The sequence below is a fragment of the Pseudomonas sp. YuFO8 genome (genome assembly GCF_035065025.1).
Taxonomy (GTDB): Bacteria; Pseudomonadota; Gammaproteobacteria; order Pseudomonadales; family Pseudomonadaceae; genus Aquipseudomonas; species Aquipseudomonas putida_AE.
Window position 1 is genome coordinate 109,593 of sequence record NZ_JAXDEQ010000006.1, and the last position, 54,444, is coordinate 164,036.

Here is a 54,444-nt window from a genome sequence, read left to right on the forward strand (position 1 = left end):
TGTTCCCGGAACAAAAATACCGGCGTATCTTTCCCGGTGTTCCTTGCTCCATATCGCTTAACCATGCTCGTCGTAACGGGAGCCGTATGTCGATACCACGCTTGAAGTCTTACCTCTCCATTTTTGCCACCGTGCTGGTGCTCGGTCAGGCGGCCGCTGTCCAGGCGGTCGAATTGCCTGATTTCACGCAACTGGTCGAACAGGCATCGCCTGCGGTGGTGAACATCAGTACCACGCAAAAATTGCCTGACCGCAGAGTCAACCAGCAGATGCCTGACCTCGAAGGCTTGCCGCCAATGTTGCGCGAGTTTTTCGAGCGCGGCATGCCGCCACAGCAACCTCGATCCCCCCGTGGCGACCGCCAGCGCGAGGCGCAATCCCTGGGTTCGGGTTTCATCATTTCGCCTGACGGCTACATCCTGACCAACAATCATGTGATCGCCGATGCCGACGAAATCCTCGTGCGTCTGTCCGACCGCAGTGAAATGAAGGCCAAGCTGATCGGCACCGATCCGCGCTCCGACGTGGCGCTGCTGAAAATCGAAGGCAAGGATCTTCCGGTCCTGAAGCTGGGCAAATCCCAGGATCTGAAAGCCGGGCAATGGGTCGTGGCCATCGGCTCGCCGTTCGGTTTTGACCATACCGTGACCCAGGGCATCGTCAGTGCCGTCGGCCGCAGCCTGCCGAATGAAAACTACGTGCCGTTCATCCAGACCGACGTGCCGATCAACCCGGGTAACTCGGGTGGGCCGCTGTTCAACCTCAACGGTGAGGTAGTCGGTATCAACTCGCAGATCTACACCCGTTCCGGTGGTTTCATGGGCGTATCGTTCGCGATCCCTATCGACGTGGCCATGGACGTTTCCAATCAGCTCAAAAGCGGTGGCAAGGTCAGTCGCGGCTGGTTGGGTGTGGTAATCCAGGAAGTGAACAAGGACCTGGCCGAATCGTTCGGCCTGGAAAAACCAGCCGGTGCGCTGGTCGCGCAGATCCAGGATGACGGCCCGGCTGCCAAGGGCGGGCTGCAGGTAGGCGACGTGATCCTGACCATGAACGGTCAGCCGATCATCATGTCCGCCGATCTGCCACACCTGGTGGGCGCATTGAAGGCGGGCTCCAAGGCCAATCTGGAAGTGATCCGCGAAGGCAAGCGCAAGAATGTCGAGCTGACCGTTGGCGCTATCCCGGAAGAAGGCAAGGAGCTTGATGACCTGCCGCAGTCGAGCATCGAGCGCAGCAGCAACCGCCTTGGCGTCTCGGTAGTCGAACTGACGGACGAGCAGAAGAAAACCTACGACCTCAAGGGTGGCGTGCTGATCAAGGAAGTTCAGGACGGTCCTGCGTCGATGATCGGCCTGCAGCCGGGCGATATCATCACTCACCTGAACAATCAGGCGATCGGTTCGGCCAAGGAGTTCACGGACATTGCCAAGGCGTTGCCAAAGAACCGTTCGGTATCGATGCGTGTACTGCGCCAGAACCGCGCGAGCTTCATCACCTTCAAGCTGGCTGAATAACCCGCCTGTTGGTTGAATAAAAAAACCGCCTCGAATGAGGCGGTTTTTTTTGTCGCTGAAAACGTCAGCCCATCATGTCCTTGATCATGCGTTCCTGCTCCATCAGCTCGCGCTGGCGGGCATCGATTCGCGACGACAGCGGGAAATTGCTGCCGGCCTTGCGCTTGGCAAAATCCAGTTGCTGGATGGCCTGGCGATAGTCGCCCACCAGTGCGAAATACTCGGCGCGCGCCTGGTGCAGGCCGATGATGTTGCCCGACAGGCCGCGGGTTTCGGCCACCTGGTACCACACGTCCGGATCGTCCGGGCGCGATTTGAGCAGGCCTTCGAGGGCCTTTTCGGCATCGGCGGCGCGGTTCTGTTTCAGCAGCAGGTCGACGCGAACCTGATTCAGCGGGTAATTGCCGGGGTATTGCGTCAGCAGGCGGTCAACCCTGGACTGTGCATCCGGCAGGCGATTGTTGGTGATGTCCAGATCGACCTGGGCGAGGTTGTAGATGATCTCGTTCGGCGCCTTGGCCAGCAACTGCTTGAGGTTTTCCCGTGCTTCGTTCAGCTGTCCGCCCTTGATCTGGGCGATCGCCAGACCATAGCGCGCCACATCGCTTTTCGGGTTTTCATCCAGCAGGGCGCGGAAGCGCTTGGCGCCCAGGCCTGGGGTTTCTTCATAGATCAGCTGGACCCGGGCACGAATCAACTGATAACGCAGGGTGTCTTCGATGCCGCCCTGCGGGGCCTGCTCGGCGCGGTTGCGGGTGTCGGCGATACGCGATTCGGTCACCGGGTGAGTCAGCAGGAATTCCGGCGGCTTGGCGTCGAAGCGGTACTGACGCCCCAGGCGTTCGAACATGGTAGGCATGGAGCGGGGGTCGTAGCCTGCCTTTTCCAGATTGAGGATACCGATGCGATCGGCTTCCTGTTCGTTCTGGCGCGAGAATCGCCGTTGTTCCTGGATGGCTGCCGCCTGTGTCCCTGCAATCGCCGCAATACCGGCATCGCCGGCACCTGCCGCGGCAATCACGATACCGGCCAGCAGCGCGGCCATCATCGGTACCTGCATGCGCTGTTGGGCCTCGACGCCACGGGCGAAGTGGCGCTGCGACAAGTGAGCCAATTCGTGGGCCAGTACCGAGGCATACTCGCCTTCGGTCTGCGCATTGAGGAACAGGCCGCCGTTGACCCCGACAATCCCGCCGGGCGCCGCGAACGCGTTGAGCTGCGGGCTGTTGATCAGGATGAATTCCAGGCGCCGGTCATTGACCTGGCTGGTCTCCACCAGGCGGTAGACGCTGGACTCGACGTAGTCCTTGAGCTGCGGGTCATTGAGCTGAGCTACCTGGCTGCGCAACAGGGCAAGCCAGGCGCGACCCAACTGATACTCCTGTTGCGGCGAGACGATGGCAGAACTGGCGTCGCCGAGTGACGGCAGGTCGTCGGCGAAGCCCGGTGAGGCAAGCAGGCAAGCGAGCGTCAGCAGGGTAGGGCGCAAAAAAGTCATGCACAAAGCCTTAGTCGACAAAGAGCTTACTGTAGCCGGACACCAGCCCTGCGACCAGATATTCTAGGCAACTCAGCCACCTGACCCGGAGTGATGCAATGATCGACGCTGTAGCCCATGACGTTGAACTGGACGCCAGTGGCCTGAATTGTCCCCTGCCGTTGCTCAAGGCCAAGATGGAGCTCAATAAGATGTCCAGTGGTACGGTGCTCAAGGTCATCGCCACCGATGCAGGCTCGCAGCGTGATTTCCGCACCTTTGCCCGATTGGCCGGTCATACGCTGCTGCGTGAAGAAGATGAAGCGGGCATTTACCGTTACTGGTTGAAAAAAGCCTGAAACCAGCTGCGTTCGTTACTAAGGATTATTGATGTTCAAAGTGTTGCGCGACTGGATTCAGCGCTACTTCTCCGACGAAGAAGCCGTGGTACTGGCGGTCCTGTTGTTCCTGGCGTTCACCGCGGTGCTGACCCTGGGCGGCATGCTGGCGCCGGTGTTGGCCGGGATGGTGCTGGCCTACCTGATGCAGGGGCTGGTGGTGAGCCTGGAGCGCCTGCGGGTGCCGGGTGGCGTCGCAGTGGGGCTGGTCTTCGCGCTGTTCATGGGGCTGCTGCTGGTGTTCATCGTGGTCGTGGTGCCGTTGCTCTGGCACCAACTGATCACCCTGTTCAACGAATTGCCCGGCATGCTCGCCAAGTGGCAGACCCTGTTGCTGCTGTTGCCGGAGCGTTATCCGCACCTGGTGTCCGACGAGCAGGTGCTGCAGGCCATTGAAGTGGCCCGGGGCGAGATCGGCAAGTTTGGCCAATGGGCGCTGACGTTTTCGCTGTCGAGCCTGCCGCTGCTGGTCAATATCATGATCTACCTGGTACTGGTGCCGATCCTGGTGTTCTTCTTTCTCAAGGACCGGCAAATGATCGGCGAGTGGGTGCGCGGCTACCTGCCCCGTGAGCGGGCGCTGATCACCCGTGTCGCCCATGAAATGAACCGGCAGATCGCCAACTACATCCGTGGCAAGGTCATCGAGATTTTCATTTGCGGCGGGGTGACCTACATCGCCTTTGTCGTCCTGGAACTCAATTATGCGGCGCTGCTGGCCTTGCTGGTGGGCATCTCGGTGGTCGTGCCCTACGTCGGGGCGGTGGTGGTGACCGTGCCGGTGTTCCTGATTGCGCTGTTCCAGTGGGGCTGGAGCGATCAGTTCATCTATCTGATGGCGGTCTACGGGATCATCCAGACCCTGGACGGCAACGTGCTGGTACCACTGTTGTTCTCGGAAGCGGTGAACCTGCATCCGGTGGCGATCATCTGCGCGGTGTTGTTGTTTGGCGGGTTGTGGGGCTTCTGGGGAGTGTTCTTTGCGATTCCCCTGGCGACGCTGTTCAAGGCCGTGCTGGATGCCTGGCCGCGTAAAGAGCCGGTGGTGGCGCCGTTGCTTTGAATGCTGGCTCTGAGGGCCTCTTCGCTGGCAAGCCAGCTCCTACAATGGTCGCGCGTACCTTGTAGGAGCTGGCTTGCCAGCGAAGGCGTCAGAACAGACACCCAATTAATCAGACTTGGTTAAGGGTCTGGGCGGCCGCCAGAACCGCATCCACATGCCCCGGCACCTTCACGCCGCGCCATTGCTGACGCAACACACCGTCCTTGTCGATGAGGAACGTGCTGCGATCCACGCCCATGTATTCCTTGCCATAGAGCTTTTTCAGCTTGATCACATCAAACAGCTGGCAGAGCGCTTCTTCCTTGTCGCTGATCAGCTCGAAGGTGAAGGCCTGCTTGGCCTTGAAGTTTTCGTGAGACTTGAGGCTGTCGCGGGACACGCCGAACACTTCGGTATTGGCCGCCTTGAAAGCGTCCAGCTGGTCGCGAAAACCCTGGCCCTGGGTGGTGCAGCCCGGTGTGCTGTCCTTGGGGTAGAAGTAGATGACTACCTGCTTGCCCTTGAGGTCGGCGAGGCGCACGGTTTGCCCGCTGGTGGCGGGTGCTTCGAAGTCGGCAACCGGTTGGTCGAGTGCAACGGCCATGAATGCTTCCTTACATTGGGTTCTGTGGACGCCACGGTTCGATCAGGGCGTCGAGGTTCAGCGCGTCGGCGAAGTCCAGGAACTGGTCACGCAACCAGCTGATCTGCACACCGGCCGGCAAGGTCACGGTAAACGTGGCATTGAGCATGGTGCCGCCGGTCTGCGGGGCCTGGTAGGTGTCACAGGTCAGGTTTTCCAGTTCGACGTTGTGGTCCATGAAGAACTGGCACAGCTCGTTGATGATGTCCGAGCGGTAGGCCGAGCTGACATAGGCTACATAGGGCAGGGCCTGGGGACGGTTCTCCAGGGCGGCGCTGCGCACCACGTTGACGGTGAAGGCGTGGCGTTTTGCCAGGGTCGGCAGGCTGCCCTCCAGGCGAGCCAGGGCGTCCCAGCTGCCGGAGATTTCGAGGACCAGCGCACTGCACTCGCCATGACGCGTCAGGCGGGAGGTGACCACGGCGCAGCGATTTTCATGGCTGGCGCGGCACAGGACGTTAGTCAGCTCCATGGGGTTGGCGCCGAGGGCACTGATGACAAGGAATTGTTCGCGAACTGTGGGGGTGGACATGCAGCATTCCTAAAGCGATGAGCGGTCGGTACTTTTATCGGCTGGTTTTGCCGGGAGCGAGCCTGCGCATGCGAACTCCCAAAGCTTCGGGCACAAGGTCGCAACGTGGCTCCAGAGTAGCAGGAGCGGGGGTGGCAACCCTGGATCGGGGGCTTGGGATGTCGAAAGTGGAGGCGCAAACCCGAAATACGAGCTTAGCAGTATCGATCAAAGTCTGAAGGGTAGCGAAAAGCGGCGCCAAGGGGAATGGCGGCAGCGCAGTACTTCGCTTGTACAAGCATCTTGGCGCCAGTACCATTACGGCTCTCTTTTTCCGGCAGGAGCGGTTGCATGATTGCGGGCAGTATGGTGGCACTGGTCACACCCATGGATGCACAAGGTCGTCTCGACTGGGACAGCCTGAGCAAACTGGTGGACTTTCACCTGCAAAACGGCACCCACGCCATCGTGGCGGTCGGCACTACAGGTGAATCGGCCACCCTTGATGTGAGCGAACACATCGAAGTGATCCGTCGCGTAGTCAAGCAGGTCAACGGCCGCATTCCGGTCATCGCCGGTACCGGCGCCAACTCGACTCGCGAGGCGATCGAGCTGACCACCAATGCGAAGACCGCCGGCGCCGACGCTTGCCTGCTGGTCACACCGTACTACAACAAGCCGACCCAGGAAGGCCTGTACCAGCACTTCAAGGCGATCGCCGAAGCCGTCGATATCCCGCAGATCCTCTACAACGTGCCAGGCCGCACCGCCTGCGACATGCTGGCCGAGACCGTGATCCGCCTGTCGAGCGTCAAGAACATCATCGGGATCAAGGAAGCCACGGGCGACCTGCAGCGCGCCAAGGCCATCATCGACGGCGTCGACAGCAACTTCCTGGTCATTTCCGGTGACGATGCCACCGCGGTCGAGCTGATCCTGCTGGGCGGCAAGGGCAATATTTCGGTGACCGCCAACGTCGCCCCGCGTGACATGGCCGACCTGTGCATTGCCGCGCTGAACGGCGAAGCCGAGAAGGCGCGCGCCATTCACCAAAAACTGATGCCACTCAATAAAACCCTGTTTATCGAGTCCAATCCAATTCCCGTGAAATGGGCGCTGCATGAGATGGGCCTGATGCCGGACGGAATCCGTCTGCCGCTCACCTGGCTCAGCGCCGAATGTCACGAACCGCTGCGGCAGGCCATGCGCCAGTCCGGCGTCCTGGTTTAATTGAGGAAGTACAACGCATGAAGCGAATGGCCGGACTTTCCGCGCTTGCCTTGATCATCTCCAGCACCAGTGGCTGTGGATGGCTGTGGGGCCCGGATGGTTATTTCCGTGACCGTGGTAGCGACTACCTGGAAGCGCAACAGACCGCACCGATGCAACTGCCACCGGATATCACCACTGCCAAGCGTCTGGATCCGCTGTTGCCGATTCCGCGCAACGTCGCCGATGACACCGCCAAGGGCGAATACATCGTGCCTCGTCCGCAGCCATTGACCGCTGCCGCCGACGCCAGTGCCTACTCGCTGCAAAAGAGCGGCGATACGCGCTCGATCCTGGCGCAGAACCCGCCAGCGGAAGCCTGGCCCGTGGCCGTACAGTTCTTCCAGGACAACGGTTTCCGCCTGGATGAACAGCGCCCTCAGACTGGCGAATTCACCACCACCTGGCAGCGTTCCGACGAACTGTCCGCAGCCATGGCCAAGCGCCTGAACGCAGCCGGCGTCGCCTCTGACAGCGAAATCCGTGCCCGGGTACGTATCGAGCCGGGTGTGCAGCGCAATACCAGTGAGATCTACGTGGTCACCGCCGAGCGTCCTGCCGGCAGCACGGCCGACGTCGCTTTCACCAACCGTTCGGTCAACACTGGCCTGGACGCGGCACTGGTCGACGACATGCTGGCGAGCATGAGCCGCATCTCCGAGAAGGGCGGTTCGGTCTCCATGCTGGCTTCTCGCGATTTCGACGCGCCAAGCCGCATCAGCCTGAGCGAAGACGGCAGCGGCAATCCGGTGCTGAACGTCGGCACCGACCTGGATCGTGCCTGGTCGAGCGTCGGCCGTGCGCTGGAGCAGGGCGAATGGCGTGTTGAAGACATCAACCGCAGCCTGGGCCTGTACTACATCAACCTCGCTGAAAAAGCCGAGAAGAAAGACGACAAGCCCGGGTTCTTCAGCAGCCTGTTCGGCAGTGCGCCGAGCAAGGAAGAAGTCGAGTCCCGTGCCGAGCGTTATCAGGTTCGCCTGAGCAAGGTCGGCGAAAGCGTCCAGGTCACCGTCGAGAAAAACATCAACACCGTGGCGCCGGCTGACGTGGCGCGCAAAGTGTTGAGCGTGATTCAGGACAATCTGGGCTGATCACATGCGTTTTGCCGTTCTCGGCAGCGGTAGCCAAGGGAATGGCACGCTGATAGCCAGCGCTGATACGTACGTGCTGGTGGATTGTGGTTTCTCCCTGCGGGAAACCGAAAAACGCTTGCTGCGCCTGGGTGTGAACCCTGCGCAGCTGAGCGCGATACTCGTGACCCACGAACATGCCGACCACGTGCATGGCGTGGGTTTGCTGTCTCGGCGCTACAATCTGCCTGTCTACCTCAGTCGCGGCACCCTGCGCGGGATGCGCAAACCGGTCGAACCCGCGGGCTTCCTGGCCGGTGGCGAACAACTGCAGATCGGCAACCTGAGCATTGGTGTCATTGCCGTGGCCCACGATGCGCAGGAGCCGACGCAATACGTGTTCAGTGACGGTGAGCGGCGCTTCGGCCTGTTGACCGACCTGGGCTCGTATTGCGACAAGGTGCTGGAAGGCTATCGCGACCTCGATGCATTGATGATCGAGGCCAACCATTGCCGGGACATGCTGGCTCGCGGTCATTACCCCTACTTTCTCAAGCAGCGGGTGGGCGGTGAGCTGGGACATTTGAACAACCATCAGGCGGCATTCCTGGTGTCCGAGTTGGGCTGGAAAGACCTGCAACACCTGGTCCTGGCCCATCTGAGCAGCAAGAACAACCTGCCGCGGCTGGCCCGGCAATGTTTTGTCGACACCCTCGGGTGCGACCCGGACTGGCTGCAACTGGCCGATCAAGATTCAGGGCTCGACTGGCGACACATCGCCTAGCCCACCTACTTAGCAAGCGGAGCCCATCATGGAAAAACGTGAAGAACTCTACCGCGGCAAAGCCAAATCGGTTTACAAGACCGACGACGCCAACCGCTTGATCCTGCTGTTTCGCAACGACACTTCGGCGTTCGACGGCAAGCGCATCGAACAGCTCGACCGCAAAGGCATGGTGAACAACAAGTTCAACGCCTTCATCATGCAGAAACTCGAAGAAGCCGGCGTACCGACCCAATTCGACAAACTGCTGGGCGACAACGAATGCCTGGTGAAGAAGCTCGACATGATCCCGGTCGAGTGCGTCGTGCGTAACTACGCCGCCGGCAGCCTGGTCAAGCGCCTGGGCGTTGAAGAAGGCATGAAGCTCAACCCTTACACCTTCGAACTGTTCCTGAAGGACGACGCCAAGGGCGACCCGTTCATCAACGAATCCCACGTCGTGGCCTTCGGTTGGGGCACTGCCGAGCAACTGGCGCGCATGAAGGAACTGTCGCTCAAGGTCAACGAAGTCCTGAGCAAACTGTTCGACGACGCCGGCCTGCTGCTGGTCGACTTCAAACTGGAATTCGGCGTGTTCCACGACGGCTCCATTGTCCTGGGCGACGAATTCAGCCCGGACGGCTGCCGCCTGTGGGACAAGGCCACCAAGAAGAAAATGGACAAGGACCGCTTCCGCCAGGGCCTCGGTGACGTCATCGAAGCCTACGAAGAAGTCGCCAATCGTCTGGGTGTACCGCTTTAATCGACGCAAGCATCTGATAGCACAGAAAAAATTTTCGAAAGAGGGTTTGCTTTCGGCAAAAGTGTTGTTATGATGCGCGCCGTTGGAGAGATGCCAGAGTGGCCGAATGGGACGGATTCGAAATCCGTTGTACCTTCACCGGTACCTAGGGTTCGAATCCCTATCTCTCCGCCATTATTGAATAAGACTAAGCCCCTGTAATCGTTAGAGATTACAGGGGCTTTTTCGTTTCTGGCTATTGCGTTAGGGCATTTTCAGGGCATAAAACTGATTGCTAAACCCCTTTTGATCGCGCTTCGCTGAGATCAAATCGCTACTAGTAGTGCATTTCACCCTTCCCATGGAGTGTAATGGTCAACAAATCCCGGACACGACGTGAAGTTTTTTCACGGCCGGACCTGCGGCCAGGTCACCTTTGAATTGAAATCCAGTTGTATTGACGCATCAGCTAGCTGATGTCTTGGTGCGCATCTTGAGCCGCTCGAGGCTGTTCAGCATCTGGAGATCGACGTCTAAGCGATGGACGTAAATAGCTAGAGCGAGTGTTTTTAACGACCCCACAAAGCCAGTTTACTGGCTCTTGTGCATTCAGCTGATCAATCATCGCGTGCGCTACTGCTCTTGCGCCGTCAAGAATGCGGCCTTGTTTAAAACGGATTTCTCCCATTCAAGGCGAGCGATTCGAACTTCCAGCCCCTCGATTTTTTGCTTCAGGCGTCAATGTCTTGCTCTGGAGTATCGCTGGCGTGCGCCTGCTGAAGCTGATTAACCCAGAGACGCTGGATAACAAAACGAAGATTGCGCCGAGCTATTAACTATTTATCATCGGCGTCTTTAATTTTATCGGGCGCAGTGATCGGTGTGTGGGGGAGGCGAGTAAGGAGCTGCCGCGATTAAACCATTGGGTGCTGAGTAGAGATGAGGCTACCCGTAATCAGTTAGCAAGCTAGGTATTTTTGCTACAAACCAGAGGGGTCATCAGGTATTCTCCATGGACGAAAGTCTTAACGTCTCTTGCTAGAGCTTGAGACTGCCATTACTTCTCCTTGATCTCGACGGCATTTTGATGCGTCTCGATCGGCCGAGGGAGGAGACTCCGATCCTTTTCTTGGCAGCGCTGCGCTGTTCTCGACATTGGTAAATTTCAAGGCATCCGCCTAATGAGAGTAAAAAATGGACGTCTTCCCGTGTTTTCTATCTGCCGTGTTTGTGGTTCGCAATCAGTCTGCGGATATTGAAAAAATCTTGTCCGAGGCAGCAGCTGTCATTGCCTCCATTGTTAGCGATTACGAATTGATTGTGGTGGACAATGCCTCGGACGACGATAGCATTTCCGTGTTGAAGCGTCTGACCGGTGAAAACGGATTGGCAAATTTGCAGGTGTATGCCCTGACCAAAGAGGTGGATGCAGACACCGCTTCGTGGGTGGGGCTGGAACATGCACTAGGCGACTTCGTTGCCGTTATCGATCCGCTGGCAGATGACATCCGCTTTATCCCCGAAATGCTCGATCAAGCGGTCAGCGGTGCTGATGTGGTGTTTGCCAACAATGCGCAAAAGCCTGCGCAAAGCCTTGCTTATCGTGGGGCAAACGCCGTCTTTCATAGTCTCTACAGTCGCTTCAATGGTGTCCATCTGGCCAAGGAAGCGCCGCAGTACCGCATCCTGAGCAAACAAGTCATCAATTTCATCCTGCGACACCCCCAGCCGGCAATGACCTATCGACATCTGCCCGCGACGGGGGGGTTTGCACAGGCATACCTGAACTACAGCACCGCGCCACAAGCATCCCGACCCAAGCGATTGGGTGAGAGTATCGATCGGAGCATGCGTTTGCTGGTCTCGACAACCCGTGCGCCCATGCGCCTGGTGACATCGCTTTCTTTATTTGGCGCGATGGCCAACCTGTTGTACTGCGTCTACGTGCTCGCGGTGGGTGTGTTAAAAACCGATGTTGCGCCGGGTTGGATCAGTGTTTCGCTGCAACAGTCAGGCATGTTCTTTCTAATCTCGCTTGTCTTGCTGGTCTTGGGTGAATACATCCTGAACATGGCCAGTCTGTCGAATGAAGGCCCGCCTTATCATGTGGCCCAAGAGTTCACCAGCGCCCACATGACCCGACTTGAAAAGTTGAACATTGAAGAAGTCGTGTCAGATTCAGACGAGACGAACACCCCGAAACCACAAACGATTGAACGCGTTTCCTGATGCCGGTTTTTGATCCAAACCAACCCAGTCAGGATGCTGTAGTCATTGGTGGTGGGTTCTACGGTGCCGCTATTGCGGTGTATCTGGCCAAGCAACGCGGCCTTAAACGCATCCTGCTGATTGAGCGTGAGCCGGCGCTGCTGATGCGTGCCTCTTACAACAATCAGGCGCGTGTGCATAACGGCTATCACTATCCACGCAGCTTCACGACCGCTTATCGAAGCCGGGTAAACCTACCCAAATTTGTACGGGACTGGCCACACGCTGTGAAGCAAGACTTCACCAAGCTCTACGCCATAGCCCGGCGAAACTCCAAGGTCACCGCCAAGCAATTCGAGCGCTTTTGCCGGGACATTGGCGCGGCTATCCAGCCCGCAGAGCCCGCGATGCGGGCCTTGTTTGAACCGCGCTTGATCGAAGATGTGTTTCTGGTCGAGGAATTTGCGTTCGATACAACACTGCTGGCGAGTTGGGCGGAGCGTGAGCTGAAAGAAAGCGGCGTGCAGATCCGCTACAAAAGCCGGGTGACGACGATCTCGAAAGGGGCGCAGGCGCCATTGGAGGTCGTGGTGGAAACGGCGCAGGGGCATCAGGAATTGATCACTTGCCGCTATATATTCAACTGCACCTACAGCGGCCTAAACCAGTTCAGGGGCGATTTCCCCGGTGTACGTTCCGGTCTCAAGCAAGAAGTCACCGAAATGGCCCTCATGCAGATGCCCGCATCACTCCAGGGGCTGGGCATAACCGTGATGGACGGCCCGTTCTTTTCGATGATGCCCTTTCCCGCGCGCGGTCTCCACACGTTGTCCCACGTTCGCTATACGCCGCATCTGCACTGGAACGACGAGCTCGGGATTGATCCTTATAAAAAACTGCGCGATTACAAGCGAGACACTCGTGTCGATCGGATGGTTCGCGATGTTGCCCGGTATATCCCTTTGGTGCTTGACGCGAAATATATTGAATCATTATTCGAGGTCAAAACCGTACTGCTGAAAAACGAGGGTGATGACGGCAGACCTATTTTATTTGAACAGCATGCCGAGTTGCCTGGATGCTATTCGGTGATGGGTGGAAAAATAGACAATATTTATGATGTTTTGGAGAGGTTTGATGCGGGATTTGATAGCCAATCATTCTGATATTGAACGTGATAGTTCAAGATATTGGTTGATATTCATCCCAGGTTTGCTTGGAGTGCTCTTTAGTATTCGGGCATTTTTTCCGGGCTGGATGAGCACGGATTCACTTGCCCAATATGTTGATGCGGTTACTGATCGATACGTGGATTGGCATCCGGTGTTAATGGCGTGGTGGTGGGGTAAGTTAGACGCTATTTACTCAGGGCCAGCCTTATTTTTAATTCAGAACATTTTTCTTTATTGGGGGGGGTGGTGCCTTTTTGCGCTGGCGTTTCGTCGACATTTCGGACGGTTCTCTTACCTCATTCCTCTTGTTGGATTCTGGCCTGGGTTGCTTTTGCCGCTGGGACAAATTTGGAAAGATGTCGTTTTCGCGTGTAGTGTTTTTTTTGCCTGGGCAGTGATTGTCAATGCATTCAGTCAGGCTAGAAAGCTTGTGTTGTTTGAACGTCTATGTGTGTTTTTTTTGGGAGTATTGGCTTTTGGGGTGAAAACAAATGGATTGGTTGTTTTGCCTTTTTTATTCGGATTCTGGTTGCATGCCGAAGGCTGGGTGAAAAATTCATGGATTAAAAAAATCCTATTGTCATTTTTTATTACGCTGGCAGCAGTGGCAGTTTGTTATATGGTTATCTTTCAAGAGAGGATAATTAAAACGAGTCCTTTTCAGTATACCCAAACTTATGATTTGCTTGGTATTTCAGTGAGGTCGGGAGAAAATTTACTACCAACATACATAAAGGAGCGCATTAACTTTGTTGATCTAAAGGGGTTGTATACTACTGAAGGGAATAATCAGTTGTTTTATATGTCGTCAGCGGGAAGCATGCTTACGACAGATCAAGATAATCTGTCGGAGCTCAATAGTCTATGGTTGAGCGCGATCAAGGCACATCCAAAATTATATTTTGCTCATAGACTTGATGTGTTTTTGACATTGCTTCGTTGGAACAAAAAAGTAGCATCGCACGTTGCCTTGCCTACGATGATTGAAAATGGTTATGGGTTTAGTTTTGAGAGGAATAATATTTCGGATTGGCTCTATGGGCAAGTAGCTCGAAATTCATGGGTTTTCTATCCTTGGATTTACTTGTGTCTTTTGCTAGTGGCGATGGCTGTTGTTTTTTTAATCAAGCGTAATAGGCTTGTTGTGTTTTTTATAGGTGGTTCGGGGGTAACTTTCTTATTTTCGCATTTCCTTATTGTCCCTGCTTCAGACTATAGATATTTGTATTATTTCTATTTCTGTTCGTTGGTAGTTTTTTGTATTGCATTTTTGGAACTGATGCGTGTTGCGAATTCGTATAAAATGCAGGTTGGCCTTCAGAAATTCTCCTTGCAATGTTTGCTGGTTTGCACCGCTGCATTTTTCGGTGTAAGTGTGTTTTCTTTTGTTGATGCAAGAAAATTTGATAAGAAAATTGATCGGTTTTCAAAACCCGCGGGTGGTGAATACACGTCTAATCAAGTATTCGAGGTTTTATTTTCGAAACGAGGCGAAATTGCTTTTTTTAAAAAGGATTGTAGCCCGGCAGATTATAGTGAACCGTTCTTTGTTCACATTTATCCCGAGGATGGAAAGAATCTGAGCTACCAAGGATACGGTTTTAATAATTTTGATTTTAGTTTTGTTAATCACAAGATTTCAGAGCCTGGATTTTTTTCTAAATACGATGGCTCCTGCGTTGCTATTGTTGATCTTCCCGCTTATAAGATAAAAAAAATAAGTACAGGTCAAGTTGATCTGAATCTTTCTCCGTTGTGGCAGTTTGACGTTAAGTTTGGAGGGGGGTGATTTGCTGGCCTTTGCTGGATTATAAGTAAGGCGTTTGTCTAGACGCTGCGAAAAAAACCCCATCGTCATGGTTTTTGAAACGGGAGGTGTTATGACTGCCATTATTGGATTTTCAGGGTTTGTTGGAAGCACGTTGATCAAGCAAGAAAAATTCATGTCCCGTTATCGTTCAACCGATATTGGAGAAATTGACGGTAAAACGTTCGACACAGTAGTGTGTGCCGGCGCTCCTGCACAGAAGTGGATTGCCAACCGAGAACCAGAAGCGGATCGAAAAAAAATCGAAGCGCTGATCGCCCACCTTAAAACCATCCACTGCAAAACTTTCATTCTGATCAGTACCGTTGATGTATTCAAGAGTTCCATAGGTGTCGATGAAGACACGCTGGTTGATGAGTCAGGGCTGCATGCTTATGGATTGAATCGCCGGTTGATAGAGACGTTCGTCGAGAGCCATTTCCCTAATCATCTGATTGTTCGACTGCCTGGCCTCATCGGTCCAGGGCTGCGTAAGAACATCATCTTTGACTTTTTGAACGACAATAACCTTCAGGCGATTGATAGCCGAGGGGTCTTCCAGTTCTATCCGATGGTTAACCTGTGGTATGACATTCAAGTGGCACTCGATGCCGGATTGAAGTTGGTTCACCTCACGGCAGAGCCGATCAGTGTGGCTGACGTTTCGCAACAGGGCTTTGGTAAGCCCTTTACCAATGTCTTGGCAAATCCTGCGGCAGCCTATGACCTGCAGACCAAGCACGCCCAAGTGTTTGGCGCATCGGGTCGCTATCAGTACAGCGCCCGCGAGACGCTTCAGGCGGTAAGAACCTATGCGCAGTCCGAGGCACCTGCGATCAAAAACGATGGAGGGTCGAAGGCATGAGACTGGCGATTTCCAATATTGCGTGGGATATCTCAGAAGATGAGGCGATCGCCAAGTTGCTGCAGCACTTTGCGGTTGATGCTATCGATGTTGCTCCTGGCAAGTATTTCCCGGAACCCGCTAAAGCAACGGACGTGGAGATTGCTCGCGTCAAAGGCTGGTGGGTTGAGCGTGGTATTGAAATCACGGGGATGCAGGCACTGCTGTTTGGAACCAGTGGGTTGAACGTCTTTTGCTCTGCTGGAGGCCAGGCGGCCCTGCTAACGCATTTGGAGGGCATTTGCCGCATCGGCGCTGGCCTGGGCGCTTCTCGGATCGTTTTTGGCTCCCCGAAGAATCGCGATCGCAACGGGTTGAATGATCAGGAAACCCTGGAAGTGGCGGTTCCTTTTTTTCGGCGGTTAGGGGATATCGCTCAGGCCTCTGGTGTGACCATATGCCTTGAGCCCAACCCCACATGTTATGGCGCAAATTTCATGACCACCAGTGCGGAAACCCTCCAGGTAGTGGAGTCCGTCGCCCATTCTGCCATCCGGATGCAGCTGGATACCGGGGCGCTCACGATTAACGGTGAAGACCCTCTGGTGGTCCTGCGCGACTGTGCCCCATGGATCGGACACGTACATGCCAGCGAGCCTGACTTGCTGCCGTTGGGCGATGGCAGCACTGCCCATGCGCAAATGGCTGCCGGCCTGGCGCAGTACCTGCCTGCTCATGTAGTCACCATCGAAATGGTAGCAACCAAGGATGAGGCACATGTGGTGTCGATTGAACGAGCACTTAAGGTGGCGATGCAGCATTATCGCAGGGCTGGGGTTGAGGTGGGCGTATGAGTATGAAATGGCTGATTCTCGTTCTTGGCATTCTTTCCAATGCATCTGCCAGTGTATTGGTGAAGATGGCCATGATGCCCCCGCGTAAATTTCCCTCTCTTGGCGACCCCGAAGCGGCGTTGAGTAATTGGCCGTTCTGGCTGGGGCTGGGGCTTTACGGAGCAGCCTTTCTGCTCTATGCCGCAGCCTTGGCGCGTCTTCCGCTGAATGTGGCGCACCCGGTTCTGACCGCCGGAGCGGTGGCGACTGTCGCGGTGTTTTCGATGGTGTTTTTTCGTGAGTCCTTCCACTGGACAACAGGGGCAGGGATCGTACTAGTAATCGCCGGCGTAGGGCTGATCACCGCTCGCGTTGCATGATGGTAAATATGATGAACTCTTTTAATATCGCATCCACTGTACGCGAATCGTGGCAAGTACCTGCCTTCGATTCGCCGCTCTGGCTGGGCCGCCGACACCCTTGGTGCGTGGTGATACCGGTTATCAATGAGGGGGAGCGAATCAAAAGCCTGCTGGTACGAATGACGGCGCTCAACATCGCAGATATTGCCGATATCATCATCGTCGATGGCGGTACCACGGACGGCTCGCTGGAGTTGCCAGCATTGCAACAGTTCGGCGTGCGTGGGCTGCTGGTCAAGACGGCACCGGGTAAGCTGAGCGCCCAGCTTCGTTGCGCATACGCCTTTGTGCTCGATCAAGGCTACGAAGGCATCATTACAATCGATGGTAATGATAAAGATGATCCTGCAGCAATCCCGACTTTTATCGAGGCATTGAAGCAGGGCGTGGACTTTGTTCAAGCCTCGCGCTTCGTCGCAGGTGGCGTGGCCGAGAACACGCCCAAGTCGCGAGATTTCGCCATTCGGTTTATTCATGCGCCAATGTTGAGCTTGTTCTCTGGGTTTAGTTGGTCCGACACCACTCAGGGCTTTCGCGCCTATAGCCGTAAACTGCTACTGGATCCGGGAGTGGCCCCGTTTCGTGATGTGTTTATGACTTATGAATTGTTGGCTTATCTTTCGTATCGGGCGCCGAAACTGGGTTTTCGCTGTCTCGAGCTGCCAACTGTTCGACGTTATCCAAAGGGTGAAGTACCGACCAAAATCAGTAGCGTGAGAGGCAATTTTTTAGTGCTTGAAGTGTTATTTCGTGCCTGTTTCGGTACTTATAATCCGTAGATGGGCTTTAAAAATGATCAATTGAGTTTCGAATCCTTCGCTGCGCCATCACATAAATAGCCCCGTAGGCCAATCGGCGCGAAAAGTGGCGGCCAACTCGTTTAGTTGGTGGCGCAACAGTCGCTTTGAGCTGAATCGAGTGCTGGATATTGCGTGGTTCGACAGGCTGGGATTGGTGCGACTCTCCTAACCTCAATCTCTCGAACCGCCCGGTGCGGACCCGCATGCCGGGTGGTGTGGCAGGGGAGCGGCCTATGAAGGGCCGCCCCCTATGCCGATTGTGCAAAAAACTGTCAGGTTTTCAGCCGCGCGCAGGACGAATCAGTTACCCATGGTGGCGTGGGTGATGATTTCGTTCTCGACCTTCAGATTGATTCGTGCAGGGTTGTAGTCCTTGGTCATTCTGAACGCGATACCTATCGGCCGAACTTTCAGGCCGGTCTTCTTGGCGAGATCGGCGCGAAGCTCCTCGGTGTATGGCTGACCGATGTACTGTTTGGCAGTTTCCAGGTGTTGATTCAAATCGATAGTCATGTATAGCTTCCTTGCGATAATGAAATGAGCGAATGTGCTCCCGTTATCCGGATTGGATGACGCTGGAGCATTCTGTAAGAACGGTAGTTATTTATCATCCGTTGGAGTGTATCGCGATGTTTGACTCCATTGTCGTTTATTGTTTGGCGAAAGATCTTGTTTCAAAAGTTTCAAGTAAACTTAAGGGGCAAGTTTCATAATGGATGGATGGTGCGCAATGAGGAGGTTGTAGTGCACTAATCTGCAGAATATTCCTACGCAATATCTAATGATTTCCTACAATTACAAAGAGGTCACATATGCTCAGGAGCATTGCCGCTGCCATCCTGGTTGTTTCCGTTCCCGCGTGGGCTGCGCAGGCCCCTGCGTCCTTTACCGGTACCGATTATAGCGGGCGCTATGAATGTATTGGCAAGGACAGCCATATTGGGGGATTTAAAGGGGTGGTCGACATGACGCTCAATGCCGAACAGAGTACCGGGAAGTATGGCGCTTATAACTTTGTACTGACGCTGGAGGACAAGTCCAGGTATGACGGATTCGCTGCCGGCACGTCCGACTCGCTGGCCATTTATTTTGCGCATACCGATCCGTCATTGAAGGATTATGGAGTCGGTGTTGCACAGGTTGTTTCAACGCCGGAGGGGAAAGTGTCGTTCACCAAGTATTATTATGGTCCTGAATACAGTGGCGGCGGTCACGGTATGGAGCATTGCGTTAAAAGCTGAATTGATCGAGCAAGTCGGTGAAGCTGCTCGTCAAGAGCAGCTTCCTGTTGCCCGGGCAGTCTTACGGCTGCGAGTGGCCCAGTTTTCTCTTGATCAAGTCGTAGACGTCCTTGTGGGTTGAGTTGTGCAGGGATTTGTCCTGGCAGGCCGATGCCAGGAAGTTTTTCACTTCGTCCCTGGCGTGAGGATAAAGACCGGCGACGTAGTCGGCTTCATGCGCCTGGGTGCAGTTGAAGTGCTTGTCGTCTTTCGCTTTGTCTCTAGCCATTGAAACTCTCCTGTTGTGTTCGAAGGTTATAGGTACGGGCCGGTTTTGCCCGAAGCCCCCTGAGCTTAGGGGCGCGAGGCTGTACCGCCAGGGGTGCGACGAAATCAGGAAGGGGCTGTAGGACCCGTCGCGTGAGCCTGTTGGCATTAAACACAAATCACTTGAGGCATTCGTTCAGTCGCATAGACGCCGATTGTTACATCTTCCTAAACTGTCGATAGTTTTACAGCGCGGGGTCAATGGATGAATCGCAACGAACTACGCAAGGCCGACATCAACCTGATGGTGGTGTTTGAAACGCTGATGCTCGAACGCAATGTCACCAAGGTGGCGAAGAAGCTGTTTCTCGGTCAGCCGACCATCAGTTCGGCGCTCAATCGCTTGCGTACCATGTTCAACGACCCGTTGTTCATCCGCGTCGGGCATCGCATGGAGCCGACGGCGCGGGCTGAAGAGATCTTTCGGCATCTGTCGCCGGCGCTGGATTCGTTGTCGGTGGCGTTGAGCCTGACCCATGATTTCGACCCGAGCAGCAGCACCATGACCTTTCGCATCGGGATGTCGGACGATGTCGAGTTCGGCCTGTTGCCGCCGTTGCTGCGAGCGCTGCGCCAGGAAGCGCCGAAGGTGGTGTTCGTGGTGCAGAATGTCGATTACTGGCGCATTCCCGACTTGCTGGCGTCTGGCGACATCACGGTTGGCGTCACCCAGACCCGCGGCCTGCCAGCCAACGCCAAGCGCAAGTTGTTGCGGCACATCCGTCCCAGCGTTTTACGCGCCGACGCCAGCGATACACCGCTGACGCTCGATGAGTACTGCTCGCGCCCCCATGTGTTGGTGTCGCATATCGCCAACGTCAGTGGTTTCGCTGACGAGTGGCTGTCAGCAATCGGCCGCACGCGCCAGGTGGTGCTCTCGGTGCCGCAATACAGTTCGTTGCCAGCCTTGCTCGCCGGGACCGACCTGATTGCCAGCCTGCCGGATTACACGGCAGAGGCCATGGCGGCGTCCGGTCAGGTGTTCATGGAACCGTTTCCGTTCAGTACGCCGACCCTCGAGTTGTCCATGGTCTGGCTCAGCCATGTCGACAGCGACCCTGCCGAGCGCTGGTTGCGCTCACGACTCGAAGCGTTCATGGGCGAGCGAAATCTGTTGTCGCTGCCCCATTGACCAAGGCAGCGCTATGCTATGAACTTTTCCACCAACCTACAGGAGTTACGCCATGCCTCACCTGCACCTGGAATACACCGCCAACCTGCCTGATCTGAACGCTGACGTGGCGTTGATGCGTATGAACAATGTGCTGGTGGGCTCCGGTCAATTCGGTGCCGAATTCGACATCAAGAGTCGCGCGGTGAAGCTCCAGACGTTCAAGGTCGGCACGGCATTGGCCGAGCGGGCGTTTGTGCATGTGAAACTGGCCGTGCTGAGCGGTCGCTCCGCGGAGATCAAGAAGCAGCTGTCCGACAGCCTGCTGGCCGTGGTCAAGGATCTGTGCGAATGGCCGACGGGAGTGGAGGTGCAGTTGTGCGTGGAGATTCTCGACATCGATCGCGAATCCTATGCCAAGACTACCGTCGGCGTCTGAGTTTCAGGTCGTGTCCAGTTCGGCGCAGGCCTCGATCACTTGCTCACGTAACCAGATGTTCGCGCTGTCCTGATCGGCGCCCTGGCTCCACTGCATGTCGAGGGTGAAACCCGGCAGGCCATTGGGCGCTTCACGGCGCTCGAAGACGGTGTCATCGGCCAGCAATTGCTGAATGCGCCGGGGCAGGGTGAGGATGAAGTCGGTGCCGCTGATCATCTTCAGGGCTGCGCCGTAGCTATTGGCCCGTGCGACGATCTGGCGTTGGCGGGTTTGTTGCGCCAACCAGCCGTCGACCATGTTGCTGGTGGAGGTCCAGGGCGTCGGGAACACATGACGGCGCTCGATGAAGGTTTGCAGGCTCAGGCGTGGTTGCGACGGGGTGGCGCCTTTGTCGAAGACGCAGACGAAATCGTCTTCCAGCAGTGTGCGCACCTTGAAGTCGGCGTGGCTTCGATGAAAGTCCGGACCGAAACCTATCGCCAGATCCAGGCTGCCCTCACGCAGTGCCTGGGCCGGGATGTCGGTTTCAAGCTTATGGACATTGACCACCACCGCAAGCTCGGCGAGCGCGAAGCGCTTCAACAGGCGCGGCAAAACCAGCTGCTCGAAGTATTCCGGGGCGCAGAGGTTGAAAACCGTCGGTTGTAGGGTCGGATCGAACGCCGACGCACTGGCGTGGCACAGGTTGATGCTGTCGAGGATCTTCAGCACGTGGGGGTACATGCCGTCGGCCTTGTAGGTGGGGCGCATCCCGGTGCGGGTATTGATGAACAATTCGTCGTCAAACACTGCGCGCAGTTTTTTCAGGCAGTAGCTCACGGTGGACTGGCTGACGCACAGCGTCTCGGAAACGCCGGAGACGCTGTTTTGCTCAAACACGGCGACGAACACCATCAAGTCCTGCATGTCGAGCTTTCGTAGCACGTTGCTGTTCAGCATCCTTTCTGGCTCATGTGCAAACTTGAGCGAATGATCCTAGCGCAATGAAGGCAACAGGAGAATGTACTGCAAGCATTCGGAGTCAGTGCATGTGCCTGGCGTAATGCCGTGGATCGAAGCGCAAGGCCATCAGGATCATCAGTGCCATGACCCCGGTGAGTGACCACCAGGCCCATTCGAAACTGCCGAGCCGGTCACGGATCATCCCGGCCGCCAGCGGCGAGAGACCTGCGATCAGGTAGCCGATGCCTTGCACGAAGGCCGTAAGGCCACCCGCTTGCCGAGGCTCGTCCAGGTGATCCAGCGACACGATCAGGCTCATCGGGAACAGCCCGCCGATCCCCAGCCCCAACAGGCACGGCCACAGGAGGCCGAGGTTTCCCGGGCTGAGAATCAACCCGCAAAAACCGACCATGATCAGCGCCAGCAACACCACCAGCACCAGGCGTCGATCACGGCTGCGGTTGGCAATGGCCGGAACCAGCAGGCCGGACAACACCTCCATGGCGGTCAGGAAGCCCAGCAACAATCCGGCATCCTGTTCGCTCCAGCCCTTTTCCACGTAGTACGGCGCCAGCCAGGCCAGCACGCAGGTGTAGGACGCCGTGCCCAGGCCGAAAAACGCCGCGAGCAGCCAGGCGCGGGGATGGCGGAAGAAAGATCGGTGGCTGGTTGAACCCGGCGTCGGTGCCCCCGCGCGTTGACTGCACCAGAACAGCAGCGCGAGCACGGCCAGCACCGCCCAGATGGCCAGGCCCATGCGCCAACTGCCTGTGTGGAGCATCACCAGGGGGGAGAAAGAGGCGGCAATGGCGGCACCACCCATGATCGAGGTGACATAGAGCCCCATGCACAAGGCCACGTTGTCGCTGAATCGGGATTTGATCAACGTCGGCATCAGCGCCTGGATCAGTGCGATGCCGATGCCGGCCAGCACGGCACTGAGGATCAGTTCCAGCGCCGAATCGAGGAACAATCGCGATGCAGTGGCCAGGCCGATGACCAGCAGCGACAACACCACCGTGCGGCGCTCGCCGAGGCGTTGGCTGATCGCGAGCCCAAAGAACATCGCCAGCCCCATGGTCATGACCGGCAGCAGGGTCAGCAGCGAGGCGAGACTGAAACTGAGCGGGATGTCGCCGCGAATCGCCGACAGCAAAGGACCCACTGCTGCCATCGAGGGCCGCAGGTTCAGCGCGACCAAAACAATGCTGAACATCAACCACAGGGCAGGGCGGGAGGTAGCGCGAATATTTTCCATGATCGGACCTTGATGAATCAGGGGCCGATTAGGCGCGTGTGGTTTACAGGCGGCAAATCAGAAAATCCCGGGCCTTATCGGGAAATTAAATACTGCTGCGATGAGACCTCTTCAGATGTTCGGACCTTAGCTCTTGCTGAACCGGAACTGAACCATTCTCAAATAAGCGGAAAGTTTCATCGAGTGTAGGAGAGGCAACTAATCGTTGGCTTCTTTTTCACGAAAAATTGATGGTCGGCTACCTACAGTTAGTGTCGCCGCGATAAATGAAATTTTCACATTTGTTGACGGCACTTCTTTTCAGGAACAGCCGAAAATCATGTTGAAGATTAAAGCCGTGCACCCGGAATGGGTGACACTGAATGCCAGTGCCTTTTTATTGACTGCCTGCAATTTTGTCCTGTGGCAGCACCTTTTAGATATCACCGCGGCTGACGGTAAAGGCATCGTCCTGCGCGTGGCGTTCGGGGCGATGATCCTTGCGGCCTTCAACATTATCCTGACCTTGCTGGCTTTCCGGCCGGTGCTCAAACCCCTGCTTACCCTGCTGTTCATGATCAGTGCCGGCGTCGCTTATTTCATGGGCCAATACGGTGTCCTGATCGACATTGGCATGTTGCGCAACTTCGCTCAAACCAATGCCACGGAAGTGCGCGATTTATTGTCTTTGAAGTTGCTGGCTTATATTGTTTTTCTTGGTGTGCTGCCGTCCTGGTTGTTGTGGAAAACGCCGGTTAATTACCGCCGCTGGCATCGGGAGTTATTAAGCAAGGCACTGGTGACTGTTGCCTCGGCGGCGGTCATTGGTGGTGTTGCACTGGATAACTATCAGGGCCTGTCTTCATTGTTTCGCAATCACCACGAACTGCGCCTGATGGTGGTTCCGAGCAACTATATTGGTGCCTCCGCCGGTTACTTGCGCGAGCAGGTCGCCTCGGCACGCCAGCCCTTTGTCAAAGTCGGTGAAGATGCCCGGCGCGATTCTGCCTGGCAAACCCATGCTCGCAAGTCCCTGACGGTCCTGGTCGTGGGAGAGAGTGCCCGGGCAGAGAACTTCGGCATTCTGGGCTACAACCGCGACACCACACCGATGCTGGGTAAGGAAGCCGGGCTCATCGCCTTTACCGACGTGAAGTCATGCGGCACTGAAACAGCGGTGTCAGTGCCCTGCATGTTTTCCAACATGGGACGCAAGGATTACAACGCGAGCAAGGCCAGGAACGAAGAAGGCCTGCTGGATGTGCTCAAGCGTGCCGGTCTCGACGTGATCTGGCGTGACAACCAGTCTGGCTGCAAGGGGACTTGCGATCGGGTCACCCTCGACGACCTCAGCAACCTGAAAGACCCGGTGCTGTGCGCCAACAGTGAATGCCGCGATGAAATCCTCCTGCAAGGCCTGCAGCATTTTATCGACACCCTGGATAAGGACACGGTACTGGTACTACACCAGATGGGCAGTCACGGTCCTGAGTACTACAAACGTTATCCGAAGGAATTCGAACGCTTTACCCCGGTCTGCAAGAGCAATGCACTGAACAACTGCAGCCGCGAAAGCATCATCAACGGCTACGACAACACCCTGGTGTACACCGACCATGTGTTGTCGACCCTGATCGATCTGCTGCGCAGCAACCAGGACAAAGTCGATACCGCGATGCTGTATCTGTCGGACCACGGCGAATCCCTGGGCGAATACAACCTGTTCCTGCATGGCACGCCTTACATGCTTGCACCGGATCAACAGAAGCATGTGGCGATGCTGGCCTGGTTCTCCGACAGCTATCAGAAGTCGTTTTCGGTGGACACCCATTGCCTGCAACTGAGTCGGGAAAAACCCTTGAGCCAGGACAACCTGTTCCATTCGATGCTGGGGCTGCTGGAGGTCAACAGCCAAGTTTATAACCAGGACCTGGATATGTTTGCCGGGTGCCGCAGAGCCGCAATCGATGGCGTGCTGGCCAAGGGTTGAGGGTTTAGATGGCTGGGAAAGGCCGGTTAGGCCTTGTTTGCCGGACTATTCTTACGATCAGGAAGGCATTTTCGCTAAAGCTCTTGTTCAGTGAATGCGCGGAAATCGTCGAGGGCGATATATACTGCGCGCCATTCTTCAAGGGAGAGCCGTGTGGCCATCGATATTCACTGGATTCGCGACAACGAAAGCCTCGGTCGGTTTTGCACCGAGTGGCAGCAGCTGCCGTTCGTTGCCCTCGACACCGAATTCATGCGGGTCGACACCTTCTATCCGATCGCAGGCCTGCTGCAGGTCGGCGATGGCGAACGTGCCTACCTGATCGATCCGCTGACCATCGACAACTGGCAGCCATTGGCCGCCTTGCTGGAAAATCCGGCGGTGGTCAAGGTTGTCCATGCGTGCAGCGAAGACCTCGAAGTCCTGCTGCGCCTGACCGGTAGCCTGCCGGCGCCGCTGTTCGATACCCAACTGGCCGCCGCTTACCTGAACCTGGGTTTCTCCATGGGCTATTCGCGGCTGGTGCAGGAAGTGCTGGGCATCGACCTGCCCAAGGGCGAAACCCGTTCCGACTGGCTGCAACGTCCGCTTTCCGAAACCCAGATCAGCTATGCCGCCGAAGACGCCGTGCACCTGGCGGAAGTCTTCGTCAAGTTGCGCCCGCAACTGTCAGACGACAAATACGCCTGGGTCCTGGAAGACGGAGCGGAGCTGGTGGCCAACCTGCGCCGCGAGATCGACCCGTATGAGGTCTATCGCGACGCCAAGCTGGCCTGGAAGCTGTCCCGCGCGCAACTCGCCGTGTTGCGTGAGCTGTGCGCCTGGCGCGAGCAGGAGGCGCGTGCCCGCGACCTGCCGCGCAACCGCATCATCCGCGAGCATTCGCTGTGGCCGTTGGCGCGCACCCAGCCGGACAACCTCGGTGCACTGGCGAAAATCGAAGACATGCACCCGCGTACCGTGCGTCAGGACGGCGAGTTTCTGCTTGATCTGATCAAGCGCTCTGGCAGTGTGTCGCCGGAGCAATGGCCGCCCGCCGTGCCTGAGCCGTTGCCGGTGGACGCCGCCGCGCTGCTCAAGCGGCTCAAGGCCATCGGCCAGGCCGAGGGCGAACGCCTGAACATCGCGCCCGAGGTGATGCTGCGCAAGAAAACCCTGGAAGCCTTGCTCAAGAGCGGCTTCCCCAATGGTCCCTACCAATTGCCTGATTCATTGCGTGGCTGGCGCCGCGAATTGATGGGCCAGGCGCTGCTCGACAGCCTGGCCACCGCCGGAGAACAGCCTTGAAACGTATTTGCTCGATCTACCGCAGTTCGAAGAAAAACGAGATGTACCTCTATGTGCTCAAGAGCGATGCCCTGGAGCGTGTACCGGAACCCTTGATGGCCGCCTTCGGCAAAGCGATCCACGCGTTCGACCTGGTGTTGAGCCCCGAGCGCAAATTGTCGCGCGAGGACATCACCGTCGTGCTGGATAACCTCGAAAAGCAGGGCTACCACCTGCAAATGCCGCCGGCGGAAGAGGAATACATCGAACACTTGCCGGAAGAATTGCTGCGACGCAACGATCCCATGTGATCGATAGACGGGCTTCGGTTCGAAGCCTTGATCAACACTGGAATGATTTTGGCGATGGCCGCACGGACGGAGCAGGACTCTGTCGGCGGCCGTCTGCACTGTTTTTCGAAAGGTTTGAAGCATGCGCGTCCTGATTGCTGAACACGACCACCCGGTGTACGCCCGACTGTTGCAAGAGACGGCGCCTGATGTGGAAGTACTGACCAGCGGCGATTCCGCCGAACTGGCACGCCTGGCGGCCGATTGCCCGGTCTGGCTCGGCCAGCCCGACCTGCTGGCGACCCTGCTGCGTCAGGGCCATCAGCCGCAATGGCTGCAGTCGACCTGGGCGGGCATCACGCCGCTGCTGGCCGACGGCTTGCCTCGGCACTATCGCCTGACCCGCGCGGTGGGGATTTTCGGTCAGGTCATGGCCGAATACGTGCTCACCTACATGCTCGGCCACGAACGTGAAGTGCTGGCGCGGCTGGTCAGCCAGGTCGAGCGCAAATGGGACAGTCGTCATGGCCAGAGCCTGGCGGGGCGCAAGGTATTGATCGTCGGCACCGGTGATATCGGGCAGACGGTGGCGCAGTTCCTCGTGCCTTTTGGTGTGCAGTTGTATGGCATCGCCAGTGAGGCCCGTGAGCAGGCCCCCTTTATCGAAGTCGGTTCGCTGGCGGATCTGCCACGCTTGGTCGGTGAAGTGGATTATGTGGTCAACCTGCTGCCAAATACACCGAACACCCACGATATCTACGATGCGGCGCTGTTCAAGCAGTTCAAGCCGAGCGGCTTGTTCATCAACGTCGGGCGCGGTGTGGCGGTGGTGGATGCGGATCTGGTGGAAGCCTTGAAGGAAGGCCATCTGGTGGGCGCCGTGATCGACGTCTGTCGCCAGGAGCCGCTGCCGCAACGGCATCCGTTCTGGACGGCCTTCGGCCTGCTGCTGACGGGCCACAGCTCGGCGCCCACCTCACCGTCGCTGATGGTGGAGCTGTTTGTCGCGAACCTGCGGGCGTATCAGGCGGGTGAAGCGTTGCGCGGGGAAGTGGATTTCAATCGCGGATACTGAGTTGACGCTAAACCTGTAGGAGCCGAGCTTGCTCGCGAAGAGGCCATCACATTCAACATCATCGTTGACTGTGACACCGCTATCGCGAGCAAGCTCGGCTCCTACAGTAGATATGCGTTGTGGCTTAGAGGGTGAAGTCGCCTTCAGCCGCCAACTCGCTCAACGGACGCCGCGGGCTCGGCTCTTCACGCGCCTGCAGGTAATCCGCCAGCGTCGCTTTATCCCCCAATTTGCCCACTGCCACGGCCGCGTGCAGGGCGTAGCCTTCGGGAATGTTCAGCTCCTTGCGGGTCAGTTCCTGGTCGAAACCGGCCATGCCGTGGGTGTGCCAGCCGCTGATGCTGGCTTGCAGCGCCAGGTGGCCCCAGGCGGAACCGGTGTCGAAGGTGTGCCACAGCGCCGGGGTCTCTTCGCTGGCGCCAGGCGCGGTGAAGGTGGTTTTCGAGATCACGATCACCAGTGCCGAGGCGTGTTGCGCCCAGCTGCGGTTGAATTCATTCAGCAGGCCCAGGTAACGCTCCCAGTTCGGCGTATCGCGACGCGCATAGAGAAACCGCCAAGGCTGCGAGTTGTACGCCGACGGTGCCCAGCGCGCGGCTTCGAAGAAGCTCAGCAGGGTTTCTTCAGGAATGCTTTCGCCGGTGAAGGCGCGGGGCGACCAGCGATCGGTGAACTGAGGGTGAATGACATAATCGGCAACGCGTGGGTTGGCACTCATCAAGAGATTCCTGGCTACGTTTGAAAGTGGGAGCGACGCAAAACCCTACTTGGCGGCGCGATAACTGACAAGCGTGTTCTACCGGCAGTCGCCAATGCTTGGCCCGCGGGGCTACGGGCACTAGACTGGCGGCCTTTTCACCACCTGATGTCGATGCTCGAACCATGGCCGCCAAAGTAGAACCGTTCTGGATACGCAAAACCCTCGATCAACTTGATCAGCAGGAATGGGAATCGCTGTGCGACGGCTGTGGCCTGTGCTGCCTACAAAAGCTCGAGGACGAAGACGACAACAGCGTCTATTACACGCGCATCGCCTGCAAACTGCTGGACCTGAAAACCTGCCAGTGCAGCGATTACCCCAACCGTCGCGCCTCGGTGCCGGATTGCATCCAGCTCACACCAGGCAAGGCCGACGAGTTCAAATGGCTGCCACCGACCTGTGGCTATCGCCTGGTCAGCGAGGGCAAGGACCTGCCGCTGTGGCATCACCTGGTGTGCGGTGATCGCGACGCGGTGCACCACGAACGTATTTCCCAGTCCGGGCGCATGCTCGCCGAAGGCAGCGTGGCCGAAGAGGATTGGGAAGACCATCTGATTTTCCGCGCAGGTTAAGCGCAGCGCAGGTCAAGGTTTCACGAAGGAGTGTGTATGGCTGTGGGATGGCGGCGGGCGCTGGTCGTTGGGTTGTGCGCCCTGAGCGCGCCCGTTTGGGCGGCGAAGAAAGTCGATCTGGATTACCACGTGCGCCTGCTGCCGCAAAGCGACCAGGCTGAAGTACGCCTGACCCTGGCCCAGGGCGCGGCGGTCCGCAGCCTGGATTTCGAGCTCGGCGACGGCAGCCACTACAGCGATTTCAAGGCCGACGGCCAATGGCAGCTGACCGAGGGCAAGCCGGCCCGCGGCGTTTGGCGCCCGGCGGCCGAAAAGGCCAGCCTGACCTGGCGGGTAAAGATCAGTCACGGGCGCAAGAGCGGCAGCTTCGACACCCGCATGACTCCGACCTGGGCGCTGATGCGCGGTGACGATCTGGTGCCGCCGGCCAGGCTCGATCAGCAGGACGGCATCGAGCTGGTTTCACGCCTTGAATTCGAGTTGCCCACTGGCTGGCAAAGCGTCGAAACCGCCTGGCCGCGCATCGGCAAGAACAAGTTCCGCATCGATAACGTTTCCCGGCTGTTCGATCGGCCCACAGGCTGGATGCTCGCCGGGCACCTCGGCAGCCGTCGCACCCGCTTGGGCGAAACCGAAGTCACCGTCGCTTCACCGCGTGGCCAGGGCATGCGGCGCATGGATGTGCTGACGCTGCTGACGTTTGTCTGGCCCCAGGTACAGGCGGTGTTTCCTCGTCACCCGACCAAGTTGCTGATTGTCGGCGCCAACGATCCGATGTGGCGCGGCAGCCTGTCGGCGCACGAATCGATCTACCTGAATAGTCGCCTGCCGCTGGTCAGCGAAAGCGGGACCAGCCCGGTTGTGCGCGAGTTGGCCCAGGTGTTCGGGCGAATCAACGATCAGCAGCGCAGCGACTGGATCAGTGAAGGTTTTGCCGAATACTACGCCATCGAACTGGTGCGCCGGGCCGGTGGCATGAGTGATGAGCGGTATGAGGGCTTGCACGGGAAGCTGGTCAAGGACAGCCAGAAAGTCACCACCTTACGCGGCGAGCAGATCAATGCTGCGCAGGTGGCCAAGGCGGTGTTGATGCTACAGGAGCTGGATCGCGAGATTCGCCTGAAGACGCGCAACAAGCGTTCGCTGGATGATGTGCTGCGCGGGGCGATGCATCTGGGGAGCATTGATACCAAGGAGTTCGTACAGCTCAGTGAGAGCGTGCTTGGTGAGTCTTCCAAGGTCCTGGATACCGGGTTGCTTCAGTAATACCGCCATCGCCAGCAGGCTGGCTCCCACAGTGATCTTCGTTGTTCACACAATCTGTGCAACAAAGAAGATCCCCTGTGGGAGCCAGCCTGCTGGCGATGAGGCCATAAGCCTTAGCGCAAATTCCCGATCAAACCCCGGTTTTAGGCGACTTCAAGGAATCGTTGCCGGTGACGGTCGCGGTGTTGGTCGCTGCCTCGGCATTGGCTTTCAGCCGGTTCAACTCTTCGCCCGCGCGCTGAATCTTCGCCCGCACGTTGTTCATGTCCTGACGGCTTTTTTCCAGCAGGCTTTTCGCCGAGCTGTGCCCGGTGATGCCACGGGCCAGGGCCACGCCGCCGATGGCCACCTGAATCAGGCCGAACAGGCCGCCACGACGCAAGCCCTTGCCGACCATGACCACGCCGCCCGCCAATGAACCGATGCGTTCCCAGCCATGGACATTCTGCTCGGAAGGGGTCTGGAACGGGGTGGATTCGATGCGCTCTACGCGTTTGAGTTCGCTCATGATCTGACTCCAGGCTTGAGTAGTGGATAGATAAGCTGACTGCCGGAGCAGGCCACTTGTTCCATCGGATGTGCGGCGATTCAGCGGAATTTCGGCCCCGAGCGGGTGTTGAGGCCCTTGGCCATGCGGTCGTAGAGCACGACGTTGACCGTGGCAGCGAGGTTCATGCAGCCGGTGGTCGGGATGTAGACCACGTCTTCGCACCAGTCACGGATCTCTTTATCCAGCGAGCCGTCTTCCGGGCCGAAGATGTAGAGCGCGCGGTCCGGGTGGGTGTACTCCGGCAACGGGCGGGCGCCGTCGACCAGTTCCACGGCAACGGGAACACAGTTGAGGGGCAGGATTTTCTTCAGGTCGTCGATGCCGATCAGCGGGATGTCGTAGTGGACGCGCTTGGTATCGGTGACGAAGTCGGCGGCGCGTTCATAACGTTTGCCGGTGTAGAACACCGACGCCACGCCGTAACAGCCAGCGGCGCGCATCACCGAACCGACGTTCTCCGGTGATTTGGGGTTATACAAACCAATGCAGCTGTACCGTTTGTCTGCCACGAGCGAAGCGCCTTTCAGGAAAAAGCGCGATTATACGGGGATTGAGGAGCTGCGGTCAGATTGGAGATTGACGGTGCAGGCGCGGCCGCCATCGCCAGCAGGCTGGCTCCCACAGGGGATTTTCAGTGCACCAGAGATCCAGTGTGGGAGCCAGCCTGCTGGCGATGAGGCCGGGTCAGGCGGTGAAGATCATTCGTCCTTCTTCATTAACCCCGCCAACGCCGCAAACGGGTTGTGCGTCGCCTTGGCGATTTTTGGCGTGCTCAGCGAGCCCTCGCCGAAATACTGCTGGTCGGTATAACGCGAGTGTTCGTTATCGTGGCAGTACAGGCACAACAATTCCCAGTTCGAACCGTCCTGGGGGTTGTTGTCGTGGTTGTGGTCGCGGTGGTGCACGGTCAGTTCGCTCAGGCGCTTGCCGGAAAATTCACGGGCGCAGCGGCCGCACACGTGCGGGTACATCTTCAGGGCCTTGTCGCGATAGCCCATTTCCTTGTCGCGCTGGTTATCGGCCAGGATGCGGTCCAGCTTCGAAGTGTTGGTCGGGGTGGACGAACTCATGGGTTCACCTTTGTTGAATGACTAATGACGGTATACACGCAGTTTAGCTCAGCCCTTGAGCTTCTCGGCAATCCAGATGGTGTGGCGGGTGCCCTTGTTGCCGTGGGCGAAGACCTGCACTTCCTCGGCCTTGAAACCGGCTTTCTTCAGTTTGTCGGAAAACTGCCGGTCGGCGCTGGCCGACCAGACCGCCAGCACGCCTTTTGGTCGCAGGGCCTTGGCGCAGGCGCTCAGGCCGCCGGCGGAGTAGAGCCAGCTGTTGGCTCTCTGGGTCAGGCCTTCGGGGCCGTTGTCGACGTCGAGCATGATCGCGTCGAAACCTTGCGGCTCTGCCTGCAGGACCTTGGCCACGTCTTCCAGGCGGATCACCGTGCGCGGGTCTTGCAGCGGGTTGCCGGCTTTCTCGCCCAGCGGCCCGCGGTTCCACTCCACGACGCCGGGCACCAGTTCGGCGACCACCACTTCAGCGCTCTTGCCCAGGTGCTTGAGCGCCGAGGCGAGGGTGAAGCCCATGCCCAGGCCACCGATCAACACCCGCGAGTTCGGTCTTCCTGCGACCTTGCGGCAGGGGATCTCGGCCAGGGCATCCTCGGAGCCGTGCATGCGCGTATTCATCAATTGTCCGCCGTCACCACCCTGGATCTTGATGACGAAATCCTCGCCGTACTCGAACAGGCACAGGGCACCGCCGTTCTCGGGAATAGGGGCGGTATCGAGCAGAACAAAACGTTTCATGGGGCTCACTTGAGGAAAAATGGCAGCACAGGGGAAGGCAAACCGGCGCAGTTGGGAGTAGCCTGCAATCGACCACAAGGCCAACGGAGCCATTGATGAAGCGCACCATTCTAACGGCCATTGCCCTGACCGCGCTCTCGATAACTGCAGTGCAGGCCCAGCAGTTGCAGACCATGCCGATCAGTCCCGCGCCAATGCCCGGTTCGCCGGGCACCGCAACGCCCACGCCGTATCCGCAGATCAGCCCGGCACCCCTGCCGAAAGTAGGCCCGGGCAGTGGCGGGCCACCCTTGGTGCCGATCGAGATGCCGAGCCCGCCGACCAAGGACCAGCCGGTGCCGGGGATCGAGCAGAACCCGCCGAAGGTCAAGTCGCCCGGCGGTTAGACCTGCTGCGACAGCAGTTGCCCATCGGCCATGCGCAAGCGTTTGGAGAGCGAGACGGCGAGGGCGCGGATGATCTTGGCGGCGATTTTCGGTGCCTCGTTGAGCATCTTTTCCAGCGAATCCTTGCCCAGGTTGAGTAACTGGCAGTTGCTCGCCGCCACGCAACTGGCCGAACGGCGTTCGCCGTCGAGTACGGCCATTTCGCCGAACGAGCGACCGCTGCGCAGGGTCGCGATGGTCACCTGCTGGCCGTCGCTGGTGGTCTTCTGCACCGCCACCTGGCCGGTATGGATGATGCACATGAAGCTGCCGGCATCGCCCTCGTGGAAGATTTCTTCGCCCTGGACAATGGTGCTGAGGCTGAAATAGCCCGAAGCCGCGGCGAATTCCGCCGGCAGCAGTTGGTTGAACAGGCCGCAGTCCATCAGCCAGTTGCGGATTTCGTTGTTCAATAAGGTGGGTTCTGACATATCGGGCGGTCTTTTTTGTTGTACGGAACCCTGTGGGAGCGGGCTTGCTCGCGAAGAGGCCAAAATATTCAACACATAGGTTGACTGAAAAATCGCCTTCGCGAGCAAGCCCGCTCCCACAGGTGGGTCAGTGTTGAATCGGCTTGCGGTGTCCGGCATTAAGACCGGAGCACCGCGCCAAGTTCCTCAGGCAACACCCAATACCTTGAACAAAAATGCATATTCGAGCGCTACGTCACGCAATCCCTGATAGCGACCGCTCATCCCGCCATGCCCCGCGCCCAGTTCGGTCTTGAGCAGCAGCGGGTTGTCGTCGGTCTTGGTGGCGCGTAATTTCGCCACCCATTTGGCCGCTTCCCAATACTGCACACGGCTGTCGTTGTAGCCGGCGATCACCAGGGTCGGCGGATAAGCCTGGGCGCGGACGTTTTCGTACGGCGCGTAGGCCTTGATCCGATCGTGCACGTCCGGCTCTTCAGGGTTGCCCCACTCGTCGTATTCGGTGACGGTCAATGGCAGCTCCGGGTCGAGCATGGTGTTGAGCACATCGACGAACGGTACCTCGGCTATCGCGGCGCCAAATAGCTCCGGTCGCTGGTTAAGCACCGCCCCGATCAACAGGCCGCCGGCACTGCCGCCGCTGATCGCCAGTTGTGGCGCGGTGGTCAGGCCATTGGCGATCAGGTGTTCGGCGCAGGCGATGAAGTCGCTGAAGGTGTTCTGCTTGTGCTCCTGCTTGCCGGCGCGATACCAGGCTTCGCCCAGTTCACCACCGCCGCGCACGTGAGCGATGGCGAACGCCATGCCGCGATCGAGCAGGCTCAGGCGCGCGTGGGAGAACCACGGGTCGAGGCTTTCGCCATAGGCGCCATAGCCGTACAGGTAAAGCGGAACCGGCTTGCCGAGTGCTTCGCGCTTGATCACCAGGCTGATCGGCACTTGCGTGCCATCGGGCGCCGTGGCCCACAGGCGCTGGCTGACGTAGGCGTCGGCGTCGAACGGGCCCAGTACCGGGGTTTGCTTGAGCACCTGCTGCGCACCGCTGACCAGTTCCAGTTGGCGGATCTGCGCCGGACGGTTCAACGCTTCGTAGCGCAGGCGAATCCGCTCGCTGACGAATTCCAGGCTGTTCTGCACGTGCAGGCTGTAGGCGGCATCCGGCAGTTGCACCCGATAGCTCGGCAGGTCCTGGGGGTGAACTTCGATCACCGGCAAGCCGCCGACCCGCAGGCTCAGGGTCATGGCCCCGGCGTTCAGGCTCATGCCATCGATCATCACCGTGTCGCTGTGAGGGATCAGGTTCTGCCAGTCGGCTTCGGTCGGCGCCATGCCGCTGTCGACGGCGGTGTACAGGGCAAAATTGATGCCGTCGCGATTGGTGCGGATGAACCAGGTCCATTGGCCGTCGAGCGCGCCGTGGTCAAGGTCATACTCATGGTTTTCCTGGCGCGGCGCGACGCAGGTAAAGGGCCGTTGCGGGTGATTGGCATCCAGCACCCAGACTTCGCTGGTGGTCTTGCTGCCCACCGACAGCAGCAATTGCTGTTCGGAGCTCGATCGGTAGCAGTGCATGAAGAAGCGGCCGTCGGTTTCATGGAACACTTCTTCGGCCGCCGTGCCGTCCAGGCGATAGCGCAACAGTTTGTGCGGGCGATGGGTGTCGTCCAGCTCACCGAAAAACAGGGTCAGGCTGTCGTTGGCCCAGGTCATGCTGCCGTCGCAGTCCTGGAACTCCAGCTCACTGACGCGACCGTCGGACAATTCCTTCACGAACAGCGTATAGATCTCGTCGCCCGTGGAATCGATGCTGTAGGCCAGGCGCTGGTGATCGGGGCTGATGCTGAACGCGCCGAGGGAAAAGAAGCCGCCCTGGGCCAGTTCATTCGGGTCCAGCAGCAGTTGCTCCCGGCTTTCATCAAGGACCAGGCTGTCGTCGGCCGGACGCGGGCAGCGGTAGTGACGGGCGTATTCGTCACCGGCCGTGGTGCGCGTGTAATACAGGTAGGGTCCCCACGGCGAGGGCAGGGACAGGTCGGTTTCGAGAATCCGGCCCTTGATCTCCTCGAACAGGGTTTCGCGCAACCCGGCCTGATCGGCGGTTTGCGCCTCCTGATAACTGTTTTCAGCCTTGAGGTAGTCGAGCACCGCTGCGCTGTCGCGCTCCTGCAGCCAGGCGTACGGGTCGGATCCTTCGGCCTTGCGGGCAATCGGGGCGTCGGAAACGTTGGCGGATAGGGGCATGAAGGTCTCTCGAACAAGATACTGAATAGGGGGGGCGCAACCTGTAGGAGCTGCCGCAGGCTGCGATCTTTTGATCTTGTTTTTTCAAGATCAAAAGATCGCAGCCTGCGGCAGCTCCTACATGAAAGAGCCTGATGGACGAAAAGCCGTTATCATAAGCGCCTCTTTGCCTGCCTTGCCATGGACACCATGACCGAGAACGACTATCTGATCGCTTGGGGCCTCTACGCCTTTGCCGCTTTGGGCTGCCTGCTGGTGTGGATGCGGATCACCCGCTGGATGTGGCGCTGGCTGCGCGAGCCCCTGCGTTTACTGGTGGCGGTACTGCTGTTCAGCCCGACCATCATCGACCCGGTGAAGGAAAAAGTGGCCCCGGCCCTTGCCATCACGGCCCTTGACCTGTTGTTCAAGGTCGGCAACAACGCATGGCGGGCGATTTCCGACCTGTTCATGTACGGCATGATCGCTTTTGGCATCTACCTAGTGTTCGCCGGGGCGCGTTTTATCCTCGAACGTGGCGCCAGGGCCCGCAAGGAACAGGCCGCCGCCACCCAGGCCGCTCTTCGTGCCGACGAACCGGACGAGGATCACCCCTTCGGCGGTGCCGGCGATGATCGTTACGGTCGTCCGCCTGTGCCGGGCAATCCCCAGCGGATGCGCGTCGAACCCCGTCTGTAACCGTGCCCCTGCCATGAAGCGAGAGTCCATGCATGTGTGAGTTATTGGGCATGAGCGCCAATGTCCCGACCGATATCGTGTTCAGCTTCACCGGGCTGATGCAGCGTGGTGGGCGTACCGGGCCGCACCGTGACGGTTGGGGCATCGCTTTTTACGAAGGCCGGGGTTTGCGCCTGTTCCAGGACCCGGCGGCGAGCTGCGAGTCGGAAGTGGCGAACCTGGTGCAACGCTACCCGATCAAGAGCGAAGTGGTGATCGGGCATATCCGCCAGGCCAACGTCGGCAAGGTCTGCCTGTCCAACACCCATCCGTTTGTGCGCGAGTTGTGGGGGCGTAACTGGTGCTTCGCCCATAATGGCCAGTTGGCGGATTTTCAACCCACGACCAGCTTCTATCGCCCGGTTGGTGATACCGACAGCGAAGCGGCGTTCTGTGACTTGCTCAACCGCGTGCGGGCAGCGTTTCCGGAGCCGGTGGAGGTCGAGGAATTGCTACCGGACCTGGTCGCCGCCTGCGCCGAATACCGCAGCAAGGGTGTTTTCAACTGCCTGCTCAGCGATGGCGACTGGCTGTTCTGCTATTGCTCGACCAAGCTGGCGCAGATCACCCGTCGTGCCCCGTTCGGCCCGGCGCGCCTGAAGGACGTCGATGTGATCGTCGACTTCCAGGCCGAAACCACGCCCAACGATGTGGTCACGGTGATTGCTACCGAGCCTTTGACCGAAAATGAAACCTGGACCCGCTACGAGCCAGGCCAATGGAGCCTGTGGCGACGCGGCGAATGCGTCAGCCAGGGCAGGACCGAATAAGGATCATCCCCCATGTTGCTCAGTTATCTACGGCTGGTGTTGTTCGCGGCGGGCCTGTTGATCGGTGTCCAGGTGCCGGGGTTCATCAATGATTACGCCAAGCGGGTCGAAGCCCACCTGATCGAAGCGCAGGCCGGGTTGAGCGGGTTCCAGAACACAGCCAATCAATTCTTCAAGGGCGACATGCAGGCCCTGGTCGCCCACTATCGTGCCAGTGAAGACCCGATCTTTCGCAGCGACGCCGACAGCCTGGGCAACCTGCTGAGCCGCCAGGTGGCATTGGACAAGCAATTCCAGGCGATGCAAGGGCCGTGGTACATCCGCTTCCTGCAAGTGGTGCTGGCCGCTGATCCGGATATTCGCAAGGAAACCTGGAATGGCTACAGCTACCAGATCCTGCTGACCCCGGAGGCGATGATCTGGGGCATGAGCGGGGCGTTGCTGCTGTCGTTCGGGATCGAGTGCCTGTTCCGCCTGATCGATTGGGTGGTGTTGGGCGGCAAGCGTCTGCGCCAGAGCCGGCCGATCGAAGAGCGGGATTTGCGCGGGTTGTAGGAGCTGGCTTGCCAGCGAATCAAGTGATGCGGTGTGTCAGGCATTGCGCCTTCGCTGGCAAGCCAGCTCCTACAGGTCAACGTTGCAAAACGATGTAATTCTCCCCCACCCGGCGCGCATAGCCCTCCAGCACCTGCTGACACAACGCCATAATCTCCTCGACCCATTCCACGCCCACCCGCCACGACACCACCACTTGCAGGTCCGGTGGTCGCTGGTCGATGTCCAGCAAGGTCAATTCACCCCGCGCCAGTTCCTCGGCCACCAGCACCGGTGGCAATGCGCCGATGCCAAAGCCGTCGCGCAGCAGGCGGGTGATCGCCGAGACCGAGTTCACGCAGTTCAGCCGAGGCGCGATGACGCCGTTGGCCTGCATCAGCGCGAGCACTTCCTGATGGGGATGGGAGTTTTTCGAGTAGGTAATGATCCGCTCATTGGCCAGGTCGGCGATGCCTGAGTAGTCGCGGTTGTAGAGTGAATTGCTGGCGACGATCCAGCCCATGGGGTGGCTGGCCAGTTCCAGGCTGCGCACGCTTTCCTGGCGCAGCAGGTCGGTTTGCAGGATCACATCGAGAAAGCCTTTTTGCAGTTGATCGCAGAGGTTCAGCGAGGTATCGGCCACCAGTTCGATTTCCACCAGCGGGTAATGATCGGTCATCTGCGCCACCAACGGGCTCAGCCAGGTGTGGATCACCGTGTCCATCACGCCTATGCGCACGCGACCGGCCTTGCAGGAGCGGGTCTCGATCGACTGTTTGAGCGCTTGCATGGTGTCCATCATCTGCTCGGCGTATTCGAGCACTTTCAAGCCTTCCGGCGTCAGGCTCACGCCCCGTGAGTCGCGCAGGAACAGCTTCACCCCAAGCTCGCCTTCGAGCACGGCGATGCGGCTGGAAATCGACGCCTGGGTGGTGAAAAGCTTGTCGGCGGTGAGGCGGAAACTCTTGAGCCGGGCGACCCAGACGAAGGTCTCGAGAAACTTCAGGTTCATGTGATCAAGTTTTTCTTATGGCTAGGGCAGGTTTTTATTAGTTGGACGCAGAGCGCTGGCGCGTCCAAAAATCGACACATCCGGTTCCCACGATAGGCGTCGTCGGAGCTCAGAACAATACCAATAAAATCAGCGCGGAGATTTGCCATGAGTGCGCCCGACACCACCGCCATTCCGAAAGCCACGGCTCGCCCGGGACCTTTCGACTGGTATCGCAACATCAATCAGCAGGAACGCCGCACCTTCTGGAGCTGCAAGATCGGCTATGGCCTCGATGGCATGGACACCCAGATGCTCAGCTTCGTGGTGCCGACCCTGATTGCCATGTGGGGCATCACCACCGGCCAGGCCGGGCTAATTCACACCAGCACGCTGATCGCTTCGGCCATCGGCGGCTGGGTGGCGGGGATTCTCTCCGACCGCATCGGTCGTGTGCGCACCTTGCAACTGACGGTACTGTGGTTTGCCTTCTTCACCTTCCTCTGCGGTTTCGCCCAAAACTACGAACAACTGCTGATTGCACGGACCCTGATGGGCTTTGGTTTCGGCGGCGAGTGGACCGCCGGTGCGGTGCTGATCGGCGAAGTCATTCGTGCCCAGGACCGCGGCAAGGCCGTTGGCATGGTGCAATCGGGCTGGGCGCTGGGTTGGGGCCTGACCGCGATCCTGTACGCGCTGCTGTTCTCGATCATGCCGCCGGAAGACGCCTGGCGCGCGCTGTTCATCCTCGGCATCGTGCCGGCGATTTTCGTGATCTTCGTCCGCCGCCTGGTCAAGGACCCGGAAATCTACCGCGAAGCCAAAGCCAAACAGGAACCCAGCAACCCGTCGAAGTTCTACGAGATCTTCGCGCCCGGCATGCTCTTCACCACGATTCGCGCTTCGTTGCTGACCACCGGTGCCCTGGGCGGCTACTACGCCATCACCTCCTGGCTGCCGACCTTCCTGAAGAACGAACGCGGCTTGAGCGTACTCGGTACCGGCGGTTATCTGGCGATGGTGATCGTCGGTTCCTACGTCGGTTATGTCATCAGCGCCTATCTGACCGACATCCTCGGCCGCAAGAAGAACTTCATCCTGTTCGCCGTCGGCTCCTTCACCATTGTGCTGCTGTACACGCAAATGCCGGTGAGCAATGGTGTGATGTTGTGGCTGGGCTTTCCGCTGGGCTTCTTTGCCTCGGGTATCTTCAGTGGCATGGGCGCCTTCCTGACCGAGTTGTTCCCGACGCGCATTCGGGGTTCGGGCCAGGGCTTCTGCTACAACATCGGCCGCGCGCTGGCGGCGTTGTTCCCGCTGCTGATCGGCCTGCTCAGCCAGACGGTGCCGCTGAGCGTCGGCATCGGTGCCTTTGCGGCGGTGTCCTACGGCGTGGTGATCCTCGCGGCCCTGAGCTTGCCGGAAACCCGTGGCAAGCAACTCGACGCCCAGTAACTGGTAATCTGCGGGCGTGTCATACGGATATGTCCCACAGCTAAAAAGAATAAAGCCTACAGGAGTGTTCAGCGTGAGCCGCCTGCTATTGAACTGCGACATTGGCGAAAGCTTTGGCAACTGGACCATGGGTCTGGACGCCGAAGTCATGCCCTTCATCGATTGCGCCAACATCGCCTGCGGTTTCCATGCCGGCGACCCGAGCATCATGCGCAAGACCGTCAGCCTGGCCCTCAGCCACGGCGTGCAGATCGGGGCCCACCCGGCCTATCAGGATCTGGTCGGTTTCGGCCGCCGCTCCATGGCCTATGCCACCCAGGAACTGCAGGACATCCTGCATTACCAGATCGGCGCCCTCGACGGCATCTGCCGGGCTCAGGGCGGTCGGGTCAGCTACGTCAAGCCCCACGGCGCCATGTACAACGACATGATGGCCAACCCGGCTCAGCTGCGCGCCGTCCTGCAAGCAGTGGCTTCCTATGACCGCAGCCTGCCGTTGATGCTGATGGCCACCCGCGACAACAGCGCCGCGCAGCAGTTGGGCGAGGAATACGGCGTGACCCTGTGGTTCGAAGCCTTCGCCGACCGCGCCTACGACAGCGCCGGCATGCTGGTGTCGCGGCAACTGCCGGGGGCGGTGCATCACGAACCGGAGAAAATCATCGAGCAGGCGTTGATCATTGCCCGTGGCGATCACCTCACCGCCAGTGACGGCAGCGCCCTGCACCTGCAGGCCAATACCCTCTGCGTGCACGGCGACAACGCCAGCTCGGTGGCCGCCGTGCGGCGCATCCGTGAAGCCTTGAACCAGCAGGGCGCGTCATGAAACTGCGGGTAGAAGTGGTCGCGCTCGATTGCCTGATGGTGCGTCTGTTCGATGAGATCGCCGAAGCCAACATGCCGTGGATGCTCGCCGCCAGCGAAAGCCTGCGGGCAGCGTTCGGTGACCGGCTGATCGATCTGGTGCCGTCCTACACAACCTTGATGGTGCATTACGACCTGACTGCGCTGAATCCGGTGCAGGCCCGGGAATTGATCGCCGAGGCGTTGATCGACTTGTCGCCCAACGCGCGTACTCGCGGCAAATGCCATGTGCTGCCGGTGTGGTACGACTTGAGTGTCGGTCCGGAATTGAGCCTGTTGTCGCAACGCAGTGGGCTGGCGATGGAAGAGGTGATCCGCCGTCACAGCGGGCGTGAATACCAGGTGTTCGCCCTGGGCTTCGCCCCGGGGTTCGCCTTCATGGGCCTGGTGGAAGAAGTACTCGCCGCACCGCGCCTGAATACACCGCGCAAGAAAGTCGCTGCGGGCAGTGTCGGCATCGCCGAACGGCAGACGGCCGCCTATCCAGTGGTATCGCCGGGCGGCTGGAACCTGATCGGTCGCACGCCGGCCAAATTGTTTGACCGCAACCGAGACGGCTACAGCCTGATGCAACCGGGCGACACCGTGCGCTTCGAAGCGGTCGGCCGTGCCGAGTTCATCAATTTGGGCGGTGACGACACGCCACTGGAGGCCCAGGCATGAGCCGTCTGACGATTGAAGCGAGTACGCCGCTGTGCCTGTTGCAGGACGCTGGTCGTTTTGGCGTGCGGCACCTGGGCGTGACCCAGGGTGGCGCGGCTGATTGGCGTTCAATGTCCTGGGCCAATTGGTTGCTGGGTAACGGGCTGGATGCGCCGGTGATCGAAATCACCCTCGGCGGGTTCACCGTAGTGGCCGAGGACGAATGCGTGCTGGCGCTGGCCGGGGCCGATCTTGGCGCGCACGTGGACGGTGAACCCTTGGCACCGTGGCGCAGCTTCAGGCTGCAAAAGGGCCAGCGTCTGCAATTCACCCAGCCATTGCTTGGCGCCCGAGCCTATCTGGCCGCGCCGGGTGGCTTCGATGCGCCGAAGGTGTTGGGTAGCAGCGCTACGGTGGTTCGTGAGGAACTGGGCGGACTGGATGGCATGGGGCGTGCGCTGGGCAAAGGCGCGTGCTTGAGCTATTCGGGTAACTCAGTGATGTTGCTGCGAGAGTTGACCGCAGACCAGCGGCCGGACCTGAACCTCAAGGCCCCGTTGGACCTGGTGCTCGGTGCGCAGATCGGTGAATTCAGCGGGCAGAGCCTGTTCGATGCGTTCAACAGCACTTGGAGCCTGGACAGCCGTGCCGATCGCATGGGCATTCGTTTGTTGGGCACAGCTTTGCAGTACCAGGGAAAACCGATGATCTCCGAAGGTATTCCGCTGGGGGCGGTGCAGGTGCCGCCGGACGGGCAGCCGATTGTGCTGCTCAATGATCGGCAGACCATTGGCGGTTATCCGCGGCTGGGGGCGTTGACGCCGTTGGCGTTGGCGCGGCTGGCGCAGTGTCTGCCGGGGGCGCAGGTGCGGTTGAAACCGGTGGTGCAGGATGTCGCCCATCGCGAGCAGGTCGAGTATTTGCACCGTTTTACTGTTTGAAGATCAAAAGATCGCAGCCTGCGGCAGCTCCTACACCGATCTCTGTAGGAGCTGCCGCAGGCTGCGATCTTTTAGACCGTCACCCGATCATTTGGACAGAAACCGCATCCCTTCCTCCAACCCCCGCAGGGTCAACGGATACATCTGGTCCTCAATCAAATCCCGCACAATATTGGTCGACGAGGTATAACCCCAGGTGTCCTTCGGATACGGATTGATCCAGATGAGCTTCTTGTACTTCTCCTTGAACCGCTGCATCCACACATAACCGGCTTCTTCGTTCCAGTGCTCGACGCTGCCACCCGGCTGGGTGATTTCGTAGGGCGCCATGGCGGCGTCACCGATGAAGATCACTTTGTAGTCGGCGCCGTACTTGTGCAGCAAGTCCATGGTCGAGGTGCGTTCGGAAGTGCGACGCATGTTGTTCTTCCACACCGACTCATAGATGAAGTTGTGGAAGTAGAAGTACTCCAGATGCTTGAATTCGGTCTTGCAGGCCGAGAACAGCTCTTCGCAGATCTTCACGTGGGCGTCCATCGAGCCGCCGATGTCGAACAGCAGCAACAGCTTCACCGTATTGCGCCGCTCCGGTCGCATCTGGATGTTCAGCAAGCCGGCATCCTTGGCGGTGTGGTCGATGGTGCCATCGATGTCCAGCTCTTCCGCCGCGCCCTGGCGGGCAAATTTGCGCAAGCGGCGCAGGGCGACCTTGATGTTGCGCGTGCCCAACTCGACTGAATCGTCGAGGTTCTTGTACTCGCGCTGGTCCCAGACTTTCACGGCCTTGCCCTGGCGCTTGCCGGCATCGCCGACCCGAATGCCTTCCGGGTTGAAACCGCCGGAACCGAACGGGCTGGTACCACCGGTGCCGATCCACTTGTTGCCGCCGGCATGGCGTTCCTTCTGTTCTTCCAGGCGTTTCTTGAATTCTTCGATCAACTTGTCGAGGCCGCCAAGGGACTGGATCGCTGCCCGTTCTTCATCGGTCAGCGAGCGCTCGAACTCCTTGCGCAACCAGTCTTCCGGAATCAGGGCCTGGAGGTGATCGTCGAGCTTTTCCAGGCCATTGAAGTAGGCCCCGAAGGCCCGGTCGAACTTGTCGAAATGCTTTTCGTCCTTCACCAGGATCGCCCGGGACAGGTAATAGAACTCGTCCATGTCGGCGAAGGTCACGCGCTGTTTCAGCGCGTTGATCAGGTCCAGCAGCTCGCGCACCGAGACCGGCACCTTGGCTGCGCGCATTTCATTGAACAGGTTGAGCAGCATGGCATCAGCCTCTTATCGACTGCCGCGACGGCTCATGAACGCCAGACGCTCCAGCAGTTGCACGTCCTGTTCGTTCTTCACCAAAGCGCCGGCCAGCGGCGGGATGGCCTTGGTCGGATCGCGTTCGCGCAGCACCGCTTCGCCGATGTTGTCGGCCATCAGCAACTTCAGCCAGTCCACCAGTTCTGAAGTCGATGGTTTTTTCTTCAGGCCCGGCACCTTGCGCACGTCGAAGAACACATCCAGCGCTTCGCTGACCAGGTCTTTCTTGATGTCCGGGTAATGCACGTCGACGATCCGCTGCATCGTCGTGCGATCCGGGAACGCGATGTAGTGGAAGAAGCAGCGGCGCAGGAAGGCGTCCGGCAGCTCTTTCTCGTTGTTGGAGGTAATGATGATGATCGGGCGCTTCTTGGCCTTGATGGTCTCGTCGATCTCGTAGACGTAGAACTCCATCTTGTCGAGTTCTTGCAGCAGGTCGTTGGGGAACTCGATGTCGGCCTTGTCGATTTCGTCGATCAGCAGGATGACCCGCTCTTCGGATTCGAAGGCTTCCCAGAGCTTGCCCTTTTTCAGGTAGTTGCGAACGTCGTGGACCTTTTCCGTGCCGAGCTGCGAATCGCGCAGGCGGCTGACCGCGTCGTACTCATAGAGGCCCTGGTGAGCCTTGGTGGTGGACTTGATGTGCCAGGTGATCAGCTTGGCGCCAAAGGAGTCGGCCAGTTGTTCGGCGAGCATGGTCTTGCCGGTGCCAGGTTCGCCCTTGACCAGCAGCGGCCGCTCCAGGGTGATGGCGGCGTTGACCGCCAGCTTCAGGTCATCGGTGGCGACGTAGGCCTGGGTGCCTTCGAACTTCATCTGCTAATCCTCGAACGGTAACGCCGGCCTGAGCGAGGCAGGGCGCAGGGGTGCAATGAAAGGTGCAATAAAAGGTGCAATAAAATGGTCAGCCCCGACTATAACGCGGTGTCCGGTCGGCTGTGAACGCAGACGGCTTATTCAGTCTCTGAATGGAGCGTCACATCTTGACTCAGTCTCGGCGGCTGGCCAGTATTGAGATATCGCCATTTTGGCGATAGCTTGCCGGGCATGTCTACTAAATACCGATTTCGAGATACGTATCGCATTCCGCTGCGAGAGAAGGATCACCCGCCGCCCCACGTTCACCTGACCGGTGGCGGGCTGGATGTCATGCTGAGCCTGGAAACCGTCGAAGTGATGGCAGGCAAGGCACCGCCGTTGATTATCAAGGAAGCGCTCGGGTGGATCAGAGCCCATCAGGCGCAATTGCTGGAGGATTGGAAACGATGTTACCCATGAAGCGACCACGACTATCAGCAGTGGAAGTACTGCCGGATTATCGCCTGGCGCTGACGTTCATCGACGGTCAACAACTGACCCTGGACCTGAGTCGCGACCTGCAGGTTTTTGCCGGCCTGCAGCCTTTGCGTGGCAGTGCGTTCGAGGGGGCCATGCTGGGTGACGATGGCTGGTGCGTGGAGTGGCCTGAGCTGGACATCCAGATCGGTGCCGACACCCTGTACCTGGATGCGCTGGCGCAAAACGCGTCGGACGAAAATACCCGGATTTTCATCGACTGGCGCGCTCGAACCGGATTGCCGCTGAATCAGGCCGCCGAGGCGTTGGGCGTCAGCGCCCGCAGCATCAGTCGCTACAGCAGTGGCCGAGAGGCGGTACCGCGGTCACTGGCCCTGGCCTGCCTGGGATGGGATTTCCTGCAACAGCAAGCCAATCCGCTACGGGCAGCCGAAGACACCGGGCGTTACACTGTCACGCGTAAAAATTAATCGGCCTCCGGCTTGGGTCGTTCATAGCGCGCATTGAATGCCTGGATGAAACCATTGCGTAAAATCTGCAAAAACGCCTGGAACGCGCTGATATCTTTTTGATGGACGTTGCCGCTGAGCTCGACCCGGGTGGCAAACTGGTTCTTGCCCTGGTTTTTCAGCACGGTTTCCGAGCCGCCGACGATAGCCTCCCAGATGGAACGAAAGATCCCCTTGTCCTTGTTTTCCACATCCTGTTGCCAGTTGAACACGTCGACATCCCGCAGCAGCGGTTTGATATAGCCAGTCAGTTTGGCTTTATTCGCCTTGGCTTCGATGACCACGTCGCCATGGCCGGCATTGAAATCGAACTTGCCGTAGGCCGAAGCGAAGTCATTCATGCGTTTGAGCTCAATGTTCCGGGCCCGCATGCGAAATTCGAAATCTTCGAAGTTGCTCAGGGGGTCGAAGGTGGCCGTGGTTTCCAGGGGCGCGTGACCCAGCAGTAGCGCCTTGCCTTCGAAGCGGGCGTCGCGTTTGCCTTTGGCATCGACCACGTTAGTCAGGTTGTAGATGCTCAGGTCGACCTTGGTGGCATTCATGTTCACCGGTGGCTTGGAATTGAAGTTGCGAAAGCTGATCTTGCCATCGTCGATCCGCACTTCATCCAGGGTGATCGGCAGCAATTTCCCCAGTTGGGCACGCCAGTCGGTGCCTTCGCCGGTTTGCGAGTTCTGTTTGTTGGCCCCGCCGTCGACAAAGTTGACCTCGGGCCTGAGGAACGTCACTTGGGCGACCACTGCGTGGTCGTACCACAGCGAATGCCAACTGACCGAGAGATCGATCAGCGGCGCATTGACGAAGGGCACAGGCACCTTGCCCTCGACCTTGACGATTTTCAGGCCGTTGATCTTGTAGGCACCGCGCCACAGGGCCAGGTCCACGTCGGTGATCTGGCCACGGTAATCGCCCATGTTCGCCAACCGGTCATTCAGGTAGTCGCGCACCAGGTAGGGCAGGGCGAAGTGCAGGGCAATCAGCAACACAAGGAGGCCGGCGAAGCTCCACAACGGCCAGCGGTATCGACGTTTCATGGTGGTAATTCTCTGACGTTCTAAAGCCATTGACTGCGGTTACATCCGGACGTTCGACCTGACTGGACGCCCAGGGGCAAGAGGCTTACCTTGATGCCCTATTTCAATGCTGTCGTTAAGGACCCAGCCATGAGCCGTATCTACGCTGACAATGCCCATTCCATCGGCAACACGCCGTTGGTGCAGATCAACCGTATCGCGCCGCGTGGCGTTACCATCCTGGCCAAGATAGAGGGGCGCAACCCCGGTTACTCGGTCAAGTGCCGGATTGGCGCCAACATGATCTGGGACGCCGAAAGCACAGGCAGGCTCAAGCCGGGCATGACCATCGTCGAACCGACGTCCGGCAATACCGGCATCGGCCTGGCCTTCGTTGCCGCCGCCCGTGGCTACAAATTGATGCTGACCATGCCGGCATCCATGAGCATCGAGCGCCGCAAGGTACTCAAGGCGCTGGGGGCGGAACTGGTGCTGACCGAGCCGGCCAAGGGCATGAAAGGCGCGATCGAGAAGGCCGGGGAAATAGTCGCCAGTGATCCGGCCCGCTTTTTCATGCCGGCGCAGTTCGACAACCCGGCCAACCCCGCCATCCACGAAAAAACCACCGGGCCCGAGATCTGGAACGATACCGACGGCGCGGTGGATGTCCTGGTGGCCGGTGTCGGAACCGGCGGAACCATTACCGGCGTTTCACGGTATATCAAGAATACCCAGGGCAAACCGATCGTCTCGGTGGCGGTGGAGCCAGCGGTATCACCGGTGATTTCCCAGGCATTGGCCGGTGAAGAAATCAAGCCGAGCCCGCACAAGATCCAGGGCATCGGTGCCGGTTTCGTGCCGAAAAACCTCGACCTGTCGATCGTCGACCGGGTGGAGCTGGTCACCGACGAGGAGTCCAAGGCCATGGCGCTGCGCTTGATGCAGGAAGAAGGCATCCTGTGCGGCATCTCCTGCGGCGCCGCGATGGCCGTGGCGGTACGCCTGGCCGAGACCCCGGAGATGCAGGGCAAGACCATTGTGGTGATCCTTCCGGATTCCGGTGAACGTTATTTGTCGAGCATGCTGTTCAGCGATCTGTTTACCGAGCAGGAGAACCAGCAGTAGGGGGAAGGGAACGCTTGAGGATGGAGAAGGGAGTTCCCTTCTTCATCAGGTGTCCTGACGCGGATCAGCAAGCGTTCAGGCACCTTGTGTTAAGACATGCTTTGTTGCGCATTCCTTAACACTGTATGTCGGGTTACACGGGTTTTTCCCGCGATTGGTAATGTTTATCATGCCAACGGCCGCGTCGAGGAATGGCGTTGCGTAGATTTTCGATCAAGGAGTTGTAAATGAGCGTTTCGGTTGCCGCGAAAGCGTCGTTGTTGCTGCTGTTTCTGGGCAGTACCCTCTATGTACATTTGCGTGGCAAGGCGCGCTTGCCGGTCTTGCGTCAGTTCGTCAACCATTCGGCCCTGTTTGCCCCCTATAACGCCTTGATGTATCTGTTCTCCGGCGTGCCTTCAAAACCCTACCTGGACCGCAGCAGGTTTCCCGAGCTGGATGTGCTCAAGGACAATTGGCAAGTTATCCGCGAAGAAGCGCTGCACCTGTTCGATGAGGGGTACATCCGCGCCGCGGAAAAAAACAACGATGCCGGCTTCGGTTCGTTTTTCAAGAAGGGCTGGAAGCGCTTCTACCTCAAGTGGTACGACCAACCCTTGCCCTCGGCCGAGTTGCTGTGCCCGCAGACCGTAGCGCTGGTCAGCGCGATTCCCAACGTCAAGGGGGCCATGTTTGCCCTGCTGCCGGGGGGCAGTCATCTCAATCCGCACCGCGATCCATTTGCCGGCTCTTTGCGCTACCACCTGGGGCTGTCGACGCCCAACAGCGACGCTTGTCGCATCTTTGTCGACGGTCAGGCCTACGCCTGGCGTGATGGTGAAGACGTGATGTTTGACGAAACCTATGTGCACTGGGTCAAGAACCAAACCGACAAGACCCGGGTCATTCTGTTTTGCGACATCGAGCGGCCGCTCAGTAACCGCTTGATCACCGGCATCAACCGCTGGATCAGCCGCCTGCTGGGGCGCGCCACCGCGCCGCAGAACCTTGCGGATGAACGGGTGGGCGGGATCAACCAGGCCTATGCCTGGAGCAAGCAGTTCAGCGACAGGTTCAGCGGGCTGGTCAAGCAGTGGAAACGCCGTCACCCCAAGGCGTATCGGGCAATGCGGCCGATCTTGGCGATTGGCGTGCTGGGGTTACTGGGCCATTGGCTGATAGGTTGAGCACTCGATGGCCAAAGGCCGGGAAAAAAGATCGCCACCAGGCGATCTTTTTTTTTATTTTTGGGAGCTAAGCTATATTACGAATGTCGCCTGTTAATGCCGTTCAGGGCGTCGGGGGAGTCTATACAGAGCCGGTCGTAGAGCTGGCATGCGCTGGTTGAATGTTCAAACCCTTATCCAAAATCCTTGCGACAGCAGAGTTTCCTTGGCAGTAACGCCATTGGGGGGCCGATCCTCGCAACCTTACTGAAAAAGGTCTGAATCAATGACCATCCTGGTAACTGGCGGTGCAGGCTTCATTGGGGCAAATTTCGTATTGGATTGGCTGGCTCACTCCGATGAAACCGTAGTCAACCTGGACAAGCTGACCTATGCCGGCAACCTGGATAACCTCAGCAGCCTGTCGGGCAATACCCGGCATATATTCGTGCAGGGCGATATCGGTGACAGTGCCCTGGTCGAGCGCTTGCTCGAAGAGCACCAGCCCCGTGCCATTCTCAACTTTGCCGCCGAGTCCCATGTCGACCGCTCCATCCACGGGCCGCAGGCCTTCATCGACACCAACATCGTCGGCACTTTCCGCTTGCTCGAAGCCGTGCGCGCCTACGCCAAGGGGCTGGCGCCCGATGCGCTGCAGGCCTTTCGCTTCCTGCATGTGTCCACCGACGAAGTCTACGGCTCACTGGCCAAGGACGAAGCGGCGTTCAACGAAAACCACCCCTATGAACCCAACAGCCCTTACTCGGCCAGCAAAGCCGCCAGCGACCACCTGGTGCGCGCCTACCATCACACCTATGGCCTGCCGGTACTGACCACCAACTGCTCGAACAACTACGGTCCGTATCACTTCCCGGAAAAGCTCATTCCGCTGATGATCGTCAACGCGCTGTCCGGCCAGGCATTGCCGGTCTATGGCGATGGCCAGCAGATTCGCGACTGGTTGTACGTCAAGGACCACTGCAGTGCCATCCGCCGCGTGTTGGAGGCCGGCAACGTGGGTGAGGTCTACAACGTCGGTGGCTGGAACGAAAAAACCAATCTCGAGATCGTGCACACCGTCTGCGCGTTGCTCGATGAGCTGCGTCCGCGTGCCGACGGCCAGCCCTACCATGCACAGATCAGCTACGTGACCGATCGGCCCGGGCACGATCGACGTTATGCCATCGATGCCCGCAAGCTTGAGCGTGAACTGGGCTGGAAACCGGCGGAAACCTTCGAGACCGGCATTCGCAAAACCGTGCAGTGGTACCTGGACAACCAGGATTGGGTACGCAATATCCAGTCCGGCGCCTACCGCGAATGGGTCGAGAAAAACTATGCCGGGCGCAATGCATGAAACTGCTATTGCTCGGCAGGAACGGCCAGGTGGGTTGGGAGCTGCAACGCAGTCTCGCGCCCCTTGGCGAGGTGTTGGCGCTGGACTCCGCAAGCCAGGAGTACTGCGGCGATCTGACGGATTTGCCAGGGCTGGCCGCCACCGTGCAGCGCTTCGCACCTGACGTTATCGTGAACGCAGCGGCCTACACCGCGGTCGACAAGGCTGAAAGCGAATCGCAACTGGCCCATCGGGTCAATGCCGATGCACCGGCGGTGCTGGCTCGCGAGGCGTTACGGCTCAAGGCTTTGCTGGTGCATTACTCCACCGATTATGTGTTCGCAGGGCTTGGCCATACGCCCTGGCAGGAACAGGATCCGGTCGCGCCATTGAGTGTCTATGGGGCCAGTAAGCTGGCCGGCGAACAGGCGATCGCCGCCAGCGGCTGTGCGCATCTGATCCTGCGTACCAGCTGGGTGTATTCCGCTCGGGGCAACAACTTTGCCACGACCATGCTGCGCCTGGCCCGGGAACGTGAACGCCTGGCCGTGATCGACGATCAGTTCGGCGCGCCAACCGGTGCCGAATTGCTCGCGGATGTGACCGCCCATGCCATCCGTAGCCTGCTGGCCGACCCGCAGTTGAGCGGGATCTACCATCTGGCAGCCGCTGGCGAAACCACCTGGTGTCGCTATGCTCGTTTTGTACTCGAGCACGCCGAGCGGGCAGGCATGAAGCTCAAGGTTGGCCCGGCAATGGTCGACGCGATCGGCACCGAGGCGTACCCGACGCCGGCACGACGCCCATGCAATTCCCGACTCGATACGCATAAACTGCAAAAGGCCTTTGCGCTGAGCTTGCCTGACTGGAAAGTCGGCGTAACACGGATGCTCGCAGAAATACTGGAGAAATGAATATGCTCAATCGTAAAGGCATCATCCTTGCCGGCGGCTCTGGTACTCGACTGCATCCGGCGACATTGTCCATTTCCAAGCAGCTGCTGCCGGTCTACGACAAACCGATGATCTACTACCCGCTGAGCACCCTGATGCTGGCGGGTATCCGCGATATCCTGATCATCTCCACGCCACAGGACACCCCACGCTTCGAACAGCTGCTGGGGGATGGCACCCGTTGGGGCCTGAACATTGCCTATGCGGTGCAGCCTTCGCCCGATGGCCTGGCACAGGCCTTCATCATCGGCGAAGACTTTATCGGCAACGACCCCAGCGCCCTGGTCCTGGGTGACAACATCTATCACGGCCACGACTTCATCAATATTCTGCAAAGTGCCATGGCGCGTCAGGCGGGGGCGAGTGTCTTTGCCTATCACGTCAATGACCCGGAGCGTTACGGCGTGGTCGAGTTCGACAGCCAGGGCACGGCGATCAGCCTCGAAGAAAAGCCACTCAAGCCCAAGTCGAATTTTGCGGTCACCGGGCTGTATTTCTATGACAACGACGTTGTCGAGATGGCCAAGAGCATCAAGCCATCGGCGCGGGGTGAGCTGGAGATTACCGATATCAACAGTCTCTACCTGGAACAGGGCAACCTGTCGGTAGAAATCATGGGCCGCGGTTACGCCTGGCTGGATACCGGAACCCACGACTCATTGCTCGATGCCAGCCAGTTCATTGCCACGCTCGAGCGTCGCCAGGGCCTCAAAGTCGCTTGTCCTGAAGAGATTGCCTTCCGGCAGAAATGGATCGATGCCGATCAGCTGCAGAAACTGGCGGCGCCATTGGCAAAAAATGGTTATGGCCAATACCTCAACCGTCTTTTGCAAGAGAGTTGATGCCTGCCACACCTCTGGTTATAGTCAGCTCAAGCAGGTCTGCATGACCTGCTTTTCAACTTTTCGAAAAAGATCAGCCCAATGCCTGCAACCCTCATCAACGCGGTAGTCGATTCAGCGGTCAACGCTGGCGTCGTGCCGTGCGGGAACCAGCAGCCTGTGCAGATCAGTCATTACCCCCCACCTGTCCGTAGCACGCCGGTGTACGCAGTCGTATCACCGCCGGGTGTTGGCATTTCGGGCTGATCAGCATTGTTCTGCTGACCCTCTCCGAAACGCGCCCGCTTGAAAAAACTACTGGATTTCAGCTTCGGCTGAATTGGCTTCTTGCCTGACTACAGGTGGTATTCATGTTTGTCCTTTCGAAAAAGTCCGCGCTCGCGGCGGCTTCCACGAGCCTGTTCGTTCTGCTGTGGAGCAGCGGGGCGATCTTCTCCAAGTGGGGGCTGGCCCACGCATCACCCTTTGCCTTTCTGTTGATTCGCTTCGTCATCGCGTTGTGCGGCCTGGTGTTGCTGATGCCGCTGCTGAAGCTGAAGTTGCCCAAGGGCGGCAGGCCGATGTTGTATGCGATGGCGACTGGTGTGGTGTTGCTGGGGGCGTATCAGATTTTTTATCTGCTGGCGCTCGACCTAAAGGTCACGCCCGGTGTAATGGCGACCATCATGGGCGTGCAACCGATTCTCACGGTGGTGCTCATGGAGCGCCAGCGCTCGGCCAGCCGCATGTTCGGCCTGTCGATGGGCCTGGCCGGGTTGATCATGGTGGTCTATCAGGGCATCGGCCTGGCCGGCATGTCGCTGGCCGGGATGCTCTTCGGCCTGCTGGCGCTGGCAAGTATGACCTTCGGTTCGATCATGCAAAAACGCATCACCGATAATCCCCTCGGCACGCTCCCGGTGCAGTACCTGGCCGGGTTGTTGCTCTGCGGGATATTCGTGCCGTTCCAGCCGTTTCATTTCGAACATGGCAGCGGTTTCATCGTGCCGGTGTTGTGGATGGGGCTGGTGGTGTCGGTGCTGGCGACCCTGTTGCTGTACCGCTTGATCGCCCGGGGCGACCTGGTGAATGTCACCAGCCTGTTCTATCTGGTGCCGGCCGTGACGGCCGTGATGGATTACCTGATTTTCGGCAATCGTCTGGCGCTGTTGAGTATCCTCGGCATGGTGCTGATTATCGTTGGCCTGGTGTTCGTGTTCCGTAAAACCGCGTAAACGCATTTCCCTGTAGGAGCTGCCGAGTGCAACGAGGCTGCGATCTTTTGACCTTTTAAAAGCAAGATCAAAAGATCGCAGCCTCCGGCAGCTCCTACAGGGGCCTTTTCATTTGCTCAGCGCATGCTCGGCCCGCACCGAGTTCATGAATGCCTGCATCGCCGAGGACTGAATGCGATGGCGGCGGGTGATCAAGCCGTAGGGTGGCAGTCGTGCTTCGAATTTGATCGGCAACACCGCCAGCAGGTCTCGACCGGGATAATCCTCGACCACCGACACCGGTGTGACACCGAGCATATCGGTCTGCTGGATCAACGAGAGCAGGGTCATGATCGAGGTGGTTTCGACGATGCTGCTGGGAATGTCGACCCGCGCATTGTGGAACACCTGATTGATGATCGCGCGCATCGGGCTTGGCTGCTGTTGCAGCACCCAGGTCATGTTCTGCAATTCTGCCCAACCCAGTTGCTTCTCCTGCGCCAGCGGATTTTGCGCACCGGCAATCACGCACAGGGCTTCTTCGCCCAGGCTGTCGAACAGCAGTTCTTCGGCCCGTGCTCCGGGCGGAATCCTTCCTAAAACGATGTCCAGTTGATCCTGCAACAGCGCCTGTACCAGCACGTCGCTGGTGTCGACCTGGATGCTCATGGACAAGCGTGGATGGCTTTGCTTCAAGGTCGCGATGGTGCGGGTCAACAGCCCGGAAGCCAGCGCCGGAATCGCGCCAACGGCGACCCGACCCAGGTTGCCCGATTGCAGCGCCACCAGTTCTTCGCGCATGCCGCTGAGCTCGGCGAAGACCATGCGTGCGTAGTAGATGACGGTTTCACCGAACGGGGTCGAGCGCATGCCCCGAGGCAGCCGTTCAAACAGCTCGACGCCGAGCAGGTCCTCGGCTTCGTGCAGCATCTTGGTCGCTGCCGGTTGGGTCATGCCGATGTGGTCGGCGGCGCGGCGCAACGAACCGAATTCCTCCAGCGCGAGCATCAGCCGCAGCTGGCGCAGCCGCAGTCGACTGTGGATTACATTGGCATCAGGAATTCGGGACATGGGCCGCACTCGCAATCAGGACTGCGGCAAGCCTGACAACAAATGTCAGGCGTTGCCAGCATTGCTGTGTCACAGCACCGATTTTGGCTTGGCGACCTGGGGTTTACGAAAGCCCATCAGGGCTGCCAGGGCCTTGGAAATCAGCGGCCAGAACAGCATCAGCAGCGCCGCCGTGGTCAGGCTGCCGACCAATGGGTTGGACCAGAAGATCCCCAGGTGCCCGTCAGAGAACAGCATCGACTGACGGAACGCATCTTCGGCCTTGTCACCC

The 54,444-nt window shown here is 58.6% G+C and carries 59 protein-coding genes, 1 tRNA gene and 1 pseudogene (1 of these 61 cut by a window edge); 41 read left to right on the forward strand and 20 right to left on the reverse strand.

Annotated features, from left to right (window positions below; all coding sequences use genetic code 11):
* Positions 1–86: 86 nt before the first annotated feature.
* The gene (locus SOP95_RS07865; protein ID WP_323606741.1) at positions 87–1,517 is read left to right on the forward strand and encodes a DegQ family serine endoprotease; all 1,431 of its coding nucleotides are present in this window, start codon (positions 87–89) and stop codon (positions 1,515–1,517) included.
* 64 nt (positions 1,518–1,581) lie between these two features.
* Here the strand turns inward: SOP95_RS07865 and SOP95_RS07870 are convergent, their stop codons facing one another.
* Positions 1,582–3,015 (reverse strand): M48 family metalloprotease, encoded by a 1,434-nt coding sequence (locus SOP95_RS07870; RefSeq protein ID WP_274073519.1) that lies wholly within the window; start codon positions 3,013–3,015, stop codon positions 1,582–1,584.
* A gap of 98 nt (positions 3,016–3,113) precedes the next feature.
* Here SOP95_RS07870 and SOP95_RS07875 point away from each other — a divergent pair, with 98 nt between their 5' ends.
* Complete coding sequence (locus tag SOP95_RS07875; protein WP_274073520.1) at positions 3,114–3,353, forward strand: sulfurtransferase TusA family protein; 240 nt, start codon at positions 3,114–3,116, stop codon at positions 3,351–3,353.
* Between the two features lie 31 nt (positions 3,354–3,384).
* Complete coding sequence (locus SOP95_RS07880; RefSeq protein ID WP_274073521.1) at positions 3,385–4,455, forward strand: AI-2E family transporter; 1,071 nt, start codon at positions 3,385–3,387, stop codon at positions 4,453–4,455.
* A gap of 109 nt (positions 4,456–4,564) precedes the next feature.
* Here SOP95_RS07880 and SOP95_RS07885 read toward each other — a convergent pair whose 3' ends face one another.
* Positions 4,565–5,038: a peroxiredoxin gene (locus SOP95_RS07885; protein WP_323606742.1), complete on the reverse strand. Its 474-nt coding sequence runs from the start codon at positions 5,036–5,038 to the stop codon at positions 4,565–4,567.
* Between the two features lie 10 nt (positions 5,039–5,048).
* Positions 5,049–5,609, reverse strand: coding sequence for a glycine cleavage system protein R (locus SOP95_RS07890; protein ID WP_008055980.1), 561 nt, complete (start codon positions 5,607–5,609; stop codon positions 5,049–5,051).
* Between the two features lie 330 nt (positions 5,610–5,939).
* Between SOP95_RS07890 and dapA the strand changes: the two genes are divergently transcribed.
* The 13 genes and pseudogenes from dapA to SOP95_RS07955 form a co-directional block, all read left to right on the forward strand.
* Positions 5,940–6,818 (forward strand): 4-hydroxy-tetrahydrodipicolinate synthase, encoded by an 879-nt coding sequence (gene dapA / locus SOP95_RS07895; protein ID WP_110752523.1) that lies wholly within the window; start codon positions 5,940–5,942, stop codon positions 6,816–6,818.
* A 17-nt stretch (positions 6,819–6,835) separates the two neighbouring features.
* Positions 6,836–7,951, forward strand: coding sequence for an outer membrane protein assembly factor BamC (bamC, locus tag SOP95_RS07900; protein WP_323606743.1), 1,116 nt, complete (start codon positions 6,836–6,838; stop codon positions 7,949–7,951).
* A gap of 4 nt (positions 7,952–7,955) precedes the next feature.
* Complete coding sequence (locus SOP95_RS07905) at positions 7,956–8,714, forward strand: MBL fold metallo-hydrolase (protein WP_274073524.1); 759 nt, start codon at positions 7,956–7,958, stop codon at positions 8,712–8,714.
* 28 nt (positions 8,715–8,742) lie between these two features.
* The gene (purC, locus tag SOP95_RS07910; protein ID WP_274073525.1) at positions 8,743–9,456 is read left to right on the forward strand and encodes a phosphoribosylaminoimidazolesuccinocarboxamide synthase; all 714 of its coding nucleotides are present in this window, start codon (positions 8,743–8,745) and stop codon (positions 9,454–9,456) included.
* Positions 9,457–9,540: 84 nt separating this feature from the next.
* Positions 9,541–9,630: transfer RNA gene (locus SOP95_RS07915), tRNA-Ser, on the forward strand.
* A gap of 999 nt (positions 9,631–10,629) precedes the next feature.
* Entirely contained in the window at positions 10,630–11,664 is a 1,035-nt protein-coding gene (locus SOP95_RS07920) for a glycosyltransferase (protein WP_323606744.1), read from the forward strand.
* Positions 11,664–12,809 carry an NAD(P)/FAD-dependent oxidoreductase gene (locus SOP95_RS07925; RefSeq protein ID WP_323606745.1) on the forward strand — a complete coding sequence of 382 codons (1,146 nt, stop codon included), beginning with the start codon at positions 11,664–11,666 and terminating at the stop codon, positions 12,807–12,809. Before SOP95_RS07920 ends, SOP95_RS07925 begins: the two co-directional genes overlap by 1 nt.
* Entirely contained in the window at positions 12,781–14,604 is a 1,824-nt protein-coding gene (locus tag SOP95_RS07930; RefSeq protein WP_323606746.1) for a hypothetical protein, read from the forward strand. The genes SOP95_RS07925 and SOP95_RS07930 overlap by 29 nt, the downstream gene beginning before the upstream one ends.
* A gap of 91 nt (positions 14,605–14,695) precedes the next feature.
* Complete coding sequence (locus tag SOP95_RS07935; protein ID WP_323606747.1) at positions 14,696–15,487, forward strand: pyridine nucleotide transhydrogenase; 792 nt, start codon at positions 14,696–14,698, stop codon at positions 15,485–15,487.
* On the forward strand, positions 15,484–16,320 hold the full coding sequence (locus SOP95_RS07940; RefSeq protein WP_323606748.1) for a sugar phosphate isomerase/epimerase family protein: 837 nt from the start codon (positions 15,484–15,486) through the stop codon (positions 16,318–16,320). Before SOP95_RS07935 ends, SOP95_RS07940 begins: the two co-directional genes overlap by 4 nt.
* Positions 16,321–16,322: 2 nt before the next feature.
* A complete protein-coding gene (locus SOP95_RS07945) occupies positions 16,323–16,679 on the forward strand; it encodes an SMR family transporter (RefSeq protein WP_323606798.1) in 357 nt (118 codons plus the stop codon).
* Between the two features lie 11 nt (positions 16,680–16,690).
* Positions 16,691–17,500, forward strand: coding sequence for a glycosyltransferase family 2 protein (locus tag SOP95_RS07950; protein WP_323606749.1), 810 nt, complete (start codon positions 16,691–16,693; stop codon positions 17,498–17,500).
* Positions 17,501–17,576: 76 nt separating this feature from the next.
* A pseudogene (locus SOP95_RS07955) lies at positions 17,577–17,690 on the forward strand (group II intron maturase-specific domain-containing protein); the annotation flags it as partial.
* 131 nt (positions 17,691–17,821) lie between these two features.
* Here the strand turns inward: SOP95_RS07955 and SOP95_RS07960 are convergent.
* A complete protein-coding gene (locus SOP95_RS07960) occupies positions 17,822–18,034 on the reverse strand; it encodes a hypothetical protein (RefSeq protein ID WP_323606750.1) in 213 nt (70 codons plus the stop codon).
* A 299-nt stretch (positions 18,035–18,333) separates the two neighbouring features.
* On the opposite strand from SOP95_RS07960, the gene SOP95_RS07965 reads away from it, so the two are divergent.
* On the forward strand, positions 18,334–18,762 hold the full coding sequence (locus SOP95_RS07965) for a hypothetical protein (protein WP_323606751.1): 429 nt from the start codon (positions 18,334–18,336) through the stop codon (positions 18,760–18,762).
* Positions 18,763–18,823: 61 nt separating this feature from the next.
* On the opposite strand, the gene SOP95_RS07970 is transcribed toward SOP95_RS07965, so the two are convergent.
* Positions 18,824–19,030, reverse strand: coding sequence for a hypothetical protein (locus SOP95_RS07970; RefSeq protein ID WP_274073528.1), 207 nt, complete (start codon positions 19,028–19,030; stop codon positions 18,824–18,826).
* A 243-nt stretch (positions 19,031–19,273) separates the two neighbouring features.
* Here SOP95_RS07970 and SOP95_RS07975 point away from each other — a divergent pair, with 243 nt between their 5' ends.
* Positions 19,274–20,200: a LysR family transcriptional regulator gene (locus tag SOP95_RS07975; protein WP_274073529.1), complete on the forward strand. Its 927-nt coding sequence runs from the start codon at positions 19,274–19,276 to the stop codon at positions 20,198–20,200.
* A 52-nt stretch (positions 20,201–20,252) separates the two neighbouring features.
* Positions 20,253–20,618: a 5-carboxymethyl-2-hydroxymuconate Delta-isomerase gene (locus SOP95_RS07980; protein ID WP_274073530.1), complete on the forward strand. Its 366-nt coding sequence runs from the start codon at positions 20,253–20,255 to the stop codon at positions 20,616–20,618.
* Positions 20,619–20,621: 3 nt separating this feature from the next.
* Here the strand turns inward: SOP95_RS07980 and SOP95_RS07985 are convergent, their stop codons facing one another.
* Both SOP95_RS07985 and SOP95_RS07990 read right to left on the reverse strand, forming a co-directional pair.
* Positions 20,622–21,557 (reverse strand): LysR family transcriptional regulator, encoded by a 936-nt coding sequence (locus SOP95_RS07985; protein ID WP_323606752.1) that lies wholly within the window; start codon positions 21,555–21,557, stop codon positions 20,622–20,624.
* A gap of 82 nt (positions 21,558–21,639) precedes the next feature.
* Complete coding sequence (locus SOP95_RS07990; RefSeq protein WP_323606753.1) at positions 21,640–22,818, reverse strand: cyanate transporter; 1,179 nt, start codon at positions 22,816–22,818, stop codon at positions 21,640–21,642.
* A 319-nt stretch (positions 22,819–23,137) separates the two neighbouring features.
* On the opposite strand from SOP95_RS07990, the gene SOP95_RS07995 reads away from it, so the two are divergent.
* From SOP95_RS07995 to SOP95_RS08010, 4 genes are all read left to right on the forward strand, one after another.
* On the forward strand, positions 23,138–24,787 hold the full coding sequence (locus SOP95_RS07995) for a phosphoethanolamine transferase (RefSeq protein WP_323606754.1): 1,650 nt from the start codon (positions 23,138–23,140) through the stop codon (positions 24,785–24,787).
* 153 nt (positions 24,788–24,940) lie between these two features.
* Complete coding sequence (gene rnd, locus SOP95_RS08000) at positions 24,941–26,074, forward strand: ribonuclease D (protein ID WP_323606755.1); 1,134 nt, start codon at positions 24,941–24,943, stop codon at positions 26,072–26,074.
* Positions 26,071–26,364: a YcgL domain-containing protein gene (locus tag SOP95_RS08005; protein ID WP_274073535.1), complete on the forward strand. Its 294-nt coding sequence runs from the start codon at positions 26,071–26,073 to the stop codon at positions 26,362–26,364. Before rnd ends, SOP95_RS08005 begins: the two co-directional genes overlap by 4 nt.
* Before the next feature lie 121 nt (positions 26,365–26,485).
* Positions 26,486–27,418: a D-2-hydroxyacid dehydrogenase gene (locus tag SOP95_RS08010; protein WP_274073536.1), complete on the forward strand. Its 933-nt coding sequence runs from the start codon at positions 26,486–26,488 to the stop codon at positions 27,416–27,418.
* A gap of 124 nt (positions 27,419–27,542) precedes the next feature.
* On the opposite strand, the gene SOP95_RS08015 is transcribed toward SOP95_RS08010, so the two are convergent.
* Positions 27,543–28,136 (reverse strand): nitroreductase family protein, encoded by a 594-nt coding sequence (locus tag SOP95_RS08015; RefSeq protein ID WP_274073537.1) that lies wholly within the window; start codon positions 28,134–28,136, stop codon positions 27,543–27,545.
* Between the two features lie 164 nt (positions 28,137–28,300).
* Here SOP95_RS08015 and SOP95_RS08020 point away from each other — a divergent pair, with 164 nt between their 5' ends.
* Positions 28,301–28,750, forward strand: coding sequence for a YcgN family cysteine cluster protein (locus SOP95_RS08020; protein ID WP_020797823.1), 450 nt, complete (start codon positions 28,301–28,303; stop codon positions 28,748–28,750).
* 36 nt (positions 28,751–28,786) lie between these two features.
* Positions 28,787–30,016 (forward strand): hypothetical protein, encoded by a 1,230-nt coding sequence (locus tag SOP95_RS08025; protein ID WP_323606756.1) that lies wholly within the window; start codon positions 28,787–28,789, stop codon positions 30,014–30,016.
* A gap of 130 nt (positions 30,017–30,146) precedes the next feature.
* Here the strand turns inward: SOP95_RS08025 and SOP95_RS08030 are convergent, their stop codons facing one another.
* The 4 genes from SOP95_RS08030 to SOP95_RS08045 all read right to left on the reverse strand — a co-directional run bounded on the left by SOP95_RS08030 (position 30,147) and on the right by SOP95_RS08045 (position 32,371).
* Positions 30,147–30,524, reverse strand: coding sequence for a YgaP family membrane protein (locus SOP95_RS08030; protein WP_274073539.1), 378 nt, complete (start codon positions 30,522–30,524; stop codon positions 30,147–30,149).
* 80 nt (positions 30,525–30,604) lie between these two features.
* The gene (locus tag SOP95_RS08035) at positions 30,605–31,075 is read right to left on the reverse strand and encodes an RNA methyltransferase (RefSeq protein WP_046816778.1); all 471 of its coding nucleotides are present in this window, start codon (positions 31,073–31,075) and stop codon (positions 30,605–30,607) included.
* Between the two features lie 189 nt (positions 31,076–31,264).
* The gene (locus SOP95_RS08040) at positions 31,265–31,636 is read right to left on the reverse strand and encodes a YajD family HNH nuclease (protein ID WP_110966870.1); all 372 of its coding nucleotides are present in this window, start codon (positions 31,634–31,636) and stop codon (positions 31,265–31,267) included.
* A 48-nt stretch (positions 31,637–31,684) separates the two neighbouring features.
* A complete protein-coding gene (locus SOP95_RS08045) occupies positions 31,685–32,371 on the reverse strand; it encodes a spermidine synthase (RefSeq protein WP_046816779.1) in 687 nt (228 codons plus the stop codon).
* A 95-nt stretch (positions 32,372–32,466) separates the two neighbouring features.
* On the opposite strand from SOP95_RS08045, the gene SOP95_RS08050 reads away from it, so the two are divergent.
* Complete coding sequence (locus tag SOP95_RS08050; protein WP_274073540.1) at positions 32,467–32,757, forward strand: hypothetical protein; 291 nt, start codon at positions 32,467–32,469, stop codon at positions 32,755–32,757.
* On the opposite strand, the gene SOP95_RS08055 is transcribed toward SOP95_RS08050, so the two are convergent.
* Both SOP95_RS08055 and SOP95_RS08060 read right to left on the reverse strand, forming a co-directional pair.
* The gene (locus SOP95_RS08055; protein WP_323606757.1) at positions 32,754–33,227 is read right to left on the reverse strand and encodes a cyclic nucleotide-binding domain-containing protein; all 474 of its coding nucleotides are present in this window, start codon (positions 33,225–33,227) and stop codon (positions 32,754–32,756) included. The two genes, SOP95_RS08050 and SOP95_RS08055, sit on opposite strands and share 4 nt — an antisense overlap.
* A gap of 186 nt (positions 33,228–33,413) precedes the next feature.
* Positions 33,414–35,468, reverse strand: coding sequence for a S9 family peptidase (locus SOP95_RS08060; RefSeq protein WP_323606758.1), 2,055 nt, complete (start codon positions 35,466–35,468; stop codon positions 33,414–33,416).
* 180 nt (positions 35,469–35,648) lie between these two features.
* Between SOP95_RS08060 and SOP95_RS08065 the strand changes: the two genes are divergently transcribed.
* Genes SOP95_RS08065 through SOP95_RS08075 form a run of 3 tightly spaced genes read left to right on the forward strand, consistent with a single transcriptional unit; the run spans position 35,649 to position 37,510 of the window.
* Complete coding sequence (locus SOP95_RS08065) at positions 35,649–36,146, forward strand: MFS transporter (RefSeq protein ID WP_323606759.1); 498 nt, start codon at positions 35,649–35,651, stop codon at positions 36,144–36,146.
* A gap of 32 nt (positions 36,147–36,178) precedes the next feature.
* Positions 36,179–36,955, forward strand: a complete 777-nt coding sequence (locus tag SOP95_RS08070) for a class II glutamine amidotransferase (protein WP_274073545.1) — start codon at positions 36,179–36,181, stop codon at positions 36,953–36,955.
* Positions 36,956–36,967: 12 nt separating this feature from the next.
* Positions 36,968–37,510 carry a DUF2937 family protein gene (locus SOP95_RS08075; protein ID WP_130906676.1) on the forward strand — a complete coding sequence of 181 codons (543 nt, stop codon included), beginning with the start codon at positions 36,968–36,970 and terminating at the stop codon, positions 37,508–37,510.
* 76 nt (positions 37,511–37,586) lie between these two features.
* On the opposite strand, the gene SOP95_RS08080 is transcribed toward SOP95_RS08075, so the two are convergent.
* Positions 37,587–38,501: a LysR family transcriptional regulator gene (locus SOP95_RS08080; RefSeq protein ID WP_323606760.1), complete on the reverse strand. Its 915-nt coding sequence runs from the start codon at positions 38,499–38,501 to the stop codon at positions 37,587–37,589.
* A 147-nt stretch (positions 38,502–38,648) separates the two neighbouring features.
* On the opposite strand from SOP95_RS08080, the gene SOP95_RS08085 reads away from it, so the two are divergent.
* The 4 genes from SOP95_RS08085 to SOP95_RS08100 all read left to right on the forward strand — a co-directional run bounded on the left by SOP95_RS08085 (position 38,649) and on the right by SOP95_RS08100 (position 42,382).
* Complete coding sequence (locus tag SOP95_RS08085) at positions 38,649–39,935, forward strand: MFS transporter (RefSeq protein ID WP_274073547.1); 1,287 nt, start codon at positions 38,649–38,651, stop codon at positions 39,933–39,935.
* Between the two features lie 73 nt (positions 39,936–40,008).
* Positions 40,009–40,761, forward strand: a complete 753-nt coding sequence (locus SOP95_RS08090) for a 5-oxoprolinase subunit PxpA (protein ID WP_323606761.1) — start codon at positions 40,009–40,011, stop codon at positions 40,759–40,761.
* Complete coding sequence (locus SOP95_RS08095; RefSeq protein ID WP_323606762.1) at positions 40,758–41,462, forward strand: 5-oxoprolinase subunit B family protein; 705 nt, start codon at positions 40,758–40,760, stop codon at positions 41,460–41,462. Before SOP95_RS08090 ends, SOP95_RS08095 begins: the two co-directional genes overlap by 4 nt.
* Entirely contained in the window at positions 41,459–42,382 is a 924-nt protein-coding gene (locus tag SOP95_RS08100) for a biotin-dependent carboxyltransferase family protein (protein WP_323606763.1), read from the forward strand. The genes SOP95_RS08095 and SOP95_RS08100 overlap by 4 nt, the downstream gene beginning before the upstream one ends.
* An 87-nt stretch (positions 42,383–42,469) precedes the next feature.
* On the opposite strand, the gene SOP95_RS08105 is transcribed toward SOP95_RS08100, so the two are convergent.
* Both SOP95_RS08105 and SOP95_RS08110 read right to left on the reverse strand, forming a co-directional pair.
* On the reverse strand, positions 42,470–43,648 hold the full coding sequence (locus SOP95_RS08105) for a vWA domain-containing protein (protein ID WP_046816791.1): 1,179 nt from the start codon (positions 43,646–43,648) through the stop codon (positions 42,470–42,472).
* Positions 43,649–43,660: 12 nt separating this feature from the next.
* Positions 43,661–44,506, reverse strand: a complete 846-nt coding sequence (locus tag SOP95_RS08110) for an AAA family ATPase (protein WP_008055443.1) — start codon at positions 44,504–44,506, stop codon at positions 43,661–43,663.
* Between the two features lie 231 nt (positions 44,507–44,737).
* Between SOP95_RS08110 and SOP95_RS08115 the strand changes: the two genes are divergently transcribed.
* Positions 44,738–44,968: a DUF4160 domain-containing protein gene (locus SOP95_RS08115; RefSeq protein ID WP_323606764.1), complete on the forward strand. Its 231-nt coding sequence runs from the start codon at positions 44,738–44,740 to the stop codon at positions 44,966–44,968.
* Complete coding sequence (locus SOP95_RS08120) at positions 44,956–45,456, forward strand: DUF2442 domain-containing protein (protein WP_323606765.1); 501 nt, start codon at positions 44,956–44,958, stop codon at positions 45,454–45,456. The genes SOP95_RS08115 and SOP95_RS08120 overlap by 13 nt, the downstream gene beginning before the upstream one ends.
* Here SOP95_RS08120 and SOP95_RS08125 read toward each other — a convergent pair.
* Positions 45,453–46,559: a DUF748 domain-containing protein gene (locus tag SOP95_RS08125; protein ID WP_442967734.1), complete on the reverse strand. Its 1,107-nt coding sequence runs from the start codon at positions 46,557–46,559 to the stop codon at positions 45,453–45,455. The genes SOP95_RS08120 and SOP95_RS08125 overlap by 4 nt on opposite strands.
* Before the next feature lie 99 nt (positions 46,560–46,658).
* Here SOP95_RS08125 and cysK point away from each other — a divergent pair, with 99 nt between their 5' ends.
* From cysK to SOP95_RS08155, 6 genes are all read left to right on the forward strand, one after another.
* Positions 46,659–47,633 (forward strand): cysteine synthase A, encoded by a 975-nt coding sequence (cysK, locus tag SOP95_RS08130; RefSeq protein ID WP_274073553.1) that lies wholly within the window; start codon positions 46,659–46,661, stop codon positions 47,631–47,633.
* A gap of 227 nt (positions 47,634–47,860) precedes the next feature.
* Positions 47,861–48,799 (forward strand): aspartyl/asparaginyl beta-hydroxylase domain-containing protein, encoded by a 939-nt coding sequence (locus tag SOP95_RS08135; RefSeq protein ID WP_323606766.1) that lies wholly within the window; start codon positions 47,861–47,863, stop codon positions 48,797–48,799.
* 265 nt (positions 48,800–49,064) lie between these two features.
* A complete protein-coding gene (gene rfbB, locus SOP95_RS08140) occupies positions 49,065–50,135 on the forward strand; it encodes a dTDP-glucose 4,6-dehydratase (RefSeq protein WP_274073555.1) in 1,071 nt (356 codons plus the stop codon).
* On the forward strand, positions 50,132–51,028 hold the full coding sequence (rfbD, locus tag SOP95_RS08145) for a dTDP-4-dehydrorhamnose reductase (protein ID WP_323606767.1): 897 nt from the start codon (positions 50,132–50,134) through the stop codon (positions 51,026–51,028). Before rfbB ends, rfbD begins: the two co-directional genes overlap by 4 nt.
* A gap of 2 nt (positions 51,029–51,030) precedes the next feature.
* Positions 51,031–51,909 (forward strand): glucose-1-phosphate thymidylyltransferase RfbA, encoded by an 879-nt coding sequence (gene rfbA, locus SOP95_RS08150; protein ID WP_274073557.1) that lies wholly within the window; start codon positions 51,031–51,033, stop codon positions 51,907–51,909.
* A 350-nt stretch (positions 51,910–52,259) separates the two neighbouring features.
* Positions 52,260–53,123, forward strand: coding sequence for a DMT family transporter (locus tag SOP95_RS08155; RefSeq protein ID WP_274073558.1), 864 nt, complete (start codon positions 52,260–52,262; stop codon positions 53,121–53,123).
* A 108-nt stretch (positions 53,124–53,231) separates the two neighbouring features.
* On the opposite strand, the gene SOP95_RS08160 is transcribed toward SOP95_RS08155, so the two are convergent.
* Both SOP95_RS08160 and SOP95_RS08165 read right to left on the reverse strand, forming a co-directional pair.
* Positions 53,232–54,173, reverse strand: a complete 942-nt coding sequence (locus tag SOP95_RS08160; protein WP_274073559.1) for a LysR family transcriptional regulator — start codon at positions 54,171–54,173, stop codon at positions 53,232–53,234.
* A gap of 69 nt (positions 54,174–54,242) precedes the next feature.
* Positions 54,243–54,444: the 3' end of a tripartite tricarboxylate transporter permease gene (locus SOP95_RS08165; RefSeq protein WP_274073560.1), read on the reverse strand. 1,328 nt of this gene lie beyond the right edge of the window; the window shows 202 of its 1,530 coding nt (coding positions 1,329–1,530); the start codon falls outside the window, past its right edge — the gene reads right to left on this strand; it ends in the stop codon at positions 54,243–54,245.

What these genes read in the sequence shown, in the direction of transcription:
- SOP95_RS07865 (WP_323606741.1), top strand. Translation starts at nt 87, where the DNA reads ATGTCGATACCACGCTTGAAGTCTTACCTCTCCATTTTTGCCACCGTG.
- SOP95_RS07870 (WP_274073519.1), bottom strand. Translation starts at nt 3,015, where the DNA reads ATGACTTTTTTGCGCCCTACCCTGCTGACGCTCGCTTGCCTGCTTGCC.
- SOP95_RS07875 (WP_274073520.1), top strand. Translation starts at nt 3,114, where the DNA reads ATGATCGACGCTGTAGCCCATGACGTTGAACTGGACGCCAGTGGCCTG.
- SOP95_RS07880 (WP_274073521.1), top strand. Translation starts at nt 3,385, where the DNA reads ATGTTCAAAGTGTTGCGCGACTGGATTCAGCGCTACTTCTCCGACGAA.
- SOP95_RS07885 (WP_323606742.1), bottom strand. Translation starts at nt 5,038, where the DNA reads ATGGCCGTTGCACTCGACCAACCGGTTGCCGACTTCGAAGCACCCGCC.
- SOP95_RS07890 (WP_008055980.1), bottom strand. Translation starts at nt 5,609, where the DNA reads ATGTCCACCCCCACAGTTCGCGAACAATTCCTTGTCATCAGTGCCCTC.
- dapA (WP_110752523.1), top strand. Translation starts at nt 5,940, where the DNA reads ATGATTGCGGGCAGTATGGTGGCACTGGTCACACCCATGGATGCACAA.
- bamC (WP_323606743.1), top strand. Translation starts at nt 6,836, where the DNA reads ATGAAGCGAATGGCCGGACTTTCCGCGCTTGCCTTGATCATCTCCAGC.
- SOP95_RS07905 (WP_274073524.1), top strand. Translation starts at nt 7,956, where the DNA reads ATGCGTTTTGCCGTTCTCGGCAGCGGTAGCCAAGGGAATGGCACGCTG.
- purC (WP_274073525.1), top strand. Translation starts at nt 8,743, where the DNA reads ATGGAAAAACGTGAAGAACTCTACCGCGGCAAAGCCAAATCGGTTTAC.
- SOP95_RS07920 (WP_323606744.1), top strand. Translation starts at nt 10,630, where the DNA reads ATGGACGTCTTCCCGTGTTTTCTATCTGCCGTGTTTGTGGTTCGCAAT.
- SOP95_RS07925 (WP_323606745.1), top strand. Translation starts at nt 11,664, where the DNA reads ATGCCGGTTTTTGATCCAAACCAACCCAGTCAGGATGCTGTAGTCATT.
- SOP95_RS07930 (WP_323606746.1), top strand. Translation starts at nt 12,781, where the DNA reads ATGCGGGATTTGATAGCCAATCATTCTGATATTGAACGTGATAGTTCA.
- SOP95_RS07935 (WP_323606747.1), top strand. Translation starts at nt 14,696, where the DNA reads ATGACTGCCATTATTGGATTTTCAGGGTTTGTTGGAAGCACGTTGATC.
- SOP95_RS07940 (WP_323606748.1), top strand. Translation starts at nt 15,484, where the DNA reads ATGAGACTGGCGATTTCCAATATTGCGTGGGATATCTCAGAAGATGAG.
- SOP95_RS07945 (WP_323606798.1), top strand. Translation starts at nt 16,323, where the DNA reads ATGAAATGGCTGATTCTCGTTCTTGGCATTCTTTCCAATGCATCTGCC.
- SOP95_RS07950 (WP_323606749.1), top strand. Translation starts at nt 16,691, where the DNA reads ATGAACTCTTTTAATATCGCATCCACTGTACGCGAATCGTGGCAAGTA.
- SOP95_RS07960 (WP_323606750.1), bottom strand. Translation starts at nt 18,034, where the DNA reads ATGACTATCGATTTGAATCAACACCTGGAAACTGCCAAACAGTACATC.
- SOP95_RS07965 (WP_323606751.1), top strand. Translation starts at nt 18,334, where the DNA reads ATGCTCAGGAGCATTGCCGCTGCCATCCTGGTTGTTTCCGTTCCCGCG.
- SOP95_RS07970 (WP_274073528.1), bottom strand. Translation starts at nt 19,030, where the DNA reads ATGGCTAGAGACAAAGCGAAAGACGACAAGCACTTCAACTGCACCCAG.
- SOP95_RS07975 (WP_274073529.1), top strand. Translation starts at nt 19,274, where the DNA reads ATGAATCGCAACGAACTACGCAAGGCCGACATCAACCTGATGGTGGTG.
- SOP95_RS07980 (WP_274073530.1), top strand. Translation starts at nt 20,253, where the DNA reads ATGCCTCACCTGCACCTGGAATACACCGCCAACCTGCCTGATCTGAAC.
- SOP95_RS07985 (WP_323606752.1), bottom strand. Translation starts at nt 21,557, where the DNA reads ATGCTGAACAGCAACGTGCTACGAAAGCTCGACATGCAGGACTTGATG.
- SOP95_RS07990 (WP_323606753.1), bottom strand. Translation starts at nt 22,818, where the DNA reads ATGGAAAATATTCGCGCTACCTCCCGCCCTGCCCTGTGGTTGATGTTC.
- SOP95_RS07995 (WP_323606754.1), top strand. Translation starts at nt 23,138, where the DNA reads ATGTTGAAGATTAAAGCCGTGCACCCGGAATGGGTGACACTGAATGCC.
- SOP95_RS08010 (WP_274073536.1), top strand. Translation starts at nt 26,486, where the DNA reads ATGCGCGTCCTGATTGCTGAACACGACCACCCGGTGTACGCCCGACTG.
- SOP95_RS08015 (WP_274073537.1), bottom strand. Translation starts at nt 28,136, where the DNA reads ATGAGTGCCAACCCACGCGTTGCCGATTATGTCATTCACCCTCAGTTC.
- SOP95_RS08020 (WP_020797823.1), top strand. Translation starts at nt 28,301, where the DNA reads ATGGCCGCCAAAGTAGAACCGTTCTGGATACGCAAAACCCTCGATCAA.
- SOP95_RS08025 (WP_323606756.1), top strand. Translation starts at nt 28,787, where the DNA reads ATGGCTGTGGGATGGCGGCGGGCGCTGGTCGTTGGGTTGTGCGCCCTG.
- SOP95_RS08030 (WP_274073539.1), bottom strand. Translation starts at nt 30,524, where the DNA reads ATGAGCGAACTCAAACGCGTAGAGCGCATCGAATCCACCCCGTTCCAG.
- SOP95_RS08040 (WP_110966870.1), bottom strand. Translation starts at nt 31,636, where the DNA reads ATGAGTTCGTCCACCCCGACCAACACTTCGAAGCTGGACCGCATCCTG.
- SOP95_RS08045 (WP_046816779.1), bottom strand. Translation starts at nt 32,371, where the DNA reads ATGAAACGTTTTGTTCTGCTCGATACCGCCCCTATTCCCGAGAACGGC.
- SOP95_RS08050 (WP_274073540.1), top strand. Translation starts at nt 32,467, where the DNA reads ATGAAGCGCACCATTCTAACGGCCATTGCCCTGACCGCGCTCTCGATA.
- SOP95_RS08055 (WP_323606757.1), bottom strand. Translation starts at nt 33,227, where the DNA reads ATGTCAGAACCCACCTTATTGAACAACGAAATCCGCAACTGGCTGATG.
- SOP95_RS08060 (WP_323606758.1), bottom strand. Translation starts at nt 35,468, where the DNA reads ATGCCCCTATCCGCCAACGTTTCCGACGCCCCGATTGCCCGCAAGGCC.
- SOP95_RS08065 (WP_323606759.1), top strand. Translation starts at nt 35,649, where the DNA reads ATGGACACCATGACCGAGAACGACTATCTGATCGCTTGGGGCCTCTAC.
- SOP95_RS08070 (WP_274073545.1), top strand. Translation starts at nt 36,179, where the DNA reads ATGTGTGAGTTATTGGGCATGAGCGCCAATGTCCCGACCGATATCGTG.
- SOP95_RS08075 (WP_130906676.1), top strand. Translation starts at nt 36,968, where the DNA reads ATGTTGCTCAGTTATCTACGGCTGGTGTTGTTCGCGGCGGGCCTGTTG.
- SOP95_RS08080 (WP_323606760.1), bottom strand. Translation starts at nt 38,501, where the DNA reads ATGAACCTGAAGTTTCTCGAGACCTTCGTCTGGGTCGCCCGGCTCAAG.
- SOP95_RS08085 (WP_274073547.1), top strand. Translation starts at nt 38,649, where the DNA reads ATGAGTGCGCCCGACACCACCGCCATTCCGAAAGCCACGGCTCGCCCG.
- SOP95_RS08095 (WP_323606762.1), top strand. Translation starts at nt 40,758, where the DNA reads ATGAAACTGCGGGTAGAAGTGGTCGCGCTCGATTGCCTGATGGTGCGT.
- SOP95_RS08100 (WP_323606763.1), top strand. Translation starts at nt 41,459, where the DNA reads ATGAGCCGTCTGACGATTGAAGCGAGTACGCCGCTGTGCCTGTTGCAG.
- SOP95_RS08105 (WP_046816791.1), bottom strand. Translation starts at nt 43,648, where the DNA reads ATGCTGCTCAACCTGTTCAATGAAATGCGCGCAGCCAAGGTGCCGGTC.
- SOP95_RS08110 (WP_008055443.1), bottom strand. Translation starts at nt 44,506, where the DNA reads ATGAAGTTCGAAGGCACCCAGGCCTACGTCGCCACCGATGACCTGAAG.
- SOP95_RS08115 (WP_323606764.1), top strand. Translation starts at nt 44,738, where the DNA reads ATGTCTACTAAATACCGATTTCGAGATACGTATCGCATTCCGCTGCGA.
- SOP95_RS08120 (WP_323606765.1), top strand. Translation starts at nt 44,956, where the DNA reads ATGTTACCCATGAAGCGACCACGACTATCAGCAGTGGAAGTACTGCCG.
- SOP95_RS08125 (WP_442967734.1), bottom strand. Translation starts at nt 46,559, where the DNA reads ATGGCTTTAGAACGTCAGAGAATTACCACCATGAAACGTCGATACCGC.
- cysK (WP_274073553.1), top strand. Translation starts at nt 46,659, where the DNA reads ATGAGCCGTATCTACGCTGACAATGCCCATTCCATCGGCAACACGCCG.
- SOP95_RS08135 (WP_323606766.1), top strand. Translation starts at nt 47,861, where the DNA reads ATGAGCGTTTCGGTTGCCGCGAAAGCGTCGTTGTTGCTGCTGTTTCTG.
- rfbB (WP_274073555.1), top strand. Translation starts at nt 49,065, where the DNA reads ATGACCATCCTGGTAACTGGCGGTGCAGGCTTCATTGGGGCAAATTTC.
- rfbD (WP_323606767.1), top strand. Translation starts at nt 50,132, where the DNA reads ATGAAACTGCTATTGCTCGGCAGGAACGGCCAGGTGGGTTGGGAGCTG.
- rfbA (WP_274073557.1), top strand. Translation starts at nt 51,031, where the DNA reads ATGCTCAATCGTAAAGGCATCATCCTTGCCGGCGGCTCTGGTACTCGA.
- SOP95_RS08155 (WP_274073558.1), top strand. Translation starts at nt 52,260, where the DNA reads ATGTTTGTCCTTTCGAAAAAGTCCGCGCTCGCGGCGGCTTCCACGAGC.
- SOP95_RS08160 (WP_274073559.1), bottom strand. Translation starts at nt 54,173, where the DNA reads ATGTCCCGAATTCCTGATGCCAATGTAATCCACAGTCGACTGCGGCTG.